This window comes from Paenibacillus alginolyticus DSM 5050 = NBRC 15375, assembly GCF_000422905.1.
Lineage (GTDB): Bacteria > Bacillota > Bacilli > Paenibacillales > NBRC-103111 > Paenibacillus_E > Paenibacillus_E alginolyticus.
The window spans coordinates 1-48,703 of the sequence record NZ_AUGY01000065.1; the positions used below are offsets into that span (position 1 = coordinate 1).

The 48,703-nt window shown below is 44.3% G+C and carries 42 protein-coding genes, 1 pseudogene and 1 riboswitch; of the genes and pseudogenes, 30 read left to right on the plus strand and 13 right to left on the minus strand.

The window, feature by feature from the left end; all coding sequences use genetic code 11:
* Positions 1 to 231: helix-turn-helix domain-containing protein (locus G519_RS0125435; protein WP_036633755.1), on the minus strand; the 231-nt coding region annotated here is incomplete at its 3' end.
* 227 nt (positions 232 to 458) lie between these two features.
* Positions 459 to 539, plus strand: a riboswitch (cyclic di-GMP riboswitch).
* Positions 540 to 655: 116 nt separating this feature from the next.
* On the opposite strand from G519_RS0125435, the gene G519_RS53680 reads away from it, so the two are divergent.
* From G519_RS53680 to G519_RS0125455, 4 genes are all read left to right on the plus strand, one after another.
* The gene (locus tag G519_RS53680) at positions 656 to 739 is read left to right on the plus strand and encodes a putative holin-like toxin (protein ID WP_367618672.1); all 84 of its coding nucleotides are present in this window, start codon (positions 656 to 658) and stop codon (positions 737 to 739) included.
* Between the two features lie 244 nt (positions 740 to 983).
* On the plus strand, positions 984 to 1,949 hold the full coding sequence (locus G519_RS0125445) for a S8 family peptidase (RefSeq protein ID WP_029197089.1): 966 nt from the start codon (positions 984 to 986) through the stop codon (positions 1,947 to 1,949).
* A 151-nt stretch (positions 1,950 to 2,100) separates the two neighbouring features.
* Entirely contained in the window at positions 2,101 to 2,265 is a 165-nt protein-coding gene (locus G519_RS0125450; RefSeq protein WP_161632957.1) for a DUF4025 domain-containing protein, read from the plus strand.
* Positions 2,266 to 2,351: 86 nt separating this feature from the next.
* The gene (locus G519_RS0125455; protein WP_029197091.1) at positions 2,352 to 3,038 is read left to right on the plus strand and encodes a DUF7002 family protein; all 687 of its coding nucleotides are present in this window, start codon (positions 2,352 to 2,354) and stop codon (positions 3,036 to 3,038) included.
* Positions 3,039 to 3,113: 75 nt separating this feature from the next.
* Here G519_RS0125455 and G519_RS0125460 read toward each other — a convergent pair whose 3' ends face one another.
* Positions 3,114 to 3,680, minus strand: coding sequence for a CGNR zinc finger domain-containing protein (locus G519_RS0125460; protein WP_029197092.1), 567 nt, complete (start codon positions 3,678 to 3,680; stop codon positions 3,114 to 3,116).
* Positions 3,681 to 3,835: 155 nt separating this feature from the next.
* Here G519_RS0125460 and G519_RS0125465 point away from each other — a divergent pair, with 155 nt between their 5' ends.
* On the plus strand, positions 3,836 to 4,333 hold the full coding sequence (locus G519_RS0125465) for a DinB family protein (RefSeq protein ID WP_029197093.1): 498 nt from the start codon (positions 3,836 to 3,838) through the stop codon (positions 4,331 to 4,333).
* Between the two features lie 92 nt (positions 4,334 to 4,425).
* On the opposite strand, the gene G519_RS0125470 is transcribed toward G519_RS0125465, so the two are convergent.
* On the minus strand, positions 4,426 to 5,682 hold the full coding sequence (locus G519_RS0125470; protein ID WP_029197094.1) for a sensor histidine kinase: 1,257 nt from the start codon (positions 5,680 to 5,682) through the stop codon (positions 4,426 to 4,428).
* A 225-nt stretch (positions 5,683 to 5,907) separates the two neighbouring features.
* On the opposite strand from G519_RS0125470, the gene G519_RS0125475 reads away from it, so the two are divergent.
* The 4 genes from G519_RS0125475 (at position 5,908) to G519_RS53685 (ending at position 10,150) form a co-directional block, all read left to right on the plus strand.
* On the plus strand, positions 5,908 to 7,620 hold the full coding sequence (locus tag G519_RS0125475) for a spore germination protein (RefSeq protein ID WP_036633757.1): 1,713 nt from the start codon (positions 5,908 to 5,910) through the stop codon (positions 7,618 to 7,620).
* A complete protein-coding gene (locus G519_RS0125480) occupies positions 7,568 to 8,689 on the plus strand; it encodes a GerAB/ArcD/ProY family transporter (RefSeq protein ID WP_029197096.1) in 1,122 nt (373 codons plus the stop codon). Before G519_RS0125475 ends, G519_RS0125480 begins: the two co-directional genes overlap by 53 nt.
* On the plus strand, positions 8,661 to 9,884 hold the full coding sequence (locus G519_RS0125485) for a Ger(x)C family spore germination protein (RefSeq protein ID WP_029197097.1): 1,224 nt from the start codon (positions 8,661 to 8,663) through the stop codon (positions 9,882 to 9,884). Before G519_RS0125480 ends, G519_RS0125485 begins: the two co-directional genes overlap by 29 nt.
* 65 nt (positions 9,885 to 9,949) lie before the next feature.
* Positions 9,950 to 10,150 (plus strand): CLC_0170 family protein, encoded by a 201-nt coding sequence (locus G519_RS53685; protein WP_029197098.1) that lies wholly within the window; start codon positions 9,950 to 9,952, stop codon positions 10,148 to 10,150.
* Between the two features lie 93 nt (positions 10,151 to 10,243).
* On the opposite strand, the gene fabF is transcribed toward G519_RS53685, so the two are convergent.
* A complete protein-coding gene (gene fabF / locus G519_RS0125495; RefSeq protein WP_029197099.1) occupies positions 10,244 to 11,479 on the minus strand; it encodes a beta-ketoacyl-ACP synthase II in 1,236 nt (411 codons plus the stop codon).
* 117 nt (positions 11,480 to 11,596) lie between these two features.
* Between fabF and G519_RS0125500 the strand changes: the two genes are divergently transcribed.
* From G519_RS0125500 to G519_RS0125520, 5 genes are all read left to right on the plus strand, one after another.
* A complete protein-coding gene (locus G519_RS0125500) occupies positions 11,597 to 12,439 on the plus strand; it encodes a helix-turn-helix transcriptional regulator (protein WP_029197100.1) in 843 nt (280 codons plus the stop codon).
* On the plus strand, positions 12,427 to 12,600 hold the full coding sequence (locus G519_RS53690) for a YdeI/OmpD-associated family protein (protein WP_369073745.1): 174 nt from the start codon (positions 12,427 to 12,429) through the stop codon (positions 12,598 to 12,600). Before G519_RS0125500 ends, G519_RS53690 begins: the two co-directional genes overlap by 13 nt.
* A 221-nt stretch (positions 12,601 to 12,821) precedes the next feature.
* The gene (desA, locus tag G519_RS0125510; RefSeq protein ID WP_029197101.1) at positions 12,822 to 13,877 is read left to right on the plus strand and encodes a Delta(5) desaturase DesA; all 1,056 of its coding nucleotides are present in this window, start codon (positions 12,822 to 12,824) and stop codon (positions 13,875 to 13,877) included.
* Between the two features lie 78 nt (positions 13,878 to 13,955).
* On the plus strand, positions 13,956 to 15,092 hold the full coding sequence (locus G519_RS0125515) for a sensor histidine kinase (protein ID WP_029197102.1): 1,137 nt from the start codon (positions 13,956 to 13,958) through the stop codon (positions 15,090 to 15,092).
* Entirely contained in the window at positions 15,089 to 15,688 is a 600-nt protein-coding gene (locus tag G519_RS0125520) for a response regulator transcription factor (protein WP_029197103.1), read from the plus strand. The genes G519_RS0125515 and G519_RS0125520 overlap by 4 nt, the downstream gene beginning before the upstream one ends.
* A gap of 138 nt (positions 15,689 to 15,826) precedes the next feature.
* On the opposite strand, the gene G519_RS0125525 is transcribed toward G519_RS0125520, so the two are convergent.
* Positions 15,827 to 16,369 (minus strand): NADPH-dependent FMN reductase, encoded by a 543-nt coding sequence (locus G519_RS0125525; protein WP_029197104.1) that lies wholly within the window; start codon positions 16,367 to 16,369, stop codon positions 15,827 to 15,829.
* A 608-nt stretch (positions 16,370 to 16,977) separates the two neighbouring features.
* Between G519_RS0125525 and G519_RS0125535 the strand changes: the two genes are divergently transcribed.
* Positions 16,978 to 17,319 (plus strand): zinc ribbon domain-containing protein YjdM, encoded by a 342-nt coding sequence (locus G519_RS0125535; RefSeq protein WP_029197106.1) that lies wholly within the window; start codon positions 16,978 to 16,980, stop codon positions 17,317 to 17,319.
* A gap of 691 nt (positions 17,320 to 18,010) precedes the next feature.
* Positions 18,011 to 18,991 carry an aldo/keto reductase gene (locus G519_RS0125545; RefSeq protein ID WP_029197107.1) on the plus strand — a complete coding sequence of 327 codons (981 nt, stop codon included), beginning with the start codon at positions 18,011 to 18,013 and terminating at the stop codon, positions 18,989 to 18,991.
* Between the two features lie 76 nt (positions 18,992 to 19,067).
* Here the strand turns inward: G519_RS0125545 and G519_RS0125550 are convergent, their stop codons facing one another.
* On the minus strand, positions 19,068 to 20,585 hold the full coding sequence (locus G519_RS0125550; RefSeq protein WP_029197108.1) for a response regulator: 1,518 nt from the start codon (positions 20,583 to 20,585) through the stop codon (positions 19,068 to 19,070).
* The gene (locus tag G519_RS0125555; RefSeq protein ID WP_244280220.1) at positions 20,582 to 22,318 is read right to left on the minus strand and encodes a sensor histidine kinase; all 1,737 of its coding nucleotides are present in this window, start codon (positions 22,316 to 22,318) and stop codon (positions 20,582 to 20,584) included. Before G519_RS0125555 ends, G519_RS0125550 begins: the two co-directional genes overlap by 4 nt.
* A 174-nt stretch (positions 22,319 to 22,492) precedes the next feature.
* On the opposite strand from G519_RS0125555, the gene G519_RS0125560 reads away from it, so the two are divergent.
* The 4 genes from G519_RS0125560 (at position 22,493) to G519_RS0125575 (ending at position 27,091) form a co-directional block, all read left to right on the plus strand.
* Positions 22,493 to 23,398 carry an ABC transporter permease gene (locus tag G519_RS0125560; protein ID WP_029197110.1) on the plus strand — a complete coding sequence of 302 codons (906 nt, stop codon included), beginning with the start codon at positions 22,493 to 22,495 and terminating at the stop codon, positions 23,396 to 23,398.
* A 12-nt stretch (positions 23,399 to 23,410) separates the two neighbouring features.
* Positions 23,411 to 24,346, plus strand: a complete 936-nt coding sequence (locus G519_RS0125565) for a carbohydrate ABC transporter permease (protein ID WP_051253682.1) — start codon at positions 23,411 to 23,413, stop codon at positions 24,344 to 24,346.
* Positions 24,347 to 24,440: 94 nt separating this feature from the next.
* Positions 24,441 to 26,147, plus strand: coding sequence for an ABC transporter substrate-binding protein (locus G519_RS0125570; RefSeq protein ID WP_029197112.1), 1,707 nt, complete (start codon positions 24,441 to 24,443; stop codon positions 26,145 to 26,147).
* A gap of 80 nt (positions 26,148 to 26,227) precedes the next feature.
* The gene (locus G519_RS0125575) at positions 26,228 to 27,091 is read left to right on the plus strand and encodes a phytanoyl-CoA dioxygenase family protein (RefSeq protein WP_029197113.1); all 864 of its coding nucleotides are present in this window, start codon (positions 26,228 to 26,230) and stop codon (positions 27,089 to 27,091) included.
* A gap of 167 nt (positions 27,092 to 27,258) precedes the next feature.
* On the opposite strand, the gene G519_RS0125580 is transcribed toward G519_RS0125575, so the two are convergent.
* Both G519_RS0125580 and G519_RS0125585 read right to left on the minus strand, forming a co-directional pair.
* A complete protein-coding gene (locus tag G519_RS0125580) occupies positions 27,259 to 27,648 on the minus strand; it encodes a PaaI family thioesterase (RefSeq protein ID WP_029197114.1) in 390 nt (129 codons plus the stop codon).
* 153 nt (positions 27,649 to 27,801) lie between these two features.
* Positions 27,802 to 28,875 (minus strand): LLM class flavin-dependent oxidoreductase, encoded by a 1,074-nt coding sequence (locus G519_RS0125585; RefSeq protein ID WP_084160339.1) that lies wholly within the window; start codon positions 28,873 to 28,875, stop codon positions 27,802 to 27,804.
* Positions 28,876 to 29,047: 172 nt separating this feature from the next.
* Here G519_RS0125585 and G519_RS0125590 point away from each other — a divergent pair, with 172 nt between their 5' ends.
* Entirely contained in the window at positions 29,048 to 29,422 is a 375-nt protein-coding gene (locus G519_RS0125590) for a winged helix-turn-helix transcriptional regulator (protein ID WP_029197116.1), read from the plus strand.
* A gap of 57 nt (positions 29,423 to 29,479) precedes the next feature.
* Here the strand turns inward: G519_RS0125590 and G519_RS0125595 are convergent, their stop codons facing one another.
* Together G519_RS0125595 and G519_RS0125600 are read right to left on the minus strand one after the other, a co-directional pair.
* Complete coding sequence (locus tag G519_RS0125595) at positions 29,480 to 30,550, minus strand: SDR family oxidoreductase (protein ID WP_029197117.1); 1,071 nt, start codon at positions 30,548 to 30,550, stop codon at positions 29,480 to 29,482.
* 237 nt (positions 30,551 to 30,787) lie between these two features.
* Entirely contained in the window at positions 30,788 to 31,345 is a 558-nt protein-coding gene (locus tag G519_RS0125600) for an NADPH-dependent FMN reductase (protein WP_029197118.1), read from the minus strand.
* Positions 31,346 to 32,039: 694 nt separating this feature from the next.
* Between G519_RS0125600 and G519_RS0125605 the strand changes: the two genes are divergently transcribed.
* Entirely contained in the window at positions 32,040 to 35,738 is a 3,699-nt protein-coding gene (locus G519_RS0125605) for an OmpL47-type beta-barrel domain-containing protein (RefSeq protein WP_029197119.1), read from the plus strand.
* Between the two features lie 455 nt (positions 35,739 to 36,193).
* Positions 36,194 to 37,813: a cellulase family glycosylhydrolase gene (locus G519_RS0125615; RefSeq protein ID WP_029197120.1), complete on the plus strand. Its 1,620-nt coding sequence runs from the start codon at positions 36,194 to 36,196 to the stop codon at positions 37,811 to 37,813.
* A gap of 26 nt (positions 37,814 to 37,839) precedes the next feature.
* Here G519_RS0125615 and G519_RS0125620 read toward each other — a convergent pair whose 3' ends face one another.
* A complete protein-coding gene (locus G519_RS0125620; protein WP_029197121.1) occupies positions 37,840 to 38,868 on the minus strand; it encodes a LacI family DNA-binding transcriptional regulator in 1,029 nt (342 codons plus the stop codon).
* A gap of 224 nt (positions 38,869 to 39,092) precedes the next feature.
* Here G519_RS0125620 and G519_RS0125625 point away from each other — a divergent pair, with 224 nt between their 5' ends.
* The 6 genes from G519_RS0125625 (at position 39,093) to G519_RS0125650 (ending at position 47,963) form a co-directional block, all read left to right on the plus strand.
* The gene (locus G519_RS0125625; RefSeq protein ID WP_029197122.1) at positions 39,093 to 41,378 is read left to right on the plus strand and encodes a helix-turn-helix domain-containing protein; all 2,286 of its coding nucleotides are present in this window, start codon (positions 39,093 to 39,095) and stop codon (positions 41,376 to 41,378) included.
* Positions 41,379 to 41,542: 164 nt separating this feature from the next.
* Positions 41,543 to 42,466, plus strand: coding sequence for an ABC transporter permease (locus tag G519_RS0125630; protein ID WP_029197123.1), 924 nt, complete (start codon positions 41,543 to 41,545; stop codon positions 42,464 to 42,466).
* A gap of 54 nt (positions 42,467 to 42,520) precedes the next feature.
* Positions 42,521 to 43,411, plus strand: a complete 891-nt coding sequence (locus G519_RS0125635) for a carbohydrate ABC transporter permease (protein WP_029197124.1) — start codon at positions 42,521 to 42,523, stop codon at positions 43,409 to 43,411.
* 57 nt (positions 43,412 to 43,468) lie between these two features.
* Positions 43,469 to 45,046, plus strand: coding sequence for an extracellular solute-binding protein (locus tag G519_RS0125640; protein ID WP_029197125.1), 1,578 nt, complete (start codon positions 43,469 to 43,471; stop codon positions 45,044 to 45,046).
* Positions 45,047 to 45,156: 110 nt separating this feature from the next.
* On the plus strand, positions 45,157 to 46,503 hold the full coding sequence (locus G519_RS0125645) for a glycoside hydrolase family 30 protein (RefSeq protein ID WP_029197126.1): 1,347 nt from the start codon (positions 45,157 to 45,159) through the stop codon (positions 46,501 to 46,503).
* A complete protein-coding gene (locus G519_RS0125650) occupies positions 46,503 to 47,963 on the plus strand; it encodes a glycoside hydrolase family 30 protein (protein ID WP_244280219.1) in 1,461 nt (486 codons plus the stop codon). Before G519_RS0125645 ends, G519_RS0125650 begins: the two co-directional genes overlap by 1 nt.
* A gap of 109 nt (positions 47,964 to 48,072) precedes the next feature.
* Here the strand turns inward: G519_RS0125650 and G519_RS50495 are convergent, their stop codons facing one another.
* Positions 48,073 to 48,225 (minus strand): hypothetical protein, encoded by a 153-nt coding sequence (locus G519_RS50495; protein WP_154669613.1) that lies wholly within the window; start codon positions 48,223 to 48,225, stop codon positions 48,073 to 48,075.
* A 225-nt stretch (positions 48,226 to 48,450) separates the two neighbouring features.
* Here G519_RS50495 and G519_RS51690 point away from each other — a divergent pair.
* Positions 48,451 to 48,703 (plus strand): annotated as a pseudogene (locus G519_RS51690) (IS4 family transposase); the annotation flags it as partial.

A 48,703-nucleotide genomic window follows, 5' to 3' on the forward strand; every position in this document is an offset into this window, starting at 1 on the left:
CTCAGGGGCTCCAGTTGAATAATTCATTTGCAGTCCGGCTATTCCAGCCTCACGATAGGCACGCATATATTTATAGACGGTTCGTTCCGTTCTGCCGATGATCTCTGAAATCTCTAGAGCATTCTTACCTTTCAACTGCAGATAAATGGCTTGATACCTCTCAAACATGCGCCGATCTTTCTCTTTTTTCATCAAAGCTTCAATCTCTATAAATGCTTGTGTCGATTCCATATGTCCACCGTCGTTTTTAGATTTTGTATCTTTATTTCAACGGCATGGGAATGAATTCCTTTAGTTCAACTTATATAGTCAAATGACGATTTTCTGTGATCCGGTGCATTTCTTGATTAAGTTCGACAAATTTGTTATGTGCACGTACAATCCATAATGTGTCTAACTCCCTATATTCTTATATAAAAATAAGGCATATAATAGATTTACAGTATATAGAAGTCTACCCACGATAATGGCAAAACCGTTTAAAGGCGGTGACGCAAAGCTAGAGGGGCTAAGGGAAACTATGCCAGCCAGCTGTCAAATGAGGGTAGGCTTTTTCTGTCCAAAATGACTCTTTGTTGACGCTTTTGTTAGATACTAGGCCACCCGGATCTCCCTTTCGTCAGAAAGGAGGAGGGTAAAGGTGAAACCAGATGAAATGATAAAGTTGATTCTACAATTTGGGAGTTTCCTCTTGGCATTGTTAACTTTTATAGCCTTAATTATTGTTAGAATACACTAAAAAACCTACCCCTTCGCCGCTAAACGATCAGGTAGGTGTGTATGAACCATTAGCCCCAGGAGGTCCTAAAAGCCAATGTATCTAAAAAACAGGAGTGTTGGTAGCACTCTTGTTTTTTTTAGCAACTTACAACGATAAGTTAAAAATGTTCCCTCAAATAATAGCATAGAGATAACCCGTCGATCAACATCAAATTTGAATGAATCGAGCTTATTATTTTAATCCTAATTAGGAGGTAATTAAAATGGAGCGACAAGTGCATGTGATTCCGTTTCAAGTTCTTGAGAAGATTGAACAGGTCAATGAAATTCCAACAGGGGTGGAAATGATTCAAGCCCCCAAAATCTGGGATCAAACCAAAGGGAAGGGAATAACGGTTGCCATACTGGATACCGGCTGTGATATCACTCACCCTGATTTAAAAGAACGTATCGTCGGTGGTATTAATTTTACGAATGATGATGGCGGCAAGACGGATGCGTACATGGATTACAATGGTCATGGCACGCATGTTGCCGGGACAATCGCTGCGACCAAAAACAATAATGGTGTTGTCGGTGTAGCTCCTGAGGCTAATCTGCTTATTATTAAGGTTCTGGATAAACATGGTTCTGGTCAATATGATTGGATAATTAATGGCATTAACTTTGCGGTCGAACAAAAAGCGGATATCATCTCCATGTCCCTTGGCGGTCCAGAAAATCTGCCTGCGTTACACGAAGCCATTCAAAAAGCCGTAGCCGCTAACATTTTGGTGATTTGTGCAGCAGGTAATGAAGGCGATGGCGTTGATTCAACAGATGAGTTTGACTACCCTGGATGCTATAACGAAGTCATTAGTGTAGGTGCAATTGACTTGGAGAGGCACTCTTCCAATTTTTCTAATTCGAACAATGAAGTTGATCTAGTGGGCCCTGGAGAGAAAATTTTATCAACCTATTTAAATGGAACCTATGCGACATTAAGCGGGACCTCAATGGCTACTCCTCATGTAGCTGGAGCCATGGCGTTGATAAAAGTACTTGTGAATGCAAGCTTTGAGCGTAATCTCACAGAACGAGAGCTGTATGCTCAATTAATAAAAAGAACCGTACCCTTAGGGAATTCTCCAAAACTTGAAGGCAATGGGCTTGTCTATTTAAGTGTAATGGACGAGCTCTTTGAAGTATTTAATCCCAAATTCGTCGCAAAATTACTGAGCCATCTATGAGCTGCTGGGGAACTGAAAACCATTTATTGACTTTCCGCGTATAGCATAAATACTTGAATAGTTTCAGAACGAAAGAACAAACTAAATTGGATATAGAAGGTAAATGACTTTGACGCAAAGTAAGCAGTTAAGAAAAATGGAGGTGAGTGCTGTGAAAAAGGATAAAGATTCTTATGACAAAAAATTAGAAGGCAATTCACTTACGCAAGAACAAATGTCAGATGTGTATGCAGCGGGGACGAGTGATGGCATACACCAGCTTGCAGAGGGGAAAGTCAAAATAACGGACGAACCTTCTGATTCCGGGCAAAAATAACATGAAGCCTTGACCGTTAACCGGTTAAGGCTTCTAATTCGTAAAAGACGGGGCTAACATCATAGAGAAGTTAGAGGAGCAAAACAATGAAAGATGCTGTTGTAACTACAATTACAAAAGCAAAAGGCAGAAAGCACTTATTCCATTTTACTAGGGTAAGGAATTTACCGGCTATTGCTCATTTCGATCAGCTATTAGCCAGTTATAAAATATCTCCCGTCTTCACGGGTGATCGTCGTTTAAAGCCCGAGAAAGTAAGCTATCATGAATATTCGATAACTCTAAATGCTCATCTGAGGATAGCTAACAGCATGATCGATACGTCAACCACACAGGAACAATTTCGGGCATGTTTGGACAGGCACGTGTTTTTTTGGCCTACCTTAAGGGATTGTAAGAAAATGATGGACACTTATGCACGAAGAGAACCGGATGAAGAATTTGCTGTTTTGGAATTTGACGCGCACGCATTGTTATCCGATCATTATTCTACAGTAAAGCTATCTAAATACGATTCAGGTAGCTCGCCGCGATTTCCTACTCGTTGTTCCTATAAGAAAAGCTTGGATATGTTTCTGCCTTTGGACGAATTCAAGATCGTATGGAATAACTTAGTTCCTACCAAGGCGTCTGAAATACGAGAGATATTAATTGAAGGTCAAGTTAACAGAGTGTCTACGTATTTGAAAACCGTTTATGTCAATAAAAGTGAAGATGTACCTGAAAGCTGGAGGATGTTGACGCATCCCCTATCAGAATTGAGTGCAAGATGATACCCGAGAACATGAGGATTCAGCAAGCCGTTACTTACACCAATCATTAAACTTTCAGAAAAAAAGCAATTGTCGTTAATGATCATGTTTGGGCAAGTCGGCAGCTGCTTTTTGACGTGCTCGGAATCGTCGTACTTTCATTAAGTTACCGCACAGCTTGTCATCACAGTATCTTTTAGAGCGGTTGCGAGTATCGTCATAATAAACCCATAAGCAGTTAGGATTGTCGCAAATGCGTATCCGAGATGGTTCACCCTCAGCTATTATTTGTGCCATAGAGGATGCAATCTCAGCCTGGATATGGGACCATTGATGGCCAATTGGATACAAATTCAATTGATAATGTTCACTATTTCTTGCAAGTTGTCGAATAACGGCCCCGTCAGCCATGACTTTGTTGAGGGCTTCTATATCTTCCTCACTTGGCGAGGAATGGTTTACGAAGTCTGTTACTATCCGATGGAGAAGCGTTCTTAACTGCTTCAGGGCATTTAATTCGCTAGGCGAGGGACGATGGTTAACGGAAAGCTGGTGATTCTCAACCCACTGATCCAACCATTCCGGTTGATCAAGGCGATCATCGATGGCTCCGTCTCCACGCCAATCATGATGTAAGCTATTCAAGAAATCATCCCAAAGCATAGAAGGTAACTCCGCTCTTTTTTTAAAATATTGTAACACCTTAAACTTAATTTTACTAGTTACTTGACCTCCATAATATTCCATGTTAAATTACATGTGTAACTTGTTAAATGTGTTTAAGTCGTTACAAGTGTGAGTTCTAAGGAGGATATGAAATGAACAAAGTCGAGCTGCTGCTTCACGGATGGGATAGCTGTTATGAGAAGGAAGACTGGTATCCGCCACTTACGGATGCATTGAAAGAACTGTCTGCAGAGCAAGCCAATTGGCGGCCTGCGGGTGAACACGTCAACACGATCTGGGAAAATGTCCATCATCTAATTTTTTATAAAGAACGATTATTGAAAAGAATGACGGGTGAAGAATCCGACTATCCTGAGGATTTGACCAATGACGATACGTTCGCCGTGCAGTCCATGTCGACTAAGGATTGGCAAGAAACCTTGAGCCGTTTGCAATCCGTTCATCAAGGAATTCGTGATCACATCGCACGCTGGGAAGAGGGGGAATTCGAACACATTTACCCTAATCGAACTCTATCCGTTGGCCGATGGGTGAATAGCCTCATCCTGCATGACGCTTATCACACGGGTCAGATCATGTTCATTCGCAAGCTGCAGGGAACTTGGCCATCTCGTCGTTTTTTTGATTAGTGTAGATTGGAAATAAAAAAGACACCTTCTCAGGTGTCTTTTTTATTTATCTCGATGTATATCCAACTTACATTGAATCTTAAAGCGAATATTCAGTTGGTTAAAGGCAGCGAGATCACGAATTCTGTTCCTTTTCCTAATGTACTTCGAACATGGATAGCTCCGTTCATCGAACGGATTAATTGATAGGATAAGGTTAGTCCTACTCCTGTACCTTTGCTTTTCGTTGAAAAATAAATGGTGCCAAGCCGCTCTAGCTGCTCATTACTCATGCCAACCCCGTTATCGTGTATGGTTATCTTTGCACTGATCCGGGATTCGGGGGCCATGCGAATGATGACTTTTCCTTTCGAGATACAAGAGCAAGCCTCGATGGCATTTTTTATAAAGTTAATGAGAAGTTGTTTGATTTCATTAGGATTCGCAGAGATATAAAGTTGTTGCCCTTCATTGTGGACCTCTAATGCGACGTTATTCATGTTAGCATATGGTGTCATGATATCTATTACGGAGTTCAATTGTGGCACAAGATCCATTTGTTCATAAATTGGCGTACTAGGTTTAGCTATGGATAAGTATTCGGAAAGAATGACTTCTGTCCGCTTCATTTCTTCCACACAAATATCAATATAATAGTTGGTCTTTTCTTTCGAGATCGCCTCATTACGAATTAATTTCAAGAAGCCCATTACGGCTGTTAGTGGGTTGCGTACTTCATGGGCAAGGGAGGCGGCAACGTGAGCGATGGTTTCAACTTTTTCGTTTTGGAGATATTTATGGAATAGCTGCTTATCCGAAACAGCCTTATTGAAAAGGGAAATCAGTAACCAAATACCCAAGGAATTTTGTATGGGCAAAGCTAGGAAATTAAAAGTTAAATGCTCAACTACATATTTAGGTTCAATTACAAACAAAACACAAATAGGGATTACGGAAAAGCTTAAACCAGCTAGGAAAGTTATCAATTTTCGGTACTTGGCGCGTCGGCGATAAAGGATGGATAACAGGACCGATAAGTTGAATGTAATGACTAGAATAATCATCGCTGAAAATAGACCTTTACCGCCTATCAGAATGCGGTACGATAAAAATTCAACAAGCAGTATAAGTCCAGTAGTCATGCCGCCGAACACCATTCCGAAAAACATGATCACGTAACGAATGTCAAAAATGATTCCGTTCAGTACGCTAGAATGGAAGGTCATGGACATAAATAGGCAAATCATACACGTAATAGTGATAAACTGTTTGGAATAATTTGCTGTTTTATTACGATAGTAGATGTTATATAGAACAAAGGGAACTAGGGCGAACAGTAGTTGCAGCAGAACTTCTTTGATATAGAGCATAGTACTCCCTTCGCCATTCCGGAGATAAATTACCATACAGTTATTCGATATATCTGTGGAAACTTCCTCTTTGGAGTTAAGCTAGGAAAGGCGCTTTAGAACAGATTACCGATATCAATGTATATTATTGGGAAAATGGATAAAAATACGGAGAACGAAATGAATGGGAATCAAGAAGACTACAACATCTGGAACTGTTTTCAAGGAGGCGATGTTAACGTGGCTATGTGGCAATGGTATAGACGCAGGTCTACAAGAGTATCTCAAAGCCAGCAACCTCGCATGATTCCGCCAAAGGAGCCGCCTGCCCATCAGGTTTTGGATGAAAATGAAGAAAGGAAAATCACTCCACTTCTTGAAGAGACGATTTCATTTATGAATAAGATACTTGGTGAAAATGACGATTTCGTTATGCACCGGTTTCGTATATTTGATCAGTACCCGGCTGTACTCTTGTATTTCTCAGACTTAATTGAGAAGCAGTATTTGAACGAGCATATTTTAAAACCGCTGATGTTATCGTCACCTAACAAGCAGGGGAAAGCGAAGGTAAGCCGGCCCTTAAAGGATGTATTATTTGGAGATACATTGTATGCCTGTGAAGGGAGATCGGAAAAACATTTAGAAGAGTTGATCCAAGCCATTGTACAAGGAGAAACGGTTCTTGTCGTGGAAGGGTTAGACGAAGCGCTGCTATTCAGCACACGAAATGTGGACAAGCGGTCGATTACTCAACCTGAAACGGAGCAGGTCATCCGCGGAGCACGGGAAGGATTCATCGAAATGTTGGGTACGAACCTTTCGCTGCTTCGCTATCGCCTCCCGACACCAGATCTACGTGTAAAAACGATTCGGATAGGGCGTGTAACCAAATCTAAAGTGGCTGTCTGTTACGTTGATGGGATTGTCAATCCCCAACTTGTTGAAGAGGTGTTCAGACGGCTAGCGTTGATAGATATAGATGGCATTCTTGATGTTGGATACTTGGAACAGTTTATTGAGGACAACCATCTATCCCCGTTCCCGCAGATTCAAAATACGGAACGCCCGGATAAAGCTGTTGCCAATCTACTAGAGGGCAGGGTTATCCTGTTGGTTGACGGTTCCCCCTTTGCCCTTATATTGCCGACTGTGTTCAGTCAGTTTTACCAAACGGTTGAAGATTACTCGGAACGATTTCTACTGGTCAGCTTTATTCGGCTAGCACGACTCGTAGCCCTTGTTTTCTCCTTGATATTCCCCTCGTTATATGTAGCCTTGATTTCGTTTAATCCGGAGCTCATCCCAACAGAGTTTGCCGTGGCTGTTGCGGGAGGGAGAGCCGGAGTGCCTTTTCCATCTCTTATTGAAGTTCTGATTATGGAGATTTCCATGGAGGTGCTGAGGGAAGCGACTCTGCGTCTGCCGCAGCAGGTTGGGGGAGCGCTATCCATTGTTGGTGTGCTAGTCGTCGGACAGGCCGCGGTTGCTGCTGGATTCATTAGTCCGATTACGGTCGTCATCATCGCTTTAACAACGATCGGTTCTTTTGCCACACCGGCGTACAACGCAGCGCTGGCGTTAAGGATGCTGCGCTTTCCACTTGTGATTTTGGCTGGTATGTTTGGCTTGTACGGCGTGATGATCGGGCTCATCCTGATCGCCAACCATATGCTCTCATTAAAATCGTTCGGGGTGCCTTACTTGAGTCCGATTGTCCCAGGGAATTTCCAAGGGATGAAGGATACTATAGCAAGGCTGCCGCTCTGGTCCATGCCAAAGAGACCGGCACTCTTGCATACGCCGAATGATACTCGTCTGGGAATGAAAACGAAAGAAATGAAGCATCCGCCAAGCAATACTTTAGATCCATTGAAAGTAGGGAATTTAAGGAGGGACATAGAAGATGGAGTATCCTCGTCAAGTGACGGTAATTCAAGCAGCGATAATTCTAATTAGCACGATTATTGGAGTTGGTGTTTTAGCACTATCGCTTTTTGCTGTCAGAGCTGCCGAATCTGGGGCTCCACTCGTAACCGTATTAGGTATCCTAATCGGCTTAATAGGACTTTGGATAATTACCTTACTCGGCATGCGCTACCCGACTAAATCGATTATTGAATATAGCGAGGAATTGATAGGCAAATGGACTGCTCGGGTGTTTAGTGTCCTGATCATCGCTTTTTTTTCTCAGCTTACAGCACTGGCTTCGCGAGAATTCGGGGAAGTCGTTGTCACTTCCGTTTTATCGAAAACGCCTCTAGAAGTGACTGTTATTGTGATGCTGTTGTTAGCAGCCCTCTCTTCGCGTTCTGACATGACCACTTTTACTTATTTCCATCATTTTTATTTCCCGCTCATTGTGTTTCCTCTAGTATTGATCGTGGTTCTCTCACTAAAAAATGCGCAGTTGGTTAATTTATTGCCGGTATGGGGAAATGAACATCATGGATGGGTAGCGGGAACGCTTACTATGGCTGCCTTGTTTCAGGGATCCTTTGTCATGACCATTGTGATTCCTGTTATGCGTAGGCCGGAGCGAGCGATGATTGCAAGCTTTATCGGAATGTTGATTTCAGGTGGACTTTACTTACTCATCGTAGTTGCTACGGTTGGCGTATTTGGAGCCGAGGAAATTAAAAATTTAGTATGGCCCACCTTGGAATTAGCAAAAACCACGTCGCTGCCAGCTAATATCCTAGAGCGGTTGGATGGTGCCTTTCTAGCTGTTTGGGTTACAGCGGTGTTCACGACATTATTGTCGTCCTATTATTTAGCCATCCACTTTTTAAGCCAACTGTTACGGCTGCGCGATCATAAAATGTTTTCATTTTTTCTCATTCCGTTCATTTATGTCATTGCCATGTTTCCCCAAAACCTGCTTCAGATGTATGGCATTATTCAAATTGTTGGTCGTTGGGGACTGGTCATCACGGTCTTCTATCCATTGGTTTTACTGGTCGTAGACCTCATTCGCAAGAAAAAGAAGGAGAGTCGGGGTGATCAACGTGTGGCGAAAACGGATTAACCGGTTTCTTGTTTTTCTATTCCTTTTACCAATGCTTACGGGATGCTGGGATCGTTTAGAAATCGAAGATCGAGCCGTTGTTTTAGCCATTGCCATCGATGAAGCCAAACCGCAAGAAGCGAATGAAAGCAGCAATGCCACACAAATCCTTAAAGATCCAAAATCGAAAAAAGGATTAATACGAATCACCGTACAAATTGCCGTTCCGGGACGCATTCCTTTGGGTACAGGTGGTACCGGAGGTGGTCCGTCTGGGCAGAATCCAGTCTGGGTGCTGAGCAGCGTTGGGAGTACCATCAACGATTCCTTGATGAATCTGCAGCAGCAATTGGCAGATCGCTTATTCTTCGGTCATTTGCGTGTCATCGTCGTGTCCGAAGTGATGGCAAGGAAGGGGATCGAAAATGAGAAAGATTTCTTCCGTCGTCAGCCCCAGGTAAGAAGAACAGTTTGGATGGTTGTGTCCAAAGGGAAAGCTTCTGATATCATGAGAGCCACTCCCCAATTGGAGCGAGTTCCCACTTTATATCTTGTGGCTACGCTTGATCATGCCAAGGAAATGGGCAAACTTCCCAATAATTTCTTAGGTGTTTTCTATAGCGCTAGCTCTGCTAAAGGACAGGAAGGGTCTCTCCCTTACCTGGATTTGAAGAAAGAATCTAACATTGAAATCGCCGGATTGGCTTATTTTAAAGGTGATAAAATGGAGGGAATCACGACACCACTACAAATCGGTCACTTTATGGCAATGAAGCAAATCAATCCTGGAGGATATAGCGTCATCACACATATACCAGGATCAGAAACCTCTGTCATATTTCAATCTACCAATCGGAAAGCGAAAATTACTACGGAGATCATAAACGGTAAAATTCATGCCAAAGTTGTGAGTCAAGTAGAAGGAGATTTACGGGAGAAATCGGATGAAAATTTGACGATAACGAAGGAAACCATTAAAAAATTAGAACAATCCATAGAAAAGGACGGGAAAATAGGTTTCGAAAAATTAATTCACCAGACCCAAAAGGACGGTTGCGACATCTTCGGTTTCGGGGAAGACGTGCGTGCTTATCATCCTTCCTATTGGAATAGGGAAATTAAAAGTAAGCAGAAGTGGGAAGAAATGTACCGTGACATGTCCGTTGAGGTAAACTTACAAATCAATATCCGACGAATTGGCACGAAAACCAAATAATGCGTTAAAGCTTGGTTCCATGCTATGAGTTTACGACCGCGGCTCAGGTGAGAAGGGGTTGGACAATGATTACATTTAATTATTACACGGTTTTGTTATTACTAATTTCTGGGATCTTCATTTTATGTTTCGATGTTAGAATCTATGTGAAGTCTAATATGATCAAAGAAAAAAAAGGTGCCCTTATTACAGGGTGGCTCAGTATAGCCCTCGCTTTCATTGCATTTTGCAGCTACTATATTTATGAGAAATGGTTCTGGAATTAGACTTCCTGAACCATTCATAGAATAAACCTAATCCATACAGCTTTGCTGAACGGATTAGGTTTATTTGGTTAGAGAGTAGAAGGAAGGGATCGATTATTCATATTTTTTGAAAATGAGGACGGCGTTATGCCCGCCAAATCCGAATGAGCTGGACAAGCCATATCGAAGTTCAGCTCGTCTTGCAACGAGTGGAACATAATCAAGATCGCACTGAGGATCTGGATGTTCAAGATTAATGGTCGGAGGGATGAGGCCGTCCTGCAAGGTTTTGATCAGTGCGACGGCTTCTACACCGCCAGCTGCGCCGAGCATATGGCCGAGCATAGACTTGTTTGCGCTGATCGGCACATCATACGCACCGCGGCCAAGCAGCCGCTTGATGGCCAGCGTCTCGGAGAGATCGCCAGCGATCGTGCTCGTCGCGTGCGCGTTGATCGTGTCGATCTCCGCTGCGGCGATCCCGGCGTCGGTGACCGCTTCGCGCATGGCTCTGTAAGCCCCCGAGCCTTCAGGATCGGTCGCCACGATGTGGTAGGCGTCCGAGGTGGATCCATAGCCGACGAGCTCGGCATGGATCCGCGCCCCCCGGCGCTCGGCATGCTCGAGCGACTCCAGCACGAGCACGCCGGCGCCTTCGGCGGCGACGAAGCCGTCCCGCTCCGCGTCGAACGGGCGGCTAGCCTGCTCCGGCGCGTCACAGCGCGTCGACAGCGCCGTCGCATTGCCGAAGCCCGCCAGCGCGAGGTCGGTGACCGTCGCTTCGGCGCCGCCGGCAATGACGGCGTCTGCGCCTCCGCGCTGGATAAGCTTGAAAGCTTCGCCAATGGCGTTATTTCCTGTGGCGCAAGCGGTCACTGGAGCTAACGATGGCCCCTTGGCGCCGAACAAGATACTGACTTGAGCCGCCGCCATATTGGCGATCATCATAGGGACAACGGTCGGACTTACACGGCCTGGACCGCGGGTCAGTAGCGTCCGATAATTGTCCAGAATCGTCTGAATGCCGCCAATTCCTGAGCCAATATAGACACCGATTCGTTCTTCATTCGTGGAATCAATGACGAATGCTGCATCATCAAGAGCCTGCTTGGCCGCGGCAACTGCAAATTGGCAGTATCGATCCATCCGGCGTACGTCTCGCCGACCAACGGCTGCTTCTGCATCGAAATGGCGAACCACACCAGCGAAGTTGGTTTTATAGTCTGTTACATCCATATGATCTATTTTGCTAATACCTGATTTACCATCCGTAAGATTCCCCCAGAACATATCCACCTGATTCCCAATTGGTGTAATGACACCCATACCCGTAACAACTACACGTTTCATTTGAAATTCCTCCTAATCATTTGCTTACCCTTAGATTGTCACACTCTTTATCCTATTACAAGTTATGGTTTATACTGGTATAATAGCTTCTATGATAAATGCGTAGGAGGATGTGGCGTGAATACAAAGGAACGGTTGCAGGCGTTGTCCGAATTTTTAACAACTCATCGTGCCAGAATTAAACCCAGTGACGCTGGAGTACTTGGCGGGAGTCGTAGACGAACACCTGGCTTACGTAGAGAAGAAGTGGCGGCAATTGCCGGTGTCAGTACGACCTGGTACACCTGGTTAGAGCAGGGAAGAGATATCAAAATGTCCGTGCAAGTGCTGGACAGTATCGCATTGGCTTTGCAGCTTAATGAGGATGAGCGGCAGTATCTCTTCATGCTGGCACTTGCGCAGCCGGCGCCGACCACATTTGTAGATAAGATACCATCGGTCAGCCCCGCGTTAAGTAGAATCCTGACAGAGCTACACGATTGTCCCACCATTATTTCAGATCGCCGATGTAATATTGTTGGATGGAACCAAGCTGCCGCAGCCATATTCCTAGATTTTGCGATGATTCCTGAAGAGCAAAGAAACATGATATGGCTGCTTTTTACACGGAAAGAATTGAAAGCTCTGGCTGTCAATTGGCATGATTTTGTAAAGGGATTCTTGGCGATGTTTCGATCTTATTATGGGCAATATGTAGGTGATAACTGGTACAGTGAGTTTATTGAGCAGATGAGTAAGCAGAGCCAGGATTTTAAAACTTTTTGGAACCAAAGTGATGTGAGTTCAGCGCCTGAAGTGTTCATTGAATTTAGGCATGCCAAAGTGGGAAAGATGCTGTTCGATTTGACCACGCTTCAAGTACAAGGGCGCACCGATTTAAGATGCAGTGTGTATACCCCTTCTCCTGGTTCGGATACCGATTCGAAAGTCAGACTTTTAATGAGTAAATTAGAAGATTAGGGAGAGGGAACGATGAAGCTCGTCATTACTTTGAACAAATGTCTTATTCCAGTCGTAAGGAATACTGTGATTGGATTGAAAGCGCTAAGAAAGCTGTAACAAGGGTCGCCCGCATAGAGAAGGCAGTAGATAAGCTATCGGCGGGTCAACGTCTAAAGTAAGGATGTCGTAAGTTCATCAATCCATATGAAAAGTGCTGCTATTTTCGTTATTTATGGAGTAGCGGCACTTTTTTTGATGTTTGGACATGACATTTGTCATACTTCCTACTTGACGTTTATGACTACAACAAATTGAAAGCGATATCTATAATGAAGATAGGATATTGCGACTTACGTTCGACAACATGACCAGCTTCAACTACCCGAGGAGGAACTAAACAATGACCCAATCTACGTTATCCCATTTAAAAAAACAGGTTGCCCCTTATGAAAAATCAAATACGAAGGCAAGTGTTAAACAGCTGCTCAACACCTTAGGACCTTTATTGCTGCTGTGGTATGCTGCATATCTAAGCCTTTCGGTATCTTATTGGATAACGCTGCCGATTACGTTCATTGCTTCCGGGTTTGTTATACGGACTTTTATCATTTTCCATGATTGCTGTCATCAATCGTTCTTCAAAAGCCGCCGAGCTAACGAAATCATCGGTACGATAACGGGTATTCTTACGCTTTTTCCGTACCAACAATGGAAGAACAGTCATTCGATTCATCATGCAACGAGCAGTAACCTTGAGAAACGCGGCACAGGTGATATGTGGGTTCTAACGGTCGACGAATATGCAGCCTCTCCTTTATTGCGCAGAATTGCCTATCGATTATATCGAAATCCATTTATTATGTTTGGACTTGGCCCTATCTTTTTATTCCTATTTACGAACCGTTTTAATACAAAAGGTGCGAAGCGTAAGGAAAGAATCAGTACTTACATGACAAATGCTTCAATCATCGGTTTATATGCATTTATGTGCTCCGCAATTGGATGGCAGTCGTTTGTTATGATTCAAGTTCCGCTTGTTTTCGTAGCCGGTTTGCTGGGAATTTGGCTGTTCTATGTACAGCATCAGTTTGAGGATTCCTACTTTGAGAACGAAGATGAGTGGAGTTATGTGAAAGCCGCGGTAGATGGAAGCTCTTATTATAAGCTGCCTAAGCTTTTGCAATGGATTACTGGAAATATTGGTTTTCATCATGTGCATCATTTGAGTCCGAAAGTGCCAAATTATAACTTGGAGAAGGCGCATAATGCAACTCCTCCGCTGCAAAAAGCAACGACGATTACTATTAGCACGAGTCTGCAATCGTTACGTTTCCGTCTTTGGGACGAGCAGAACAAAACGTTTGTCGGTTATAAAAATAAAAAACAATTGTTACCTGACCAAGATAAGCAGGATTCTTTGGGGAACAACTTAAAAGTCCGTAAATCGGTCATATAAGGAAAATAATCTTGTCCGCATATGTTTATGTTAAAATAGAATGAAATCAACGGCGAAGAAAAAGAGGGTAAAGGGACCATGCAAAAGTGGCATCAAATTTTTCACAAAAAAACAGGTCTTAGTCCTTATGTATGGGTAGTCTTTTACATCCTCCCGTTTTATTTCATATTTCGTTCTTCCGCCACGTACCAGATAGTATTAGGCACCAGCATGATTATTGTATTCTTTATTTGCTACGTGCTTTCATTTGTCTCAAAAGGCTGGCTTATGTACTTCTGGTCGAGTGTACAAATTCTGATATCAGTCACCATGACCTTGCTGTTTAGTTATGTTTATTTCTCGCTGTTTTTAGCATTTTTTATAGGCAATATTCAAAATCGAGCTGGATTTATTACGTTGTACACCATTCATCTAGTCAGTACAATTGTAACGATCAACTATGGATTTGTATCCCAAAACCCTGTTTATATTCAGCAGCTGCCGTTCGTCATTATTAATGTGATTGGGGTAATTCTCTTACCAGTCACCACATACAACCGTAACAGAAGTGATAAACTTCAGGGACAGCTAGAGGATGCAAATAAGCGGATTTCTGAGCTGGTAAAGCTGGAAGAACGTCAGAGAATCGCCCGCGACTTACACGATACACTTGGTCAGAAGCTCTCATTAATTGGTTTAAAGAGCGATTTGGCGGGAAAATTAATTAGCAAAAACCCGACGCAAGCACAAATTGAAATCAATGATGTCCGGCAGACGGCTAGAAGTGCATTGAAGGAAGTTCGAGAAATGGTTACATCCATGCGAGGTACTAGACTCGAAGATGAGATGTTTCGCGTTAAGCAGATTTTGAAAGCAGCTGAGATCGACCTCATTTTGGAGGGGGACCCTCAATTAACGAACACCTCCTTGATGAACGAGAATGTGGTGAGTATGTGCTTAAAGGAAGCCATTACCAATATTATTAAACATAGCAGCGCATCAACTTGTTCGATCTCCATTGAGCCAACACAAACCGATTTGATAATCAAGGTGGGGGACAATGGGGTCGGCATGGCCAAAGAATCTGTTGTTTTACTTGGAAATGGACTGCGCGGCATGAAAGAGCGGCTTGAATTTGTGAACGGATGCATGGAAATCGTTTCAAATCAAGGGACGACGATCGTCATAAAAGTACCGAATGCCTTCAAACCACCGGAAAGGGAGGCGGGGATATGATTCGAATTGTAATTGCTGAAGACCAACGAATGCTGCTTGGCGCACTAGCTTCCTTGCTGGATTTGGAAGAAGATATGCAGGTCGTTGGTACAGCAAGCAATGGCGAGGATGCTGTGAGGCTGGTTCATCTTCATAAGCCAGATATTTGTATCATGGACATTGAGATGCCGGTCAAGAGCGGATTAGACGCGGCTGAGGAACTCAAAGGGTTTGGCTGCAAGGTGATGATACTGACTACGTTTGCTCGTTCCGGATATTTTGAAAGGGCAGTGAAGGCAGGCGCCAACGGTTATTTGTTGAAAGATAGCCCGAGTGAAGAGCTCGCTACTTCGATTCGCAGTATCATGGCCGGCCGGCGCATTTATGCCTCAGAGTTAGTGGATGATGCTTATGGGGAAGAAAATCCATTGACCGAGCGGGAAAAGGAAGTGCTGATCCTTATCGCCGACGGTAAGAATACGAAGGAAATCGCCGACCAAATGTATATAACAACGGGAACCGTCCGCAACTACATTTCCGTAATCCTTGATAAACTCAATGTAAGCAATCGTATTGAGGCTATTATGCGTTTTAAAGAAAAGGGATGGTTCAAGTAGCACATACGGCTAAAGAGGGGCTGTCTCATAAGTGTTCGCATGATAGAGAATGTCCCAAATATTACACAAAAGAACCTCCAGTTCCACTAACAAAGTGGGAGATGGAGGTTCTTTATATAATATGTAGGCGAATCTTACTTATGAAGAAGCCTTTACAAGACTTTCAAGCAGGGATCTTAAACCTGCCTCGGTTAAAGCATCCGTAAGGACGCCCTCTTTATTAAGTTTTAAGTTAATGTGGGGGATCATCATGGTTCCACCTTCAGCAATTTTGGCATTGATCATGTTCAGCGTTAGCAGAATTGAATCATGTGCCTTGTCACCGCCCATAGGAGTAGGAGATGCGGTGACGACCGCTGTCGGTTTATTCATAAACTGACCTGATGATACTAACCAGTCCAGTGCATTTTTCAAAACCCCAGGTACTCCGTTCCCATACTCGGGTGTGCATATAAGAACGGCATCCGCTTCGTTAAGTTGTGTGCGCAGATCTAGGACTGTTTCTGGTCCGTCATCGACGTCAAGATCAGGGTTGAAATGCGGTAGATCACCCAAACCGTTATAAATAGTAAAGTTTATATTTTCGCGGGCTAAACCGATAATCTCGTGCATAAGTGCAGTATTAGATGACTTTTGACGTAGACTTCCCGAAATAGCTAACACTTTAATTATTTTCTCCATCTGAAATCATCTCATTTCTTTGCTTGTTTCGTTTATCTTACCTTGTGCACGAAGCAAAAGTAAAATATTACAAATAAAAAGAGCAGCTGCTGCCGCAGTCTGCCCGTTTATGAAGTATCATTTTAGCTAATTTGGAGAAACTATTTTATCTTTATTAAACTTCGTTGAAGCACCGTATCGCCTTCTTGCGGCGTAAAGGGTGCATTTGTAACACCAGTTACATTCGTTACTAATTTGCGATCATGAAGCTGTGTAATGAGAACTTCATACTTAAACTTTACCTTTGACACATCTGCAAACAAGAAAACCGATTTATGGGGCGCGACTGTTACCGTACAATTTTTTCTGTTGCAAGGACTCACCTTCAAGGGAATCGCTGAACCAGTGGACCAGTCAAACACTTGTACCGTTACCCTGCGCGAGCACTTTTTATTAATTAAAGTTAACGACATCAACAAGGGCAAACTTCGTTCTAGTTGGTCTCCGCAAAATACCAGTTGAGAATGTCACTCGCTTTGCAATCATCCTATCACTTCTCCAGAAGGGTTGTTAATATGAGCAGACTATGGCAGTATATAAGCATATAACGAATGGGGGAAATGAGATTCATGTTAGATTTGCCGAATTGCCCGAAATGTCATTCAACGTACACCTACGAAGATGCGAGTCTATTGATTTGTCCAGAATGCGCGCATGAGTGGACGTTAGAATCGGAAACGGAAGATCGTGACGATAATAAAGTTGTTAAAGATGCCAATGGAAATGTTTTAAACGACGGTGATATGGTAACTGTCATCAAGGACCTTAAAGTAAAAGGAAGTTCTTCCGTTATAAAAATAGGCACTAAAGTTAAAAATATACGTTTAGTTGATGGGGATCATGATATTGATTGCAAAATTGATGATTTCGGAGCCATGAAATTAAAGTCCGAATTTGTTAAAAAAGTATAAGGTTGAAAGTCGCGCTAGTCGCGGCTTTTTACATTACAGAAAGTATAAGTTTCGAGGTAGAGCTTAAGGGTAGCCCCTTTCTAAGGTGGCCATTCAAAAACTTCTGCAATTGTGCAAAGTCGGCTGTCGATTCATTGTGGACAAACGCTAACGAACTCAGAAAACGTTATGAAGCCCAAAAGCGGGCTTTTGATAGTCTAACGAATCGAGAAAACGCTATTGCAGGAAAGACAGCCCCAAATCACGCTTTTTCGCTAACGTAACGAGGCTGCGATTCGTTAGCCATTCGAGTATGCGCATGATGAGGACAATTGCGTGTGCACGATTCGTTAGCTCTGCGACAGCTTCCAAAATCGGTCTGCAGAGAAAAGAAGATGATCATGGAGAAAGTGGATATGGGCGGTTGGAGTCCTATAATCCACTTCCCTCCCCAAGCTCAAACATATGGATTAGCACACAAAGGACCTGAGGCAAAGCCTCAGGTCTTTCTTTAGTTTTCAAGCTATTATATTATCAAAATAGTACTAACATTTAGGTAAGTATATTACCCAAAGCCAACTTTGTTAAAGAAAAGTGCGTACTTCTGAAACATCCCAGATTCAAGTATTATAAGAATGGAGATATGAAAAAATAGATATCACTTCACGATGGAAACGAGCTTTGCTCTATTAAACTACTGGAGGAGATAATGATGAAATATTCTTACTTAGGTCGTTCGGGCTTAAAAGTCAGTAAATTGTGTCTTGGAACCATGAACTTCGGTGTAGATACAGAGGAAAAAGAAGCTTTTCAAATTATGGACGCTGCTTTAGATGCTGGAATTAACTTTTTTGATACGGCTAATATATATGGTTGGGGAGAAAATGCTGGGCGTACGGAGGAAATTATAGGTCGCTGGTTCGCACAAGGCGGCGGTCGCAGAGAGAAAACGGTCCTAGCTACGAAGTTCTATGGAGACATGCACGATGTGAACGACGGACCTAACCGGGAAGGCGGGCTCTCCGCTTACAAGCTTCGTCGTCACTTAGATGCGTCGTTACGCCGCTTACAAACGGATCATATTGAGCTTTATCAAATGCACCATGTGGATCGCAACGTATCTTGGGATGAGCTTTGGGAAGCTTTCCAAGTTCCGGTGTATCAAGGGAAGATCGGCTATGTTGGATCTAGTAACTTTGCAGGTCGTGATTTGGTGAAAGCGCAATATGAAGCCAAAGCTCGTCATCTTATTGGTCTGGTGTCCGAGCAGCACAAATACAGCTTGCTATGCAGGCTGCCTGAACTTGAAGTACTGCCAGCGGCACAGGAACTTGGAATTGGTGTAATCGCATGGAGCCCGCTTGATGGCGGACTGCTAGGCGGTAATGCCTTGAAGCCGATTGAGGGCTCTAAGCGAGCGAGTAACCCTGAGAGAGTAGAGAAGTTTCGTGCACAGCTGGAGGCTTTCGCGTCTTTAAGCAAGGAACTTGGTGAGAGTGAAGCGAATGTAGCCTTGGCATGGACGCTAGCTCACCCAGCTATGACAGCGCCGATTATTGGGCCGCGTACGCTAGAACAATTTCAAAATACACTGCGTGTTGTTGATATTGAACTGGATGAATCAACGCTGCAGAAACTTGATGAAATCTTTCCGGGTCCTGGTGGATCAGCTCCAAAGGCCTATGCTTGGTAAAAAGGATAGGAAAAAAGCCGCGTTATTTTTCGCGGCTTTTTTTCATTCGAAAAGGAAAGAAGCCTGAGGAAATTCATCACGATGAAATGCCAAGCCTGTATTGCCCAGGGGTGATGTTTTCGAATTTTTTAAACACTTTGAAAAAATGTCGCGGATTTTCGTAGCCTACAAGCTCAGCAATGGTGTTGATCGGCCAATCCGGATTCTCTTGCATGATTCGCTTGGCTTTGGCAAGGCGGAACGTATGCAAGTAGTGGAGGAAGGTTAGTCCCATCTCTTTACGAAACAACATGCTGATGTAATTGGGATGCATTTGCACATGATCCGCAACGGCATCGAGCGATAAATCCAGCTTGTAATTTTGTTCCACGAAGGCGACGATTTTATCGATTGCCTGTATGTTAGGCTGCTGGCGATCGGTACTGCGTGCATAGCGAATTAGCTGCGCGATGATCTCTGAGACACTGATATTCTCAAGGGGGGGGTTGCCAGGCGAAAACAGTTTGGTTGCCGCATGTTCACCCCAAATTACTTCAGGTGTTAGGCCAACACTCTGCAAGTAGACACTTACACAGATAAGAAACTGCTCACGCAGCTTGTTATTGCAATCCGCATGGCCGGAGAAATGCGGCAGTATGGACTGAATGTCCTTCTCGATCTGCTCAATCGATATCTGTTGACCAAGTGAATGTTCAATATAATTCACTAGTTGGTCATAATCATTATGCAGGGTTTCCGACTCTGGTCTATATAGGGTCAAATTGCAATTGGAAAAGTAACGATTGAATAACATCGCGGCCATCGCTTCAATGTACAGATCACGTAAGTTCTCATTATCGTTCTTCCTCACACTGACTCCGATGCAATATCCGTTGCCCTGTATCCTCTTCAGTTCGAACAGCTCGCCGCATGAACGCTTTAACTCTTCGTCTGTGGGTACAATGACACCGTTCGCAATGAGCACAGTTTGTCGTAAGAAACGGGACTGGACAGTGTACGTATTCTTGCAAACTTGCTCTAGTAGGATACGTATACCTTCCAGACGTTCGTCCGTCAAAAGGGGAACATCCTCGTATGCCTGGAAGACAATGATCGTCGTATATGGATCGGGAAGCAGGGAGTGCAACTGCTCAGGCTTTATCGGAATGTCCTCTATTGGCGTATTGTATAGGATATGTTCCTTAAGCAGGAGTAGGTCATGCTCGATAGATTGCTGCTGTTCCTCCCGAATCGTTTGCTCAACTTTCGTGAGTACAGTGAGTAGTTCTTCTTTATTAATCGGCTTCAGCAAATAATCGATGACTTGATAGCGCAGAGCTTGTCTAGCATAGGCGAAATCGCCATAACCAGTTAAAATAACGAAACGGCTGCAGAGGTTCAGCATTTGTATTTCTTTAATAAGAGCGAGTCCGTCCATTTCCGGCATATGAATATCCGTAAGGATCAAATCGGGCTGAAAATAGGCTAACTTTTGCAGGGCATCAAAGCCGTCGGCAGCGCCGACGATCTCAATAAACGGAGTATTCGCTTTCTGGATCATGCGGATAATCCCGTTTAAAATGATAGGCTCATCATCAACAACCATCAACTTCATTGTGCTGCCCCCTTAGCTAACTTGAGTATACATGTCGTCCCCACGTTTAGCTTACTCTCCAATTGAATGCCCGAACGTTCGCCAAAAAACATTTTCACCCGTTCGTTTACATTGAAAATACCGAGACCCCCGCCATCCGTCTGCAAATGATGGACATCCATTTTACCGTTTAAGACGCCTTGGATGATTACAAGCCTTTCTTCTTCAATGCCTGCACCAGAATCCTCAACGGAAATGAACATGAACGCTGAATCTTCCCAAATGCGGATCGAAAGAGAGCCTTGTTTTCTTACATTTGCAATCCCGTGAACAATGCTGTTTTCAATGATGGGCTGCAGCATATAGTGGGGGCAATGAAAGTTGTCGATATCAGCATCAATATCGAAAGATACTTGCAGCCGATCTGCCAGTCGAATTTGCTGGATTTTGATATAATCTTGTACATTTTCAACTTCTTCTCTAAGCGAAGTCTCGCTTTTCGTTCCCGACAAGCTGTATCGAAATAATTTGCCAAGTGTATAAGACATCTCAGCTGCTTCTGGGTCATCGTTCGTTTCCGCGATCATTCGAATCGATTCGAGAGTATTGTACAGGAAGTGAGGCTTGATCTGCGCCTGCATCATAAGATAGGCGGATTCCTTCCGCAGCATTTCCGAACGGTGTACGGTATTTACCAGCTCATCCATGCGCCTGATCATCGCATTATAAGCGGAGGTCAGATGCCCGACCTCATCCTTATTAATTTCCCCGTGATAGAGCGGGAAATGATTTTCGTCAACCTGACGCATATGTTTGGAAAGCTTCAAAATGCGCTTTGTAATGGAGCTTGCGATCAGGTAGTAAATACCGGATAGCAGTAATAAAAGGATGGACACGGTTAGTACGAGCACGTACTTATTTTTTTTGATGCCAATAAAGACGTCGTCCACTTGCTCAATCATTATAAACTGTAATTTAAGGCTTTCAGCATAAAACGATTCAATAAGCATTTTATTTCCGTTAACCTGTTGATAGGAGAATTTAGCGTTCGATTGGAAGACATCGGCAAATAAGGCCTGTTCGGAATCCTGAGATAAAGGGATCTTTTTCACAAGTGAAATGACTTGGTGATCCTGATCAAGCACATATAAATTGCTTTTGTTGTTTAAATTTAGCGATTCTAATAAAGGTTTAATTAATTTCGAAGTTACTTTAATATCGAGCAGACCGATATCCTGTTCAAAATTCCGATTTCCGATTTTATGGACAAAATGTAGGTTAATGTCTGGATTCGCCCCATTGTTTATCGTAATCCATTTCCCAACACCCAGCGGGAGCTTCTTGATGCTCTCGTCTAGTTTGGACTCGTCCATCTTGGCCATTTCGGGCCGAAAAACCATACCGTTTTGCTGTTCCATGTAGATGGTCATGCCGTCGATCAGTCGATTGGATGACAAAATGTAAGAAAACAAGGGTCTGATGTAGGTCAAAAAATTGGATACTTGCTCGAAATCGGTCCGATAGTTCCCACTTAAATAAGCAATGGTATTCGAATTATTTTGAAATAGCTGATAAGCGGATTCGATCTGCACCGTGCTTACGTTTAAGTTGTTAAGCACCTGATTAACAATTTTCTGCCTGCCTTGCGCGTACTCGTCGAGAAAACTATTGTAGTTCTGGTTATACAGAAACAGGCCGAACGAAATAATCGGAATAAAGATGATGACGATATAGCCAATCGCCATTTTTTTCACAATCGACAAGTTTTGAAAGTTAATCGTTGGCTTCGTTATGACTCAGATCACCACCTTATGAACGGACACTACTGCTTAAGAATGATCACTATAAATATAATTCTAGCTCCTATATCATAGATCCTGTAAGCGCTTAATAATTACTTAAACGTAAATGCGGTGAGGGGGAGTATCATGAGTATAGCACTTAGAATGGTAAAGAAGAACTGGCAACTCTATCTGATTATCTTGCCGTCACTCGTGTATTTGATTATTTTTAAATACGTACCTATGGCAGGCGTGCAGATCGCTTTTAAAAATTATATGGTTACCAAAGGCATCTGGGGAAGCGACTGGATTGGTATTAAGCACTTTGTAGACTTTTTCCATCTACCCATTTTTTGGAGGGTTATTAAGAACACATCGCTGCTTAGCCTTTACTCGCTTCTTATAGGGTTTCCGGCGCCAATTATACTCGCACTTGCTTTGAACGAGTTGAGAAACGGAATTTTCAAGCGGGCCGTACAGCTGGTCACGTTCGCGCCGTACTTCATTTCAACCGTCATCATGGTTTCGATTATTATGCTGTTCCTTTCCCCGCAGCTTGGCTTTGTTCATCTCTTAGCAGATAAGTTCGGATTCCCAGCTGAGAATATCATGTCAAAACCGGAGTATTTCAAAACCGTGTATGTACTTTCCGACGTGTGGCAGTTCACGGGATATGCCTCAGTCATTTACATTGCCGCTCTGGCAGGGGTTGATCCGCATTTGTATGAGGCTGCCAAAGTGGATGGTGCGTCTAGATTTCAACGGATGGTTCATATCGATTTGCCAAGTCTAATGCCGACAGCCGTCATCTTGCTCATTCTGAATGCAGGGCAAATCATGAATGTTGGATTCGAGAAGGTTTATCTGATGCAAAATGCGATTAATGTTGGAGCGTCTGAGGTTATTTCCACCTATGTTTACAAAATGGGCTTAGTCGGAGCGAATTTCAGTTTCTCCGCAGCAGTCGGACTATTTAATTCTATCGTTAATTTGCTGCTGCTCATTGTGGTCAACTATGTGGCGAGAAAAAATTCGGAGACGAGCTTGTGGTAGGAGGAAGAGAACATGGTAAATCCCGATCAGACTTTGACGCTAGAAGTGCGAAAGGCACCTACCCGCATTCTTGAAAACAGTGTGGACAGAATTTATTTGTTCTTTGTCTATTTGTTTTTGATCCTATGCTTGATTATTGTAGCTTATCCGCTCATCTATATTGTTAGTTCATCCTTCAGTTCGTCATCAGCCGTCATCTCAGGTAAGGTTTGGCTGTTCCCGGTTGAACCTACACTTCGCGGCTATCAAGCTGTATTTCAAAATCCGCAAATCTTGACGGGGTACGGGAACTCTTTGTTCTATCTCTTCTTCGGAACCCTGCTTAGTGTCTCGCTAACGATAACGGCTGCGTATCCGCTTTCCCGAAAAAACTTTTATGGACGCAACGTCATTACGGCACTATTCGTTTTTACGATGCTGTTCAGTGGGGGATTAATTCCTTATTATTTGACTGTGAAGGGGATGGGCTTGCTCGATACGAGATGGGCGATGATTATTCCAGGTGCGATTTCAGTATGGCAAGTTATTCTAGCGAGGACTTTTTTCCAGACATCGATACCTTCGGAACTAACGGAGGCCGCACATTTGGACGGATGCAGCGACTTCAAGTTTTTGTTTCGAATCGTGATTCCGCTTTCCAAGCCCATCATCGCCGTTCTAGTGCTAATGTACGCCATCGGCTATTGGAATTCCTATTTTGAAGCTTTGATTTTTTTGAAATCGGCTAATCTGTATCCGCTGCAGCTCATTTTAAGGAACATTCTGATTCTGAATTCAATCGATCCTACGATGATTAAAGATGTTAGAGAACTTGCGGAAAGACAAGGTTTGAAGGAGCTGCTTAAATATTCGCTGATCGTCGTCGCAAGCGCACCTGTTCTTATTCTGTATCCTTTTGTGCAAAGACATTTTGTGAAGGGGTTATTGATTGGTTCTCTGAAAGGTTGAATCTTACTTATTGAGAGGAGGGATGCGAGGCACGAACAGATCAGGTTTGCCCCCGAGGATTGATTGGCTATGAAAAACAAGGAGGGTTTTGAATATGGTAAGTAGAGGAACCAGAAAAACATGGCAATCAGTGGTCCTGATTTTATTCATCACTTTGCTTGTAATCGGCTGTACGTCCAAAAGCGATGAGCCGAAGGATAGCGCTAGCCCTAATGGGGGTGGAAGCGCAACCGGGGGAGCGAACGTTAATGCTACAGGCTTTCCCATTGCTAAAAATAAAATTACGATGAGTGCTTTCGCGCCGCAATCGGCAAATATTGCAGATTTGAATACAAATTGGTTTACCAAGTATTTGGAAGATAAGACGAATATTCATTTGAACTGGCAGCTTGTGCCGGGAGAGTCAGCGGCCTTGAAGGAGAAGAAGCAGCTGCTGCTTGCCAGCGGCGACTATCCTGATATTTTCATGTCAGGGGATCTAACGAAAGAGGAGCAACTGCTGTATGGTCAACAAGGTGTTCTTCTCCCGTTAAACAAGTTGATCGATCAATATGCACCGAACATTAAGAAGGCGTTCAAAGACATTTCGTATTTGGAAAAAGCGATCACTGCACCGGATGGAAATATCTATGCGATTCCTTCTGTGAACGAATGCTATCACTGCCAGTTTTCCGCTAAAATGTGGGTGAACACCAAATGGTTGCAAAAGCTCGGCCTTAGCGCGCCGAAGACGACTGACGATTTCTACAACATGTTGAAAGCGTTTAAAGAAAAGGATCCGAATGGCAACGGCAAGGCTGATGAAATAGCGCTAACGGGTTCGCCGACCGGTTGGCACACGGATGTTGAAACGTTCATTATGAATGCGTTCGTCTATTATAATCCGGATAACAACTATTTCATGATGAATGGAGGGAAGCTTGCAACGTCGGTTGATCAACCTGGCTTTAAAAAAGGTTTGCAATTTTTGAATAAACTATATGCGGAAGGCTTGATCGATAAGGAAGCTTTTACGCAAAAATCCGATGCGCTTTCCCAAAAAGGGAATAGTCCTGATACGGCGATTGCCGGTGCTATTCCGGCAGGCTGGTTCGGCGAATTCACGGATGCGTCGCCAAAGGCAACACGCCACAAAGACTATGATCCGATCGCGCCGCTTACAGGACCGGACGGAGCCTCGTTCACAGCACACTTCATCGGAATCGGAAACTCGGTGTTTGCTGTGACGAATAAAAATAAGAATCCAGAAGCGGCAATTCGTCTAGCCGATTATCTATACTCAGAAGAGGGCACGACTATGTCCAACTCTGGGGAAGAAGGCCGTAATTGGGTGAAAGCGGATGCTAACGATAAAAACACACGAGGCACTGCAGCCAAGTTCAAGGTGAAGGAAACGTCTTACGGCGTAGGTCAAGTGCAGAACGACCATTGGAATCAAATGGGACCGAACCTTCGCTCAGCCGAATATCGCGAAACTTCGTATGCAGCCAGTCAAGACATTTATACGATGGATGGCTTGGAAACGCGTTTATACAAAGCGACGAAAGAATTGTATGAAGGACATCAACCGAAAGAAGAGTTCCCGACGGATATCTTCTTGTCCAATGATCAGGCTAATCAAGTGAAGCAGCTGAAGCCGATCATTACAGACTATGTCAAACAGTCCATGCTGCAGTTTATCATGGGAGCCAAAAGCATCGACAAAGACTGGGATGCTTACTTGAAAGGTCTTAAAGATTCCGGCATGGATCAATTCATCAAAATCTATCAGGATGCCTATGATAAAGTGTATAAAAAATAAGTAAATGATGAATTTGCAAAGAACCTTCAATCCTTTCATAGGGGTGAGGGTTCTTCTGTAAATATAGAAAGGTGATAGAGATGGAGGAAGAAAATAAGAGTGGATATTTAACTAAAGAACAAATTGAATTTTACAATGAGGAAGGATACATCGTACTTGATCGCTTTTTAACCAATGAGGAATTAGCGCCTGTACAGGAAGCGATGACGTATAAGGTTTCCATGATTGCCGATGAATTGTTTCGTGACGGCTTGATTGAAGACAAATTGGTTGACCGCCCATTTAAATATCGGCTTGCGGAACTTTTTCAACATTTAACCGCTGAAGATTTTTTGAAATACGGGCGAAGCTGGCGTGACCGAATACCTGGTTATTTTCATTTAATGAGCAACATTAAAATTCTTAATGCGGTCGAATCTTTGATTGGAGGCGAGCTCTTTTCGAATCCGGTTTATAATGTTAGGCCGAAGATTCCGAGGGTTGCCGCTGGAGCAGTACCTTGGCATCAAGATAAATCATACTGGCCGGATGCCAATTCCAATCCAGTCATCACTGTGTGGATCCCTTTAGTCGACGCAAACGAAGTGAATGGCTGTTTGCATATTAAACCGAAGACACATCGAAAACCACTTTTGAAATGGCACCAAGAAACTGAAACTGGAACTGGTTACACGGCATTGAAGGAAAGTCAATTAGGGAACACAAAGACTGTTGTATTGCCTGTCTCCGCTGGCAGCGCGATATTATTCAACGACCGCTGTCTCCATATGTCAACACCGAATCTATCAAATGAAGTCAGGTGGAGCGTGGATTTACGTTACCAACCGACAGACCAGGATCCTATGTTAGCGCATGGAGCAGGATTTTTGGCCAGGAGCTACAAATATCCAGAGAGGGTTGCTGCTCTTGAGGATTGGTTAGAGGGACGTCCTGAGCACTTGTAGAGTTCGCATGTTCTCGAGTATTGCTGCGAGTCGCTACGTTCCCTTAGTGGAAGCATATTCCTGGTAGATGGATGCATGTCCTTATGAACCCAAGAACCTATGAAGAAGCTGCCCCTCTAATGAATTTATCATTATTGGGACAGCCTTTTCATTTCTATTAAGCAAAATCATTTTTTGTCAATGATTGCGACCGTACAGCGAGAAATACATATGAGTTGATTATTCTCATCGGATATTTTAATTTCCCACACCATTGTTTTTCTGCCTTTGTGCAAAGGAGTTGCCACAGCTGTTACGATACCATCTCGCTTACTTTTGAGGTGATTGGCGTTAATTTCAAGTCCTACAGCTGCATGTTTTTCTTTATTGATATTAATTTCAGATGCAATAGAGGCTGCGGTCTCAGCCAATAGTACAGAAGCCCCTCCATGTAAAATCCCCGCTGGTTGGTGAGTTGCCGGACCGACTGGCATCGTCATCACAACGCGATCTGGAGTTAGCTCTACGATCTCAATACCAAGCGTACGGATAGCAGTGTTCTGGCTTCTTTCTTTCATAAACGCAATAAAGGAATCTTTATCCATGCCGTAGGACTGATAAATTTCTTCGGATACGATCATAACCATAACCTCCCTAGGGTTTAGAAAATAGTACGAATCCTTACGTCAGCAACAGAACAACTTTGTACAAATCACAATGATTATCTCATCTTATTTCTTGGCTTCGGTTCGGGAGAGCTCCTGTCGTACAATTGGCGCTACTTTGGTGCCTAGCAGCTCGATGGCACGCATGACCTGATGGTGCGGCATTGTGCCAACATTTACATGTAGGAAGAATCGCGTGATGCCCAAATTTTTACGCAGTAAAAGGATTTTTTCTGCGACGTATTCAGGGTCACCGACATAAAGAGCGCCTCGAATACTGCGCGCAGCATCAAAAGTTCCACGGTTGTAATTCTGCCCCCAACCCCGTTCACGCCCGATAACGTTCATTTGGGCCTGCGTGGAAGGGAAGAATAAATCGGCAGCCTGTTCGGTCGTTTCTCCGACAAATCCGTGTGAGTGCGTCGCAATTGACAGCTTGTCAGGATCGTGACCGGCTTTCATCGCAGCCTCTTTGTAGAGTGCAACTAAGGGAGCAAAACTCTCTGGCATTCCGCCTATAATGGCAAATACGATCGGTAGACCCAGCGTTCCTGCCCGAATAGCGGATTCAGCACTCCCGCCGCTTGCGATCCATACCGGCAGCGGGCTCTGAACGGACCGAGGATAAACACCGAGATTATGGATGGCAGGACGGTGACCACCGCGCCAAGTTACTTTTTCAGAAGATCGGATCGCAAGCAGCAGTTCCAGCTTTTCTTCGAACAATTCGTCATAATGATCCAGACTATATCCGAAAAGAGGAAAGGATTCAATGAACGAACCCCGGCCCGCCATAATTTCGGCTCGGCCGTTAGAGATGCCGTCAAGGGTTGAGAAAGCTTGATACACGCGAACCGGATCGTCTGAGGACAGCACGGTAACGGCACTGGTGAGCCTAATTCGCTTGGTCATGGCAGCAACTGCTGCCAGCACGACAGCCGGCGAGGTACCAGCGTAATCGGCACGATGGTGCTCTCCAATACCATAGACATCTAGTCCGACCTGATCGGCCAGTACAATTTCCTCAACCGCATTGCGCAACCGCTCGGCATGGCTGATGACCTCTCCTGTCACTGGGTCTGGTGTAGTTTCCAAAAATGTACTTATTCCTATTTCTATGTTGGTTGTTATATCGGCCATACTATTTCGCCTCCTTCATTATCTATATTAACTCATTTATTTATGGTTTCTCAAATATAGTAAGAGAAGAGAGAGTGGATCGAAGACATTAGTACGATATTATAAAAACGTAGGGGTTGCACCCGTGAGCTTCAGACGGTATGGTAAAGGTCAGGGAGGCGATGTGAATCCTATGCTGGATCCGGGGAAAACGTATAATACGGCCGTGGAAGTGACACTCGAAGTGATCGGTGGCAAGTGGAAGCCAGTCATTTTGTTCCATCTCACGTTCGGAAAGAAACGCAACGGTGAGCTGATGAGCTTGATGCCAACGGTTACACAAAAAGTGCTTACTCAGCAGTTGCGAGAACTAGAGGAGGATGGGGTTGTTACCCGATTTTCATATAACCAGGTGCCGCCTAAAGTCGAGTATGAGCTATCCGAATATGGCTGGAGTCTAAAGGAGCTTCTTCATTTCATGTGCAGATGGGGAGATAGGCATGTTGAGCGTGTGTTTGGTGATACGGTCAAGATTTTGGAAAAGTCGCCACACTTGAATGAAACATGATCAGTGATATGACAGAAACCGGTCTCTGGATTTCAGAGGCCGGTTTCTTATGTGATGTCATGGGATAACTTTGCGTTGTCGTAAATCATCAAATATGCTTAGGAACATTGCTTCTGTATCAATGAACTCGTGAAAGCCGAAACGACGCGCTTTCGTGCCGTCAGCAAAAAAGTCATAATCCCAAGAAAAGACAAAGTCACCGAATCGCCAGGAGGAAACGTCACTATAGGTGTTATCTACTAATTCATGCTTCTTCACCATGTTGTTCCATAACGACTCTTTGTCGGCCATAACAACATCCAAGGACATCTGCAGCGGAGGTGCTGTTTCTAGACCGAAATATGTGGCAATCTTTGGCCAAAGCTCGTTCCACCGGAAGAGATCTCCGTTCGTAATGTTGAATGCTTGATTCGCGCAGCGTGCATCTGTCGCTGCCCAAACGGTGGCTCTGGCCAATAATCCTGCGTCGGTCATCTCCAGCAGGCTGTTGTAGGCACCCTGCTTACCAGGAAAACGGAGCGGCAACCCTAGTTCCTTTGACATGGAAGCATAAATTGCAATTACCATCGCTAGATTCATTGGATTGCCCAAAGCGAATCCACAAACAACGGAAGGGCGAATTGCTGACCATGTCCAGCTGCGACCTTGCTGCCGATTCTCGAGGAATTGCTGTTGGTCGACATTAAACTCAGGCGGCATGTGATACGCATCTGTTTCCCGAGCTGGTGTCTTGAAGGGACCCAGGTGAGCGCCATATACTTTGTAGCCCTGCATAAGACTGATATGCTGGAGGCATAGAGAGATTGGCTCGATCTCATTGACGATGTTGACGAGCATGGCTAAGTTCGGGGAGACCAATTCGGCCCAGGTAGGACGGTCTTGGTAAGCAGCGTAGAAGATATGGGTGACTTCTGTTAGACTTCCTAGTTTCTCATGGGTATCATTTTCATTAAGCAGATCGACGGCTATATATCGGACTCGGTTGTTGGACTCCCCGCCTCGCCGTGACACACCAATGATATCCCAGTCGTCTAGCTGCTCCAGATATGCGATAAGATTTCTTCCAATTACGCCGTTAGCTCCAACAACAAGAGCGGTTTTGCGTGGCATGGCTTCTTTTGTTTTCATAATATATCCTCTCCTTCTCCGTACTGGTTTCATCATCATTGTGCACTTTGGAGTGTGGAATGAAAAGTACGCACTTTGATGTCATATAGTTACTTTGAAGTAATAAATGGCAGTGGAGAGGGAGGAGCTTGAGAGTATAAGCGTAATCGTTACTCGAAATAGTGAATTAACAAATAAACAAGCTGGATCAGGCGAACCCTATCCAGCTTGTTTGTTTGTATTCGATTGGTTGGAGTGTTAACGCAACGATTTTAACGCGCCGCTCCAGGCGACGACTTGATCAAACAGCGTGTTGGCTGCTGCTTCCTGGTGAGGTGCAGGCTTCACAATACTGTAGTTTTCAAAATCCGTAAAGAGCGAAAGAGTGACTTGAGCACGTACGTCTGCCACATGCAGCTCCCCTAAGATAAGTCTCAAGTTTTCTGCCGCACGAGCCCCGCCTGTGCCACCTCCGTAGCTAACGATGCCAGCCGCCTTATCTTTCCATTCATTAAAAAGAAAATCAATGGCGTTTTTGAGCGCTCCAGAGACCGCATGATTATACTCAGGCGTTACAAAAACAAAGCCATCATACGAATGGATTGCTTTCGACCAAGCCATTGTATGCGACTTCTTGTATTGAGCCAGCATAGGCGGCTTTGGTTCATCATAGAGCGGTAAATTGAAATCTGCAATATCCACAATTTCGTATTCAGCGTCACTGCGTTTTTGTGCAATTTCATGAACCCATCGAGCGACTGCTTCACCTCTGCGTCCTGGTCGCGTGCTGCCAATTATGATTGCGATTTTTAGCATTGTAATTTCCTCCGTAACGTTGTTTGTATTTTATAGTCCATTTTGTTGTTCAGTTCCAACATCCCCCTTCCGTATATGCCTGTGGAAAATCTTAACAGACGGCTTCCTTTCATTTCAAACGAAATTACTGTTATAACCAAAGTTTCCGTTACTTCATGTGGAGGGGGAAATTTCCTTTTTATCGATTTTTATGGTGAGAATATTTGTGAGGGAGTGTGAAGTTATGTTTTCAAGAACTTCGGTTTAAAAATTCCCCAAATGATGATAATTACGCTAAAGAAAGAAAATCATTGCTACAAACTGATCAAGTACTTATATGTGAACTTTATTGCTTTGCCTGCTGCCTAAGAGATCGGTGCACGTAAAATCGTAAAAAATTCCATGTGAATCATAAATTAACTAATACAGAATTTTATCGATTCATTATGATTGTAATTGGAAGCGTTTACTAGACTCACGAGGAAAGAAGGGGTTCGTAATGAGTAGAAGTTAAGTCTGATTTTAGCAGTAATGGTTTCAGTATGGGATCGAGTGAATGTCCGCGTTTACTTCACGACTGTCCTATACGGAAGTGCGGATTAAGCGCGGAAAACGCGCTTAATCGAGCGGGCCCGAACAAATAAGCGCGGAAAACGCGCTTTCAGCAAGCCAAAGCCCGTCACTTTTAATATACGAAGAAAAAGGAGGATTTCAGATGCTTAAGCAACATGTTCAAAAAAAGATACTAAGCTCAGCTCTTTCATTTGCACTTGCTTTCTCGTTTATAAACCTGTCCGTTCTTCCAGCATCAATGGTTCATGCAGATACACCGGATATCAACAAACTCAACTCCTCGGTAACGGATTCTGTTTATTTACCTCCAGCAACGGGTTCAGTCAATTTGTTGGATCCATCTCGTTTTACTCCACAATCAGGCGTGAATCTCAAGGTAAGTTCAGAAGCTTCTGATCATCCGAGTGTTGACGCTTTGCGAACAGGTGGCAGCGGTTATTGGCGTATTTCTAGCTCCAATGTGTATCTGAGTAACTATTCGCCATCCCAATTAACATTAACCCTCGACTTAGGCGCTCCAAAAACGATTGATAAACTATACCTTGAAATACCCAACACAATTGCCAATATCCAAAGCAATGCGACAAGATTTGAGGTTTATTACACAAATGACCCCAATTCTTGGGCAAGCGCGCCTACGGCTTCTGACTCAGTGAATAATTACAACTGGAAGGCTAACGGTTGGACGCTGGCCGGCGGTACGGAAACGGAAGGGTTATGGTCTTATGTCACTTACAACGGACAACAATGGGGCTATGACACTAAGACATTTCTGTTTCCGTTTACAGCCCGGTATGTGATGATCAACACGGTACTGGTTGGTCCCAGTGATAAGCGCGCGAATGATACCAGTTCGATGATGGGCATATCCGGCTTGGCTATATACGGCAAAGATTCGGTAGCTTACACAACCGCACTGGTTCCGGCTAAAGACACCTACAGTACATGGGATCAGGTCGCACCTAAATCAACAACGATAAATCTTGCTAACGGACAGGCGCTTACGAGTATTACCAAAGGTGATACTACGCTTCGTCCGAATATCGATTACTCGGTAACTGGCAGCACGGTTACGTTCACACTTCCATACCTGGCCAAACTGCCGCTCGGCACGAATGAATTCATCTTTCATTTTAACAGCGGCAATCCATCCATATTTGCTTTGGACGTGACAGCTCGCGGTTATGGCGAGAATTACAAGACGATTAAGATGAACGCAATTGAAGGCGTATCTCCTTATAACATTTTGGGCGGTGCCATGGAGACGGACGAACCGGTTGAAGGCGTGACCAAAAGAATAAGAGACGCTTACCACGAATTTTACGGTGATCAGCCGAAAGCGACTGCTGCCGACGACCATATTAAGAGCGTATGGGACAGTACCTTGCAAAAAAACGTATTCAAAGTCATTGCCAACGGCAGAGGTTTGAATAATGAATTCCTTGATAAGGTTCGCGACGGTGAGTATGGACACAAAGGTGTTTTTGACCGAAATTTAGGCTATGTGGTTGACGGTGCGGCTGTCACGGATAGGCAGCGAATTGAAATTCGTCCCAGCGAAGATTCAAACAGTGATTTTGTAGCCTATGAAGGCGACTTGGTTTCCTATGATTGGCTTTGGAATATTCCAGACGGCAACCAATGGAATCAGTCGAACTTCAGACATATTTTCCAATTAAAGGCAGTGAATCGCCAAGCACCAGATACTTTACCAGGTGGAAACAACGGCGGTGAAAACGGCGCCTATATCATGGCGATGTCGATTTCGGGCACGAACAGCAGGGATCTTGTTGTGAATCATAACCGATATGACGGCGATAAGACGATGATGCGAATTCCGTTAAAAGAAATCGATGGCCACTGGATAAAAGTTGAGCTTAAAGCGCTTATTTCGGATAGCGGCTGGTTCACAATCAAAATAACGGATACGACAACCGGTAAGGTATATACGTATGATAGCCCTGATGTTTATCAAGTGTTTACTAATAAAGGTGCAAGCGACGGTACGAAAGATTTATGGAGAAGGCCGGAAAGAATCGGCGGCTTTGAGACGGAGTACCCAGCTGCTTTTGATCAATATTTGCGTCCAAAATGGGGTATTTACCGCAGCTCCGCTAACGGAACCAACTCTGCCTATGATGCTTCGCTTCAGCTTGCCGATATCACCATAAGCAAAGTGGCATCAGGTCTGTCATCAGTTAACCTTGCGCTTAATAAAAAAGCATATAATGTAGGCCCGACGGCTGGAGCCAACCCGCTTCAGATCCAATCTGCTATGGCGAATGAATTCGGCAATGCAAACAAATTAGTGAGCGGTGTCCTGGAAGACCCGACAAAATGGAATGTTACCAACATTACAAGTCTGGATCAAATAGGAAACTATTCATGGCTGGGCACCGAAGGAGAGAAAAGAGGCAGCTTCGTCCTAGACCTTGGGCAGGCGATGGATTTTAGCCAAATCAGATTGTTCGCCAAATCCACTAGGTTAAAAGGTGCAACTGTTTATGTATCTGATGATTTCGGAAACCATACATCGGCTGCAGATTTTGACGCCATGACATTTAAACAAGTGGATAGACAGATAGACCAAGGTTATACGTATGCAACTGGCAACAATAATGGGGGAATTGATTCGGAAGATGGTTCCTATCCAATTAACCTTGGTAAGACCTATCATTCCAGATATATCAAAGTAACGGTAGAGAACGCATCTGGCGGCAATTCTGGGACGGATCTAACAGGACCTCCACGCCTTACTCAAGTTCAAGTGTATAATGCGCCACGTCCTCCACAGAATCTTAGTATTGAATCAAGCGGTTCAGCTAAAATTATGAAATGGGATTCCAATGACTTAAGTGAAGGTTACACAGTGTATAATGGTACAACGGTACTTGCTGACTTACCGGCAGGCACCACTAACTTTACGTTACCAAGCAGCATAACCGATGTGTCCAAAATAGCCGTAAGGTCGAAGGGAACTGATCCGAATTCCCGCAAGTTCATGATATCGGCACCAGCTTTAGTGGCAGATCCGCAAGATGTGACTTCGCCTAAAACGGAAGCACGGATCGAACCGGCGCTGCAAAACGGCTGGCTGAACACGGATGGGTCCGTCGCTCTAACGGCACATGACGATCTCTCCGCTCTAGCAAAAACGGAATACAGATTGGGGGATAGCACGGAATGGCAATCCTATACCGGGCCAATCGCCTTCAAGAATGAAGGCGTGAATCGGCTACAGTTCCGTTCTGCTGACGCTGCGGGCAACATCGAGCAAACGAAGGAGCTAAGCGTCCAGATTGACAAAACGAATCCGGTTTTTGTTCTGAATGCAAACGGTGAACCGCTTGCTGAAGGCGCTGTGTTCTCCGACGACCGCTCGATTGCGCTGCTCATGAACGCGAACGATGCACTGTCCGGCATAGCGAGCCAGGAACTCAGCCTGGACGGAAAGCGTTTGGACAACGGCGCTTCCGTTGATTTGGCCGGCAAGCTTGGCCTCCATACGCTGAAGATCGTCATCACTGATCAGGCCGGCAATAAGACGGATGAATCGGTCCGCTTTACGATTGCAGCCACCCTCGAAGGAATGACCAACTTGATTGACAGCTATGCCAAAGCCGGCGAACTGAAAGGACCGCTGGTTAACCAGTTGCGCAACAGTCTGGACCAGGCACAACAGCAACTGGGCAAAGATGATATAGACAAAGCAGCCAAACATATGCAGGATTTTCTCAAGCATCTGAATATTAAGTCGATGGCGGATAACGTCTCTGAAATAGTGAAGTCCATTCTTACGACTGACGCCAACGGTTTGATCGAGGTTTGGTCTACGAAGTAAAGCACAATAACCTACTGTATTTGCAATAGCATTCGGCCATTGTTAAAGGTCGGATGCTTTTTATATGCTCAAATGCCTTTAAGGAGTCGTGTTAAAATATTTCGTTGAAATCGATTTCATTTTCTCATATAATATCCAAATAAAGGGATAATAAAAATCAGCAATTGGATTTATAAAGAAATCAATAACTAATTTACATTTCAAAATAAAATCGATTTCATTTTAGGAAATGAAGGCAGATGAGAACAGGGAATGACTAACCACCAAGAATTTCAGAGGAAGGTGGACGAATCATTCTTTTTTTCATAGAAAGGAAAGCCCTATCATGAATGAATTCATAATGGAGGTGATGTACAGAGATCGAGTGAAGGATAAGGAGGAAGCGATCGTGATGTTTGCCAGCGGATATCCTTTGTGCGCAATTTCCAAGATTTGAACTCAAAAGGAGGATTACTATGAATTTTAAGAAAGTATTATCTCTTCTGTTGGTTTTTTGTTTTTCATTCGGATTGCTGATTACTGCTAACCCGACCACTGCTCGTGCAGCAATCGGCGCCAGTGATTTCCTAAAAACGAGCGGTACAGTTATTAAAAACAATAATGGCTCAGGCAGCGTTGTTAATCTGCATGGAACGAACCTAGGCGGTTGGCTTCTTGAAGAGAATTGGATGGCGCCTTTAGGGGGCGTTGACGAATGGACAGTACGCCAAACGTTGACCAATCGATTCGGAGCGGCGACTACGGACAGCATTATTGCTGGGTACCAAGATACGTGGATTCAGGCAAGCGATTTGGATAACATCAAGAATATGGGTTTGAACTTCGTTCGCGTTCCGATTTATTGGGAAAACTTGATGAATCGAGATGGTTCAATGAAATCAGATGCTGTCTCGTTCCGTAAGCTTGATTGGCTAGTAACGCAAGCACAGCAGCGAGGCATTTATGTACTTCTCGATTTGCATGGAGTCCCAGGTAATGATGATGGTTGGCAGAGCGGCGGACGAGACGGTGTCAATGAACTATGGACCAACACAACCTATCAGGCTTGGACCGTGCAAATTTGGCAGCGTCTAGCAACTCATTATAAAGGTAATCCGACAATAGCCGGCTACGACCTCTTGAACGAACCGGTTAGTAATAATAGCAGCCTGTCTATTAGTCAGATGTATGACCGGCTTTACCAGGCAGTACGTGCTATTGACCCGGATCACATGATTTATGTGGAAGCCTTTGGCTACTGGAACAATATTGTCTCGCCATCTACTTATGGTTGGACGAATGTCGTCTATGAAGTGCACAACTACAATTGGAGCAACACGGATTATAATAGCCAATCAGCAAGTGTGAATCAATGGTTTACCGATATCATTTGGCATCAACAGAATTGGAATACTCCGGTTTTTGCCGGTGAATTCACACTTTGGGAATTTAATGACTTATGGGAAAAATATTTATCGGGGTTAGATGCGCTGGGTGTTTCGTGGACCAACTGGACCTATAAAGTGACAGGTGGCGGGAATTGGGGCCTATATCAAAACAACAGCAATGCATTTCCGGATATTAACAATGACAGTGCTTCAACGATATCATCCAAACTAACCAAATTCTCAACAAATTTTTTCCAAGCAAACACAAACCTACAGAATATCTTCAAAGCTTATTCGAATCTAGCGGGGACGTCCAGCATTAAGGCAGTTGCAAATAACAATTACGTTACCGCTGAGAACGCAGGCGCCAGTCCGCTTATTCCGAACCGCACAACGGTGGGTGGTTGGGAGAAATTTATTCTGGTGAATAATGCGGACGGCACGGTATCGTTCCTCTCGATGGCGAATAATAAATACGTCACTGCGGATCTCAACCAAGGCGGCAGATTGATTGCTAGAGCGCAAGGGATTGCCGGTTGGGAGAAGTTTAAGAAGGTGACGAATCCAGATGGGACAGTGGCGTTCCAAGCCATGGCGAATAATTTATTTGTATGTGCGGACCTAAATGTGGAATCCGGGACACTTGTTGCCAATAGAAGCGCAGTTGGAGGAGCCTGGGAATCATTTGTTATAACCGCCGCACCTTAAAAACACGAAAAAAAATGGGCAGGGGATCATTTCAATGATTCCTGTCCATTTTTTTTGAAGTCTGAGGAACCGCGAATCAGCAGTTCTGAATCCACTTTAAAAACACGATTCTCCGCATATTCGTTCTCATTCATCATGTCGATTAATTTCTCGACGAGAAGAGCACCCATGGTGTACTTCGGCTGATTTACTGTGCTTAAAGGAGGGGTGATATATTTACTGATTCGATTATTATCTACCCCGACAACGGCTAGCTGCATGGGGATTTGGATACCAAGTTCCGAGCATGCCCGATACACACCAAGTGCCATCTCGTCATTGGCTGAATAGACGGCAGTAAAGGGGATCTTCTTAGCAAAAAGTCGATGAATAGCTTCATATCCGCCCGTTTCATTAAAGTTGCCGATTTCAATTAATTCGGGACGAAATGGAATGTGATGCTCTCTTAATGCTTTCAAATAACCTTCTAATCGATCATAACTGTCAACAGCATGGGCAGAGCCGTTAATAAAGGCAATTTCTCGATGCCCAAGTTCCACAAGATGGCTGATAACCTTCATCGAAAATTTCACATTATCAGTTACAATGCAGGGGATTCGGTCATGATCAATCTGCTTTCCAACAATGCCAATGGCATACCCATTATCTGCGATTTGTAAGATGACTTCGTTAGCAAGCATGGGTGCAACCATAATAACACCGTCGATGGTACGCGTAGTTAACAAATTCAAGAATTCTAGCTCTTTTTCTTCATTATTTTCGGTATCGCAAATCACCACTTTATATTTCTTGGAATAAGCGATGTTCTCAATTCCCTTAATGACTTCGGAAAAGTAGGAGTTGCTAATATCCGGAACGATGACCCCTATAGTCATTGTTTTTTGCGAACGAAGATTTTTTGCAGCGGCATTGGGTTGATAACCGAGCTCGTTAATGATTTTCATGACTTTATCTCGAGTTTTAGGCGTAACCTTGCTGCTGTCATTGAGAACGCGTGAAACCGTAGCGGGAGCAACGCCTGCTCTGGTGGCGACGTCAATAATTTTAATTTTCATATCCATGAGTATCAACCTTCTATCCTTAGTAAAAACATTTTGTGATCTGCTACACCAAGTATAAAATAGTTTGAAATCGATTTCAACAAAGAATGTCAACAATACGATCCTACAAAGAAAAACGTTGGTTTGCACACCTATATTGAGATTTTCAAAAACAAATTGAATACGGTTTCACGCTAGTTTATAATTAAATGAAATCGATTTCAATGAACGAGGTGACGATGTTGAAAATAAAAACGTCCAATTCCAACGTGAAATTCTCCGCTTCCATTTTTCGGTCTTTTACGTTGACCATCGCTTTAACGATTGTGATGCTGTCGGGAATTCTACACGTTTATTTTGAAGATATTTCACTCAAACAGACGTACAGTTCCACGTTGAATAATCTAGCACAAACGAGCCAAGAAGCGTCGATCATGGCGGTTAACGCCAGCACGTTTGCTAAACAAATTTATAACGACATGAATGTGTCTAAATTACTTTACTTCTCATCGGGAGATCCTCTCGATACAAGTACGGCGATGGCTCAACTGAACTCCTATCGGGCTACATCTCTTTTTATCGATTCCATCTACGTTTATAACTATCAAACGGATACGTTTTATACGAGCGCCGAGATCAGTGCCAATTCGGTCTGGAAATCGAACGAGTTTTACGATACGACAGCCGTACAAATGGTTAAGCATGTTTCGGATTACAAGACGTTAATGCCGATCCCGCGTAAAATTCCGTATGAGAGCCTAAAGCTAAACAACCAAGAGAAGGAACGGGATTGTTATACCTTTTTGTTGTACGACACTCTTTCCCATAAAGATGAGAAGAACGTCATTATCGTTAATATATCCGAAACGCAGATGCACAAAAATATCGACGGCATGATCGCCACTTCGGACAGAAATACATTTATCATCGATGATCGCGCAGTTCTCGTTACGAACAGCTGGAAGAATGCTATGTTGACGGACCTTACCCATAAACCATACATCCAAGTTGTACTCGGAAGCGGCGAAAATGAAGGATATTTCGTCTCCGACGTGGATGGGGTTAAATCCTTAGTGACGTATACGGCTCCCGATGTTCTGGGTTGGCGTTATATTAGGATTGCCCCTTACAGCGTTATTACAAGCGGTATCAATCACATGAGGCTTTATACGATCGCAATCGCAGTAGCTATATTACTTCTTGGACTTCTAACTTCCTACCTGATTTCGCGAAAATTATCCTTGAATGTTAACCGCAAGTTAATAAAGCTAACGACGCTTGAGACGGAACGAAGAAACCATTCCATGGCGCTGCGGCAAGATCTCGTTCGCAATCTGCTGTTAGGATCGGGCAGCTGTCATCCGCAAGATTTGGAAGCGAAGTTCAAGTTGTATGAAATCCGTTTGGAGCCTAAGAAGTATTTTTCCGTGACGGTGCTGAAAATTGACGCCTATCGGGAGCTAGTAGAGAAGTACAGCGTAGGTGACAGAAGCCTGCTCAAGATAGGGATTATGAACATTGCTCAGGAGTTATTGAATGCCTATTGTCCATCTTTTGCAGTGGATATGGGAGATGATCGTATTGCCATACTGCTGAATATAGGGGAACCCGCTCCAGTAAGTGGGTGTAACTTGCTAGAGAGTCTATGGCGTCAAATTCAATCCTCTGTGCGGGACTACATCAAAGTATCCGTATCCATTGCTGTGAGTACGACTGGTGATGACGCTCGCAGCGTCAGCCGCTTGTATACCCAGGCTACGGAAGCCTTATTTCATCGGCTTTTCTACGGACATGAGTGTCTGATCTACGCGGAGCAAATCGAGTCATTGAAGGCCAAATCCTATGTGTACCCGATTTCCAAAGAGAAGGTGCTGATCGAAGAGCTGATGCTGGGTCGAATTACCGAAGCGTCTCGTATATTCCGCGAGATCGTCGAAGAAACGGCCGGCTATTCCTATATGTCGTATCATCTGGCTGTGTCACACTTGGCTTTTGCCGTGAACAACGCAGTTTCCACGATTCAAAAAAATAATGATATCTTCTGGGATTTGAATATCAATGCGCTACTTTCCGGTCTAAATGATGCGGAACTAGTCGAAGACATGTACCGTCCGTTCTTCAATGTATTCGAGCGTGTATCAGCAAGTCTGGAAGATAAGAAAAATACAAGGCACGACGAAGTGGTGGGTAAGATCATCGCCATTGTGCAGCAAAAATACATGTTTCAAGAGCTCTCCCTAGACACCATTGCCGAGGAGATGGGTTTGTCTGCTACCTATATCGGACGGTTATTCAAGAAACATACGTTAAACACCATTCTGAATTACATCATTGAAGTAAGAATGAACAAAGCGAGGACGTTATTACATACAACAGAGCTTCCCATTGGGGATATCGCGGAACAATCAGGCTTCTCAAACAGTCCGTATTTCTACAAAGCATTTAAAAAAATCAACGGTGTAACCCCGGCTGACTTTCGCAAAAACGGAAGATTGCAGGACGAAGAGGTGCGTGAGATCAGTTAGCCCCAAACAACGGAAAAAGTGATCTGATGCGGAGAAAAGCTATTCGTAATGAAGCAAAAAATGATAATGATCGCATATTTATAGTTGCCCCAACCTTGGCAGAAGGCCTAAGATTGGCCTTGCAAACAACAAACACAATCCAAGAGTTCGGAGGTGAGTAAGCGATGACGGCTTTAAAAGGCTTCTGGACGGAATTGTCCAGGAACAAAATCATGTTTCTGATGGTAACTCCTGCAATCCTTTTTTTTATCGTATTCAGCTACATTCCTATGGCGGGAATTTATCTGGCCTTCACGAAGTTCAGCTTCGACGGAGGAATTTTTGGCAGTGAATTCATCGGTATGATGAACTTTAAGTTTTTGTATCAATCGGGTACGCTGTGGAACTTGACGAAAAATACGGTCTTGTACAACTTGGCCTTTATTTTCATCGGTAACTTCCTGCAATTGGTCTGTGCGATCTTCTTGAGCCAGATTGCCAACAAATACTTTAAGAAAGCAACGCAATCCATCATGTTTTTACCGTTTTTTATCTCATGGGTTCTTGTAGGTGCTTTCGTATTCAACCTGTTCAACTCCGATACCGGCGTGATCAACACACTGTTGAAGCAGTTAGGTTCGCAGCCTTATGACTTCTATTTGAATACGGCGCCGTGGAAGTACATCATTGTCTTTTTCAATGTCTGGAAAGGACTTGGGTACGGAACGGTTATTTACTTAGCCGCCATAATGAGCATTAGCGATGAGTACTACGAAGCAGCGGAAATCGATGGAGCTCACATTTTTCAACAAATTCGTCACATCACGATTCCGCTTTTAACGCCAACCTTTATTTTGCTCGTCATTTTCAGCCTTGGCGGCATTCTCAAAGGGCAGTTTGACCTGTTTTATCAAATTATCGGCAACAACGGCATGTTGTATGATGCAACGGACATTATTGATACGTATGTGTATCGGGCGTTAGCGGTCAATTTTGACATTGGAATGGGATCGGCTGCAGGCTTGTACCAATCGTTCTTTGGCTTCCTGCTAGTGATGACGGTCAACTTTATTGTGAAAAAAGTTCGCGAAGATTACGCATTATTCTAAAGAATTGCTTACGAAATCAGTTTTGCAAAAGCAAAACGCTTAGGAGGGAGTACCGTGAGACGCAAAAAGGACTCGGCGACGATGGCTTTTATGGTCATCGCTTATGGAACGGTAGCGTTCTTGACTATACTCTGCCTGCTGCCGTTCTGGTTAATTATTTCGGGTTCGTTTACGTCGGAGAATGAAATTATCGGGGAAGGGTTTAAGCTTTGGCCGAATGATCTGTCTATCGATGCTTACAAGGCGGTCTTCACTAACCCTGAGCAAATATTTCGCGCCTATTGGGTGACCATTTGCCTCACCGTTATTGGCACTTTCATAGGCTTGTTCTTAACGTCCATGGCAGGCTATGTGCTTGCCCGTAAAGATTTCAAATACCGTAATTCCATCGCCTTCTTCATGTACTTTACGACACTGTTCAGCGGGGGCTTGATCCCATGGTACATACTCATCGTTAAGTATCTGGATTGGAAAGACAGTTACTTAGCTATGCTGATTCCCGCCTTGATTAGTGCCTGGAATATCATTCTGATGAAGAACTTTATGAAATCGATCCCGGACTCCATCGTTGAATCGGCTCGTATAGACGGTGCAAACGACTTTACGATCTACAGCCGTTTGATCCTGCCATTGTCTACGCCGGGGCTCGCTACAATTGGCCTGTTCCTTGCACTTGGCTATTGGAACGACTGGTTCACCGCCAACATCTTTATCACGACGGAAAGCAAGTTTCCGCTGCAGTTCTTCTTGTACAAGATTCTGGCGAATGCCGCCGTACTGAGAACGGACATAGCCGCCAACTTGGCTGCCGTCAATTTCAAAGCCCCTGCGGAGACGCTGAAGATGGCAGTTGCCGTCGTCGTTACAGGGCCGATCGTGCTTCTGTATCCATTTGTACAAAAGTATTTCGTCAAAGGACTGACGATAGGTGCAGTCAAAGGTTAGAACCGGTTTCACGGCTAACATAGATATCGTTTATCCACTTTTAAGGAGGAGTCATAATTGAAAAGAAAGATCGGAACTATTCTAGCAGGTGTCATGCTGGCTGCCACCGCTTTATCGGGTTGCAGCAGCAGTACAGGAACGAAGCCTGGAGCAACTACACCTGCGAAGACAGAAGGAAACCAAAGTGCAGCGCCTGCAGCGACAGGACCGGACATTACAAAATCGGTTGAGCTCGTTTGGTACTTGGTAGGTGACGCCAATAAGGATACACCTAAGGTTATGGACGAATTCAACAAAATGCTGAAGAAGGACTTGAACGCAACCGTTAAATTGAATTTCACCACGTGGAATGATTGGCAAACCAAATATAACCTGCTGCTGACAGCGGGCGAGAAAATTGATATGATCTTCGCTTCTTCTTGGGCAGGCTACTTCAAGTATGCCAAGCAGGGTGCATTCACGGATCTGACTGCTTTACTTCCCAAGTACGCGCCTCAGGTTCAAAAGCAAGTTTCAGCGCAGGACTGGAGTGACGTCACTATCGGCGGCAAAATTTATGCGGTTCCGAACACGAACCCGGAATACACGCCGAACGGTATCGTTTACCGCGAGGACTGGAGAAAAGAGTTGAACCTTCCAGAAATCAAAGATCTCGCTTCGATCGAGGCGTATTTGGATGGCGTCAAGAAAAATAAACAGAATGTGATCCCGATCAACGGAAGTGCGTGGAACGAAATCAGCACCTTATTCTCAGCAGTTCAAGGCTATCAGACAATTGGCGGCGAGAGCGGCGTTGTCGTAGCTAAAAACTACAACAGTCCTAGAGATATTGTCGCTTACCCATTCACACCGGAATATGAGGCTTGGGTGAAGAAAATGAAGGAGTGGGCGGACAAAGGCTACTGGTCAAAGAACACACTTTCCTCCAAACAAGAAGCGGGTGACCTGATCAAGACGGGCACGGGTGCCGTTTACTGGCGCAACCCTCCAGGCGCAGCCGGATTCATCACAGACGTGCAGAAGAAAGATCCGAAGATGGAAATCGGATACTTCCCGTACACTCGTATGCAAGGCTTCGCTATGCCGACGATGGGTATTGCCAACGGTATGGCGATTCCGAAGAGCGCAGCCAACCCGGAGCGTTCGCTCATGGTACTTGAGAAGATCAGAACCGATGCGAAGTATTATAACCTGATCACATATGGCCTTGAGGGCTACCACTATGATTTAGTTAACGACGGTAAGAATATTGTCACTCCTTCCAAAAGCCAAGATGCTGCGAAGGTCCAAGGCTACGGTATTGCCGACTGGGGCTGGAGAAACAAGCCGCTTATGAAAGCAGGCGTCGGCGGTTGGGATGGTCTGGATAAACTGAACGAAGAATTCTCCAAGATGAGCAAACCGGACATTTTCTCACCGATTTCTATGGATTACGATGCAGTGAAGACAGAGTACGCTGCTGTCAATCAAGTCATCGACCAATACGGTAAGCCGCTCATGATGGGATTGGTACCGAATGTGGAACAAGCGATCAAGACTTACCAGGAAAAGCTGAAAGCAGCAGGTATCGATAAAGTTCTCGATTATGTGAAAAAGCAAGCTACAGCTTATTACGATGAAAAAGGCATTAAGTAAGAATAAATAACTTGAAGAGCATGAGGTCGAATGGGCAGCTGCCAGCGTGATCGTCTGCGGCTGGTCATAGGCCTCTTGTTTTTTTAGAATCTATGGAGGAGTTGACAGGGATGAGTAACATACAAGTATGGCAATCAACGATTGATGAGTCGAAGAAACTTGCGCAAATGGAATCGATTAAATTCGCTGAAAGCATAAAGGAGAATACGGAATACGTCATCACCATTGACGAGGCGGTCACCTATCAACAGATGGACGGCTTTGGAGCTTCTTTTACCGATGCTTCGGCCTGGCTAGTGGTACATGCTTTATCTGAGGAGCTTAGGGACGAACTCATGCGGAAGCTATTTGATCGGGAAGAGGGCATTGGGATTTCGTTCCTACGTCAGCCGATGGGAGCGAGTGATTTCGCTTGGAAGATCTATAGCTATGACGATGTTGAGCCTGGAGAAAGCGACTATGAGCTTGCGCGGTTTTCTATCGATCACGATCGGTGCTACATTTTACCTGTTATCCATCAGGCTTTGAAGCTTAACCCTGAGCTCAAGGTGATGGCTTCGCCGTGGAGCGCACCAGGCTGGATGAAAACGTCCGACGCGATGATCGGCGGCACGTTGAAGCCGGATTGCTACGGGGTTTATGCAGACTATTTCGTCAAATTCCTTGATGCCTATGAAGCGGAGGGGATTCCGATCTATGCCGTTACGATGCAAAATGAGCCGGGCTACGAGCCGAAGGAATACCCGGGTATGATTGTGAAGCCGGCAGAGGAAGCCGCGTTTATCAAGTCACATTTGGGACCACGCCTGGCTAAGAGAAAGCAGCCGACCAAGATCATGTGCTATGACCATAACTGGGACGTCCCCGGCCATCCTCGCGAAATATACGAAGATGCCGAAGCAAACCAGTATGTCGCCGGTACCGCTTGGCACGTGTATGGAGGACGCCATGAGGCCATGTCACAGATCAAGGAACAGTTCCCGGACAAGGATGTTTGGTTTACCGAGGCGTCTGGAGGGCAGTGGATTCCGCCGTTCCACGACGCGTTCATGGACCAAATGAAGCATGTGATCCGCACGACAAGAAACTGGTCAAAGTCTGTTATTTGGTGGAACATAGCTTTGGATGAAAACAATGGGCCAACTGTCCTTTCGCGCAGTACGTGCCGCGGCGTAGTCAAGATCAATCAGCAGACAGGAGAGCTAACGTATAACCTTGATTACTACACCCTTGGCCATATCAGTAAGTTTGTGAGTCCGGGCGCTTATCGGATTGACTCCAATACGTTTGAAGACGACTTGGAAACGGTAGCTTTTTCCAACGTGGATGGTTCCAAGGTATTGATTGTTTCAAACCGAACGATTAAGCCGAAAACAATCGTTGTTGCCATCAGTGAAAGGACGTTCGAGTATACCATTGATGGGGAAGCGGCCGTTACTTTTAAGTGGGATCAGTGATGAGAAAATTAATGCGAACACCGAGTGTGGTGGGCATTATCATTGTGATAATTACAATGTTCGGCCTTTTTCAGTATGATCTTCATTCGTCGAAAAGCCCAGTTAACGTGTGGATCACCACAGCCGATCAAAGTAAGCTGCTTCATCAAGAGGCAGCTCTGGCTTGGACAAAGGACAACACATTGAATGATTCTACCATTGTCATCGATGGGGAGAAGGCGTATCAGCAGATCGACGGCTTCGGTGCGGCTATGACGGATTCGTCCGCCTGGTTAATTGCGAATAAGCTGAGTCCTGAGCATAGAAGCGTTCTAATGAATAAGTTGTTCGATCATATGCAAGGCATCGGCATTAGCTATTTGCGGCTTCCGATGGGAGCAACGGATTTCTCGCTAAAGAGCTATACATATGATGATATGCCAGAAGGGCAGACGGATCCGAAGCTGGAGAATTTTACGATCGAATATGACAAAGCTTACATCATTCCGACTCTGCGTAAGGCTAAGGAACTTAACCCGGACTTGAAAATCATGGGCTCTCCCTGGAGTGCACCGGCTTGGATGAAGACGTCAGGTTCCTTAATTAAAGGAAGCTTGAATCCGGACTTTTATCAAGCCTATTCTGATTATTTCACGAAGTTCGTTCAGGCCTATGGTGCAGAAGGATTGCAGATTGATGCCGTAACACCGCAGAATGAGCCCCACTTTGAGCCTGACGGATATCCGGGGATGAGGATGGAACCGGCCGACCAAGCGAATTTTATCAAATCTCATCTGGGTCCGGCCTTCGAGAAGGCAAAGCTTGAAACGAAGATCGTGATATGGGATCACAACTGGGATGAACCTTACTATCCGATACAGATTCTGGTCGATCCGGAAGCAAGCAAATATATTGCTGGCTCGGCGTTTCACGGTTATGCAGGCGAAGTGTCCAGCCAGCAAAAGGTGCACGATTTGTTTCCGAACAAAGACATTTACTTCACGGAGAGCTCGGGCGGAGAATGGATGACTGATTTCGCAAGCAGCCTGAAATGGGATATGCAGAACCTTATCATTGGCTCAACTCGGAATTGGGCAAGGACGGTGCTGAAATGGAATTTGGCCCTTGATGAATCGTTCGGGCCCAAGAACGGAGGCTGTCCCAACTGTCGCGGCTTCGTGAAAATCGAACAGAAGACCGGGGCGATCTCCTATAACCCGGAGTATTATGCTTTCGGGCATGCGAGTAAATTTGTAAGAGCAGGAGCTTATCGGATCGATTCGAACACGCTCGGCAGCGGAAATATCGAGGATGTCGCCTTCCGAAATCCAGATGGATCCGAGGTGCTTATCGCGTTTAATTCTGCTGCGGAGAGCCGATCGTTCAAGGTGACGCGGGGAGGCAAAGCGTTCAATTATACGCTTCCTGCAGGCGCGGCTGCTACATTCGTTTGGTCGGGGGAGAAGAGAAGCGCGAAGTAGATGAGATATCCAAGATGATCAGGGAAATGTTAAGGATACGACTCATTTGAACAAGAAATTTTCCTTGTCATCCGAAAAAATAAAACCGCCATCTTAGGCGGTTAACGAATTAAGGTTCATCGATATATTCTTCTTCGTTCGGGATGCTGTTCAAAAGGTTTTTATCTATTTTTTTCTGATCTTGCTCGGTGTTAGTGTCACAATTAACTATGCAGTTCATTATTTCTTCGGAATTGTCTTGAATATTTGTGTACTCAACCATGTTCGAACCTCCTTTCATGAATTAGAGTTTCCAAGATCTAGCTATTTATGCGAGTATGATTTGACGCTAAGACAATACATCATTAATGCCAATGAAAAGACCATTTTACAACTTCAAGTTGTATTTCGTACAGGTCTGTTGATTATCCATAAAATGGCAGGGAAAAAGGCCGCTCATTCGGTAAACTGTTTGTACCCCTACAAACATCCGAAAGAAGGCGACCTCATGAAAAAGTCTACTATGTTCTCGAATATTCTGCAAACAATTATACCGAAAGAAGAAGTGCTTCCTCTCATCAAAGAAGCCGGATACGTTGACACTGGGCGGAAATTCAAAGTTTATGATCTCTTTCTTTTTTTGTCCCAAGCTGCTCTTGGGCAATGGGACGGCTACCGTGATGGAGAAAAACGCATGCCTTCCTCTGGGATGGCAAAAGCTGATCACTCCACGATTTCAAAAAAAGCGAAAGATGTCCCAT

Bases quoted from the DNA above. Each gene is read 5' to 3' on its own strand.
- G519_RS53680 (WP_367618672.1), top strand. From the start codon at position 656: ATGATAAAGTTGATTCTACAATTTGGGAGTTTCCTCTTGGCATTGTTA.
- G519_RS0125445 (WP_029197089.1), top strand. From the start codon at position 984: ATGGAGCGACAAGTGCATGTGATTCCGTTTCAAGTTCTTGAGAAGATT.
- G519_RS0125455 (WP_029197091.1), top strand. From the start codon at position 2,352: ATGAAAGATGCTGTTGTAACTACAATTACAAAAGCAAAAGGCAGAAAG.
- G519_RS0125460 (WP_029197092.1), bottom strand. From the start codon at position 3,680: ATGCTTTGGGATGATTTCTTGAATAGCTTACATCATGATTGGCGTGGA.
- G519_RS0125465 (WP_029197093.1), top strand. From the start codon at position 3,836: ATGAACAAAGTCGAGCTGCTGCTTCACGGATGGGATAGCTGTTATGAG.
- G519_RS0125470 (WP_029197094.1), bottom strand. From the start codon at position 5,682: ATGCTCTATATCAAAGAAGTTCTGCTGCAACTACTGTTCGCCCTAGTT.
- G519_RS0125475 (WP_036633757.1), top strand. From the start codon at position 5,908: ATGTGGCAATGGTATAGACGCAGGTCTACAAGAGTATCTCAAAGCCAG.
- G519_RS0125480 (WP_029197096.1), top strand. From the start codon at position 7,568: ATGGAGTATCCTCGTCAAGTGACGGTAATTCAAGCAGCGATAATTCTA.
- G519_RS53685 (WP_029197098.1), top strand. From the start codon at position 9,950: ATGATTACATTTAATTATTACACGGTTTTGTTATTACTAATTTCTGGG.
- fabF (WP_029197099.1), bottom strand. From the start codon at position 11,479: ATGAAACGTGTAGTTGTTACGGGTATGGGTGTCATTACACCAATTGGG.
- desA (WP_029197101.1), top strand. From the start codon at position 12,822: ATGACCCAATCTACGTTATCCCATTTAAAAAAACAGGTTGCCCCTTAT.
- G519_RS0125515 (WP_029197102.1), top strand. From the start codon at position 13,956: ATGCAAAAGTGGCATCAAATTTTTCACAAAAAAACAGGTCTTAGTCCT.
- G519_RS0125520 (WP_029197103.1), top strand. From the start codon at position 15,089: ATGATTCGAATTGTAATTGCTGAAGACCAACGAATGCTGCTTGGCGCA.
- G519_RS0125525 (WP_029197104.1), bottom strand. From the start codon at position 16,369: ATGGAGAAAATAATTAAAGTGTTAGCTATTTCGGGAAGTCTACGTCAA.
- G519_RS0125535 (WP_029197106.1), top strand. From the start codon at position 16,978: ATGTTAGATTTGCCGAATTGCCCGAAATGTCATTCAACGTACACCTAC.
- G519_RS0125545 (WP_029197107.1), top strand. From the start codon at position 18,011: ATGAAATATTCTTACTTAGGTCGTTCGGGCTTAAAAGTCAGTAAATTG.
- G519_RS0125550 (WP_029197108.1), bottom strand. From the start codon at position 20,585: ATGAAGTTGATGGTTGTTGATGATGAGCCTATCATTTTAAACGGGATT.
- G519_RS0125560 (WP_029197110.1), top strand. From the start codon at position 22,493: ATGAGTATAGCACTTAGAATGGTAAAGAAGAACTGGCAACTCTATCTG.
- G519_RS0125565 (WP_051253682.1), top strand. From the start codon at position 23,411: ATGGTAAATCCCGATCAGACTTTGACGCTAGAAGTGCGAAAGGCACCT.
- G519_RS0125570 (WP_029197112.1), top strand. From the start codon at position 24,441: ATGGTAAGTAGAGGAACCAGAAAAACATGGCAATCAGTGGTCCTGATT.
- G519_RS0125575 (WP_029197113.1), top strand. From the start codon at position 26,228: ATGGAGGAAGAAAATAAGAGTGGATATTTAACTAAAGAACAAATTGAA.
- G519_RS0125580 (WP_029197114.1), bottom strand. From the start codon at position 27,648: ATGAAAGAAAGAAGCCAGAACACTGCTATCCGTACGCTTGGTATTGAG.
- G519_RS0125585 (WP_084160339.1), bottom strand. From the start codon at position 28,875: ATGGCCGATATAACAACCAACATAGAAATAGGAATAAGTACATTTTTG.
- G519_RS0125590 (WP_029197116.1), top strand. From the start codon at position 29,048: ATGCTGGATCCGGGGAAAACGTATAATACGGCCGTGGAAGTGACACTC.
- G519_RS0125595 (WP_029197117.1), bottom strand. From the start codon at position 30,550: ATGAAAACAAAAGAAGCCATGCCACGCAAAACCGCTCTTGTTGTTGGA.
- G519_RS0125600 (WP_029197118.1), bottom strand. From the start codon at position 31,345: ATGCTAAAAATCGCAATCATAATTGGCAGCACGCGACCAGGACGCAGA.
- G519_RS0125605 (WP_029197119.1), top strand. From the start codon at position 32,040: ATGCTTAAGCAACATGTTCAAAAAAAGATACTAAGCTCAGCTCTTTCA.
- G519_RS0125615 (WP_029197120.1), top strand. From the start codon at position 36,194: ATGAATTTTAAGAAAGTATTATCTCTTCTGTTGGTTTTTTGTTTTTCA.
- G519_RS0125620 (WP_029197121.1), bottom strand. From the start codon at position 38,868: ATGAAAATTAAAATTATTGACGTCGCCACCAGAGCAGGCGTTGCTCCC.
- G519_RS0125625 (WP_029197122.1), top strand. From the start codon at position 39,093: ATGTTGAAAATAAAAACGTCCAATTCCAACGTGAAATTCTCCGCTTCC.
- G519_RS0125630 (WP_029197123.1), top strand. From the start codon at position 41,543: ATGACGGCTTTAAAAGGCTTCTGGACGGAATTGTCCAGGAACAAAATC.
- G519_RS0125645 (WP_029197126.1), top strand. From the start codon at position 45,157: ATGAGTAACATACAAGTATGGCAATCAACGATTGATGAGTCGAAGAAA.
- G519_RS0125650 (WP_244280219.1), top strand. From the start codon at position 46,503: ATGAGAAAATTAATGCGAACACCGAGTGTGGTGGGCATTATCATTGTG.
- G519_RS50495 (WP_154669613.1), bottom strand. From the start codon at position 48,225: ATGGTTGAGTACACAAATATTCAAGACAATTCCGAAGAAATAATGAAC.